A 55,420-nucleotide genomic window follows, 5' to 3' on the forward strand; every position below is an offset into this window, starting at 1 on the left:
TTCGGTATCCTCGGCGCGGCGGTGCAGGCGCGATTGCAGTTCGGTCATCGAGGGCGGCAGGATGAAGATCGAGACGACGTCGGCCGGCATCTTTTCCTGAAGCTGCTGGGCGCCCTGCCAGTCGATGTCGAACAGCATGTCGCGACCGACGGACATTGCCTGTTCCACCGGCTCGCGCGGCGTGCCGTAGGAATTGCCGTGCACTTCGGCCCATTCGAGCAGCGAATCGCTGTCGCGCAGGCGCTCGAATTCCCGCTGGTTGATGAAATGATAGTGGCGGCCGGCGATCTCGCTGGCGCGGCGCTGGCGCGTCGTGACGCTGACCGAGAGGCTGAGGCCCGGATCGGCCTCCAGCAGGTTTCGCGCGATCGTCGACTTGCCGGCGCCGGATGGCGAGGAGATGACGAGCATGAGCCCGCGGCGTTCGATTTGGATATGTTTCGACGGCTCGGCCATGGCCTACTCCAGATTCTGGACCTGTTCCCTGAACTGATCGATGACGACCTTCAATTCGATACCTGCAGCCGTTACAGCAGCGGCGTTCGACTTGGAACAGATCGTATTCGATTCCCGGTTAAATTCCTGTGCGAGAAAATCGAGCTTGCGGCCGACCGGCCCGCCCTGCGCCAGAAGTTCGCGCGCCGCCGCGACATGCGCCTTCAGCCGGTCGATCTCCTCGCGCAGATCCGCCTTGGTGGTGATGAGGGCGGCCTCCTGGTGCAGCCGGTCGCGATCGAGCGCCGTCGTGCCCTGCATGAGGAGTGCCACCTGTGCCGAAAGCCGCTCGGCAATCGCCGCGACGCTGCGCGAGGGGTCAGCCTCGACCACGTCAGTCAGCGTCTCGATGCGGGCGACCTGGCCGAGCAGCACGCCGGCAAGCGCCGTACCCTCCTTGGCGCGCATTTCGGCAAGACAGCGGATCGCCTCGGCAAAGCCCGCGCGGATATCGCCGTCGCGCGCCGCGCGCTCCGTTTCGCTCTCCTCGGCCTCGCGGAAATCGACGATGCCGCGCACCGACAGCAGCGTGTCGAGCTTGAGCGGGGCGGGATCGACCATGCCGGCAAGCTGGTCGCGCAGCGCCAGCACGGCTGCGAGCGCGCCCTGGTTCACCACCGCCTCGATTTGCGCCTCGCTGACGCTCACCGCAAGCCCGATCTGGAGATTGCCGCGCGAAAACGCCTCGCCCGCCAGGCGGCGCACATCGGCCTCGATGGCCTCGAAACCGGGCGGCAGGCGGAGCCGGAGGTCGAGGCCCTTGCCGTTGACCGAGCGCAGCTCCCACGCCCAGCGGGTGCGCCCGCTGGTTCCCTCGACCCGCGCAAAGCCGGTCATCGATTGCAATGTCATGTCGTTCTCCCCTCGCGCCCGCCGGGGCTCGTCAACAGCGGCACCCGAACCGCACGAGGCGGCTCGCACGGAATCACGCGCTCAAAATGGAACAGTTTGCCGGGGTTGGAAACGGCGAAGCCGGCGGATCGCGCGGCGATCCACATCAAAGGCATCGCCCGGTCGCCCACCGGCCCCTTCTACTGGGAGCCGGCCGCTTCCGCCTCTTTCGCAGCCTCTGCCGCCTTCTCCGCCTCCAGCTTTCGCCAGCGGCGGACGTTCTGGTTGTGCTCGTCCAGCGTTTCGGCAAAGACGTGGCCGCCGGTGCCGTCGGCAACGAAATAGAGGTCCGGGGTGCGCGACGGGTTCGCCACGGCTTCGAGCGCCGCGCGGCCGGGATTGGCGATCGGCGTCGGCGGCAGGCCCTTGATGATATAGGTGTTGAACGGCGTCTGCTTTTGAATGTCCGACTGGAAGATCGGGCGATCGGCCGGCTTACCCTCGCCGCCGAAGATGCCGTAGATGATCGTCGGGTCGGACTGCAGGCGCATGCCCTTCTCCAGCCGGTTCAGGAAGACCGAGGCGACGCGCGGCCGCTCGTCGGCCCTGCCCGTCTCCTTCTCGACGATCGAGGCCAGCGTGACGAATTCCTCGCGGGTGGCGACCGGCAGGTCGTCGTCACGGCGCTCCCAGATCTGGTCGATCAACGCCTTCTGCGCGTCCTGCATCTGGTGCAGGATGTCGGCGCGCTTGGTGCCGCGCGAGAACTTGTAGGTGTCCGGCATCAGCGAGCCTTCGACCGGAAGTTCGGCCGGCAGGTCGCCTTCGAGCACGGGATCGTCGCTCAGGCGCTTGAACACCTGCTTGACCGTCAGGCCCTCCGGCACGGAGACCGAATAGAGGATCGACTTGCCGGATTTCAGGAGTTCGACGATCTCGCGCATCGTGGCGCCGGCCTTGATCTCGTATTCGCCCGCCTTCAGCGTGTCGCCGTCGAGATAGACGCGCGACAGCACGCGGAAGACGCGGCTGTCGCTGATGACATTGTTGCGTTCGAGGTTGGCCGCGATCTCGTTCGTGCCGGCGCCGGCGCGCACGATGAAGTTGGTGTTGGCGGTGAGCGGGCCCGGTTCCTCGTAGCTCTTCACGCCGTAATAGAACACGCCGATGCCGATGATCGACGCGAAGACGACCACGGTCATGACGAAATTCAGGAAGATGACGATCTGGCTGCGCGCCTTGCGCGAGCGCTTGCGGCTCGGCGGCTGCGGCACCTGTTCCGGCCGAAGGGCCTCGCTGGCGGACTTGGGGATGATGCGCGGCTGGCCGGATGCCTCGCCGCGGCCAAACTGCGTCTCGCCGGAATCGTTCGTGTCGCTCACGGACTGTCCTCATGTTCGGGCATTGCTCGATGTCTTGAACAGAGCAATACGGCAAAAGCAGGATCGACCCCGCTCTTCGCATTCGGGTGTGTGGCGTGCCGGGTTTTTATCCCCGGAATCAGGCGTATCGCTTCAAAACGATGGACGCATTCGTTCCGCCGAAGCCGAACGAATTGGACAGCGCCACGTTGATTTCGCGCTTGCGCGCCTTGTGCGGCACCAGGTCGATCGCCGTCTCGACGTCGGGATTGTCGAGGTTCAGCGTCGGCGGCGCGATGTTGTCGCGGATCGCCAGCGCCGCGAAGATCGCCTCGACCGCACCGGCGGCACCGAGCAGATGCCCGATCGCCGACTTGGTGGACGACATGGAGACGCGGGGGGCAGAATCGCCGACCAGGCGCTCGACGGCACCCAGCTCGATCGTGTCGGCCATGGTGGAGGTGCCGTGCGCGTTGATATAGTCGAGTTCGCTTGCCGGAATGCCGGCGCGCTTCAGCGCCATCTGCATGCAGCGATAGGCGCCGTCGCCGTCTTCGGCAGGCGCCGTGATGTGGAAGGCGTCGCCGGACAGGCCGTAGCCGACGACTTCCGCATAGATCTTCGCGCCGCGCGCCTTGGCGTGTTCCAGCTCTTCCAGGATGACGACGCCGGCGCCCTCGCCCATGACGAAACCGTCGCGGTCGCGGTCATAGGGACGGGAGGCGGCGGTCGGGTCGTCGTTGCGGTCGGTGGACAGCGCCTTGCAGGCGGCGAAGCCGGCGAGCGCGATGCGGCAGATCGGCGATTCGGCGCCGCCCGCCACCATGACGTCGGCGTCGCCGAGCGCGATCAGGCGGCTGGCATCGCCGATGGCGTGCGCGCCGGTGGAACAGGCCGTGACGACGGAATGATTGGGGCCGCGCAGCTTGTGCTTGATCGAGACCTGGCCGGAGGCGAGGTTGATCAGGCGGCCGGGAATGAAGAAGGGCGAGACGCGGCGCGGACCCTTGTCGCGCAGCGTATAGCCGGCCTCGACGATACCTTCGAGGCCGCCGATGCCGGAGCCGATGAGCACGCCGGTGGCAATCTGGTCTTCGTTGGTCTTGGGATGCCAGCCGGCGTCGGCAAGCGCCATGTCGGCGGCGGCGACGGCGTAGACGATGAAGGGATCGACCTTGCGGCGTTCCTTCAGCTCCATCCACTGGTCGGGATTGTAGGTGCCATCGGTGCCATCGCCGAGCGGGATGGAACAGGCAATCTTTGCGGGAAGGTCCTCGACCTCGAAAGTGGTGACCCTGGCTGCGCCGCTGCGGCCTTCGAGAAGCCTGGTCCAGCTGATTTCAGTACCACAGCCGAGCGGGGATACCATGCCGGTCCCCGTGATAACGACACGCCTCATCGTTCGTGATCCACCCTACCTGCTTTTATCTTTATCGCCTCGACGAGGAGGTGCGGCCGCCCGTAGGAGACCGGGACGGGCCGCACAAAGCGGCCCGCCGGACGTCAGATCAGGCCTGGGCCTTCTCGATGAACTTGACCGCGTCGCCGACCGTCAGGATCGAGTCAGCAGCATCGTCCGGGATCTCGACGCCGAATTCTTCTTCGAACGCCATGACCAGTTCGACGGTGTCGAGCGAGTCCGCGCCAAGATCATCGATGAAGCTTGCGCCTTCGCTGACCTTTTCGGCGTCAACACCCAGATGATCAATGACAATTTTCTTTACGCGTTCTGCTACGTCGCTCATGTCGGATTCCTCGACCTTTGTTTTTGATCGGCGCCTGTCACGGCACCGGACACTCAACACGCCCGATGTGCCTCAAGAACACATCCGGCAATCCCTTCAACCGGAAATGCGGCATTGGCGATACTGTTTCGTACCGCCTGAACGCGCAGGCATTTCACGGTCGACTGCTGACAGTCATGGCCCGATTAACACGGTTTATGTCTGTCGCAAAGTGCGAAAATGGCGGGGGCTCCGGCGGTCAACATGCAATTTCAGCTGGTTGACCGGGCGCTTTGCCCCTCGTCAGATCATCGCCATGCCACCGTTCACATGCAGCGTCTGGCCCGTCATGTAGGACGCTTCCGACGAGGCGAGGAAGGCGACGGCAGACGCCACTTCCGCCCCGGTGCCCATGCGCTTCATCGGAATGGCGCCCATGATGGCGTCCTTCTGCTTGTCGTTCAGCTTGCCGGTCATCGCACTTTCGATGAAGCCGGGGGCGACGCAGTTGACCGTCACGTTGCGGGTGGCGATCTCGGCGGCAAGCGACTTGGTGAAGCCGATCATGCCGGCCTTGGCGGCGCAATAGTTCGCCTGGCCCGGATTGCCGGTGACGCCGACGACGGAGGTGATGTTGATGATGCGGCCATAACGGCGGCGCATCATCGGGTGGGTGAGCTCGCGTGTAAGGCGGAAGACCGCCGTCAGGTTCACTTCGAGAACCGCATCCCAGTCGTCGTCGCTCATGCGCACGAACAGGCCGTCCTTGGTGATGCCGGCATTGTTGACGAGGATATCGACCCCGCCGAGATCGGCCTCCGCCTTCTCGCCGAGCGCCTTCACCTCGGCGCGGTCGGAGAGGTTCGCCGGGAAGATATGCACGCGTTCGCCAAGCTCGTTGGCGAGCGTTTCCAGCTTTTCGACGCGCGTGCCGTGCAGGCCGACAATGGCGCCCTGGGCATGGAGGATGCGGGCGATCTCTTCGCCGATGCCGCCGGACGCGCCGGTAACGAGGGCCTTTCGGCCGGTAATGTCAAGCATGGGGTTGGTGTCCTTTTGTTGGCGCGAATGGAGGCAGGAGTTAGCCAGTAGGCAATAGGCAGCAGATTTTCTTCCCCAATGCCTAACGCCTACTGCCTACTTCCTCATCCTATGAGCGCGGCAAGCGCACTGTCGATATCGGCCGGCGTGTTGATGGCGATGCCGGTGACGGACTTGTCGATGCGGCGTGCAAGGCCGGTCAGGACCTTGCCGGAGCCCACTTCATAAAGCGTGGTGACGTCGTTCCTGGCGAACCATTCGACCGTCTCGCGCCAGCGCACCTGGCCGGTGACCTGCTCGACGAGCAGGCGGACGATTTCCTGGGGATCGCTGACCGGGGCAGCACGCACATTGGCGACGACGGGCACGACCGGGGCCTTTGCCGCGACGTTTGCCAGCGCCTCGCGCATGGCGTCGGCTGCCGGCGCCATCAGGGCGGAATGGAAGGGGGCGGAGACGGTGAGCATCAGCGCGCGCTTGGCGCCCTTCTCCGTCGCGAGCCGGGCCGCCACTTCGACGGCGGGCTTGGAGCCGGAGATGACGAGCTGGCCGCCGCCATTGTCATTGGCGATCTGGCAGCTACCGCCCTTGGAGGCTTCCCGGCAGACGGCTTCGACATCCGCCTGCTCCAGGCCGATGATCGCCGCCATGGCGCCCTCGCCCACCGGCACGGCCGACTGCATGGCATTGCCGCGGATGCGCAGCAGCCGCGCGGTATCGGCCAGCGAGAAGGTGCCGGCGGCACAGAGCGCGGAATATTCGCCGAGCGAATGGCCGGCGACATAGGAGACCTGATCCTTCAGCGACAGGCCGCGCGCTTCGAGCACGCGCATGACGGCGATGGAGACGGCCATCAGCGCCGGCTGGGCGTTCGCCGTCAGCGTCAGCGTCTCTTCCGGTCCCTCGAACAGGATGGCGGAAAGGTTCTGGCCGAGGGCCTCGTCGACTTCCGCGAAAACGGCGCGCGCTTCCGGGAAGGTTTCGGCGAGATCCTTGCCCATGCCGACGGCCTGGCTGCCCTGGCCGGGGAAGGTGAATGCTACGCTCATAGGGGGTCTCCCGTCTTATGTTTTCTTTTCCATTCACATTCCGGCGGCCCAAGTCAAGGCGTCGGGCCGATCCAGCACCCCGCGCGGCCGGCATTTCCAAGGGCTTCGCACAGACTTCCGGCTTGCACTTTGCGGCGACCGGCCTACATTCGCGCCGTTCCCACAACAGGATTTCCCCTCCCATGAAATATAATCCGCTCGGCAGGACCGGCATCAGCGTGTCGGAAATCTGCCTTGGCACGATGACCTGGGGTTCGCAGAACAGCGAGCAGGACGCGCACGACCAGCTCGACTACGCCTTCTCCCAGGGCGTCAACTTTATCGACACTGCCGAACTCTACCCGACCACGCCGCTCTCCCCCGAAACCTACGGCGATACCGAGCGCTTCATCGGCTCCTGGATGAAGGCGCGCCGCAACCGCGACAAGGTGGTGCTCGCCTCCAAGGTCGCCGGCCCCGGCCGCCCCTATATCCGCGGCGGCGTCCCGATGAGCCGCGCCGGCATCCTGGAGGCAATCGACAACAGCCTCTCCCGCCTCGGCACCGATTATCTCGACCTCTACCAGCTGCACTGGCCGAACCGCGGCCATTATCACTTCCGCAATGCCTGGAGCTACGACCCGTCCAAGCAGGACCGCGAGAAGGTAGCGGCCGAGCTTCTGGAAATCCACGAGACCATCGGCGATATCGTCAAGGCCGGCAAGGTGCGCGCCTTCGGCCTTTCCAACGATACGGCCTGGGGCACGATGCAGTTGCTGAAGCTTTCCGAAGAGAAAGGCCTGCCGCGCGTCGCCTCGATCCAGAACGAGTACAACCTGCTCTACCGGGCCTACGATCTCGACCTTGCCGAAGTGTCGCACCACGAGGATATCGGCCTGCTCGCCTATTCGCCGCTCGCCGCCGGGCTCCTGACCGGCAAATATCTCGACGGTGCCCGTCCGGAAGGCTCGCGCCTGTTGACGAACGGCGATCTCGGCGGCCGCTACCAGCCGCATCAGGAGCCGGCGGTGCGTGCCTATGTGGCGCTGGCGAAGGAACATGGGCTCGATCCCGCCCAGATGGCGCTGGCCTTCTGCCTGACGCGGCCCTTCATGGCCTCCGTCATCATCGGGGCGACGACGATGGAACAGCTGAAGACGGATATCGCGGCGAAGGACCTGGAGCTCTCGCCCGACGTGCTGAACGGCATTCGCCGCATCCACCGGCTCTATCCGGCGCCGATGTAAAAGACAGGCCGGGCGGCCTCGTGCCGCCCGGTGGTCGGGCTTCGGTTCTCGCGGCAAGGCGGTCGATGCCGGAAATCGCAACCGCACTGCCACGTGACGAACGAGAACAGACGCCCTCGCACGCGCCTCTACGCTGAAGGGCGTCGATATGCGGTGACAATCCGGTCACCTATTCCAATTCAAAAGCAAGGTTCGCACTCGACATATCTACCGTATCGAGGGTGGTCTAAAAGCGTCAATGCACCGTAGGCGCCTCCGATCCATATCAGTGGCACCGCTAAGCACAGCACCGAAAAACCGACAAAAGGCGTGTCCGGTAATGAGGCTTGCCCTGACTGCGGATGAGAAATACGAAGGCTGCGAGCACGATCAGCAGCGCCACAGCAGGCAGCCAGAAAACAACGGCGTACATCTCGATGACAATAGCGGTTGGTGTGCCTTCGCGAAAATTCACTACACACTACTCCAGGGACTCGAAGGACGGCCGCAATGCACCGATTGTGGTCAGTGCCTGTTGTCAGTTCGCCGCCTTGACCGTGTGAAAAAAAGACGCCCAAGAACCCAGCTGATCTGTGTCCACTTCATCGCCGCAACGATGAAAGCGATAACAGCAACGTAAAAAATAACCGGGCTGTCGATGGCTCTCACCAGAGGCCCCCGCTTGCCGGGAATTTCTCCCACGAAAAGGCATGTGACTGCTAGGCCCAAGAGCACTGGGCCCGACATACTCACCCCTATTAAGAGGCACCACGTCTGTAGCTTGTCCTTCATACGGATCCCCCTGCAAACAGACCTTAACCGAGCGGAGGAACCGATAGCTAAACCTTGACGGTAAAATTCTAGCGATCAAGAGAGGCCCTCAACGGGCCGACAGCGAACTCCTGCGAACCAGAAAGCCCCCGCCAACAGGAAAATCTGTCCAAGCCATCTCGAAAAGACTTCAAGGGATGCACCGGTCGCATCGGAATAAAAAGAAACCCGCCGTTTCCGGCGGGTTTCTTCGTTCGCGCGCTTATCGGGTGACGTTACGGGGTGGTCGTTGTTGCGCCGCCGCCTTCAGCCGGCTGGCCGCCGCTCGGCTGGGTTTCCAGCGTCTGGGTGCCGCCGGTCTGGCCTTCGGTGGTCGTGCCGCCGGCCGGCGCCGTATCGGTCGTGCCGATACCCGAGGTATTGGCATTCGGATCGACGCCGTCACCCGGCGTTCCGCTGCCGACGAAATAGAAGATGCCCACGGCGACGAGGACAGCCAGGATCACGGCGACGGCCCAGCCGCCGGTGCCGCTGCCGCGGCTCGTCTGGTTGACGACGGTCGGGCCGCGGTCATCCACCGGACGCGTCAAGCGATCCTCCGGGGGACGATTGACAAGGTTCGGGTCTTGCATGTCGGTCACTCCATCTGGTTGGATCGGAAGGAAGAATGCGGCATTCGCGATTTGGTTCCCGCCCCTGTTGCAAAACGGCGCAAGGCTTTTGCCCGCCAGCCCTTGCGTTGCGCGCAAAAATCCGTATAAGCGCGCTGTTCAACACACCCGGTCAATCGGCTGGTGGCTGAACGGAGGGCCGGCGATCACACAGAACGCCGTTTGGAGCCAAGGGCTCCAGCCTCCCGTGTCTCCGCTCTCGACCGTCTGGATTAACGCTTTTCTTGCCCCGGGCCTCTGGCCCCATAAGAACTGTCGTTGAGGCTTGGCGCCGGTTTCGGGTGTAAACGCAAGAAAGGCAAAGCCACATGGCTCTCTACGAACATGTATTCCTGGCCCGCCAGGACGTGTCCGCCCAGCAGGTCGACGGTCTCGTCGAACAGTACAAGGGTGTGATCGAAGCACACGGCGGCAAGGTCGGCCGTATCGAAAACTGGGGCCTCAAGTCCCTGACCTACCGCATCAAGAAGAACCGCAAGGCACACTACGCCCTGATGGACATCGATGCCCCGGCTGCCGCGATCCACGAAATGGAACGCCAGATGCGCATCAACGAAGACGTTCTTCGTTACATGACCATCGCCGTGGAAGCCCACGAAGAAGGCCCGTCGGCCATGATGCAGAAGCGCGACCGCGACGACCGTCCGCGCCGTGATGGCGACGACCGTGGCCCGCGCCGCGACTTCGGCGACCGTCCGCCGCGCCGTGACTTCGGCGATCGTCCGGACCGTGGTGGCGAACGCCGCCCGCGCGAAGACCGCGCGTAATCGAAGCTGAAGGAGAATTAAGACAATGGCTGATACTTCCTCCGCTCCGGCACGCCGTCCGTTCCACCGCCGCCGCAAGACCTGCCCCTTCTCGGGCGCCAACGCTCCGAAGATCGACTACAAGGACGTCCGTCTTCTGTCGCGTTACATCTCCGAGCGCGGCAAGATCGTTCCGTCCCGTATCACGGCCGTTTCCCAGAAGAAGCAGCGCGAACTCGCCCAGGCGATCAAGCGCGCCCGCTTCCTCGGCCTGCTGCCCTACGTCGTCGCGTAATGATCTGACTCTGCGGCCTGACTCGACGTCGGGTCGGGACACATGACTCCGGGGAAGACGGTTTGCGCCGCCTTCCCCATTCCCTTCCGCGTTGGGCGCGGATCGGAGCCGCCGGCTTTTTCAAAGCCAAAACCCCCATGTTGGGGAGACGGTCCTGAATCAGTTTGTCAGGAAACTCCTCTAACTGTCTGACCAGACAGGACAGCGAACCGTGAAGACCCTGACGCCGACATCGATTGCGACCGGCCTGATTGCCGGTGTGACCGCCGCTCTGCTTTCGCTGAGCGCGAATGCGCAGTCGACATTTGCGATCGTGCTCTACGCCGCGTCCGCGCTGCCTATTCTCATTGCCGGCCTCGGCTGGGGCAATGCCAGCGCCTTCATCGCGGTCGTCGCCGGCGGCGCCATCGCCTCCGCAATGGTTTCCTCCTATTTCGCGCTTCTGATCGTCATCATCACGCTGATCCCGGCCGGCTGGCTCTCCAATCTTGCGAACCTCGCCCGCCCGGCCTCCGAACTCGGCGGTCCGGACAACGCGCTCGCCTGGTATCCGCTGTCCAACATCCTCGTGCACCTCGCCTTGATGGTGACGCTCGGCATGATCGCCGTCGGCGCGATCGTCGGCTACGACAGCGCCATGGCGAGCCAGCTCGTCGACATCGTCATCCAGACGCTGAAGGCGCAGGAGCCGCTCTACAATCCGGATGCGGCGGCGATTGCCCAGCTGAAGACCGTCTTCGCGCTGGCCCTGCCGCTGGTGCAGGGCGCGCTCTGGGTCTTCCTGCTGTTTGCGGCCTATTATGTCGCGAGCTTCATCGTGCGTGTTTCCGGCAAGGGTCTTCGCCCGCGCGAAGACATGCCCTCGACGCTGCGCATGCACCGCAATGCGATCTTCTTCTTCCTCGCCGGCCTCCTCGCTGCCTTCCTCGGCGGCGTACCGGCGATCATCGGCGCGCTCGTCTGCGGCACCTTCGGGGCCGGATTCGTGCTCGCCGGCTTCGCGAGCCTGCATTTCAGGACGCGCGGCAAGTCCTGGCGGCTTCCCGTCCTGTGGCTCGTCTATCTCTCGGTATTGCTCTTCACGATACCGGTCTTCGTCATCCTCATTCTGGGCCTGATGGACACGCGGCGCACCATAGCGCTGACGCCCACCGGCCCGGCGGAAAACAAAAACCAGAACACCTGAACGTCACGAAAGGAACTCTGAAATGGACGTCATTCTCCTCGAACGCATCGCCAAGCTCGGCCAGATGGGCGAAACCGTAAAGGTTCGCGACGGCTTTGCCCGTAACTACCTGCTGCCGCTCGGCAAGGCGCTGCGCGCCAACGAAGCCAACAAGAAGCGCTTCGAATCCGAGCGCTCGACGCTCGAAGCCCGCAACCTTGAGCGCAAGTCGGAAGCCCAGTCGGTTGCCGAAAAGCTCGACGGCAAGTCCTTCGTCGTCGTACGCTCCGCCGGCGAAACCGGCCAGATGTACGGCTCGGTCGCTGCCCGCGACATCGTTGAAGTGCTCGCTGCCGAAGGCTTCAACATCGGCCGCAACCAGGTCGAGCTCAACACCCCGATCAAGGCGATCGGCCTGCACAAGGTCGTCCTGCACCTTCATGCCGAAGTCGAAATCACCATCGAGCTGAACGTCGCCCGTTCCGCCGAAGAAGCCGAACGCCAGCTGAAGGGCGAAAGCCTGACCTCGGCCGACGCCATCTACGGCGTTGACGAAGACGCCCTGAAGCCGGAAGATTTCTTCGATCCGGAAGCCGACGGCGAAGACGAAGACGCTTGATCGTCACGCATTTTCCAGGACGGGCCGGCTTTGCCGGCCCGTTTTCGTTTCAAGGGCCAAAAAGCACGACTTGAAATCCGGCCCCCGGCATCAATATCTATACTTCGTTAGACTGGATTGGCGGTCGGGCCGCTTCCCAGGCCGGTTTCCGACCAAGACCCGTCCCGCCACGTTTTTAAAGCGCGACGGAGTTTAGCGAATGAAATTCATTGTACAAGCTCTGGTTTCCCGTCTCGTCGAGACCGGAAACCTGACGATCACTTACCCGGACGGAACCCGCCAGGCCTTCGGCGACGGCACGGGCAACCCCATCCACATGCGCCTCAATACCAGAAAGGCCGTGTGGGGCATCGCCCTCGACCCCGCCTATTATCTCGGCCATCACTACGGCACGGGCGATATCGACATTATCGAAGGCGACATATACGGCCTGCTCAAGGCCGTCTTCACCGGCAATCCCGACTTCAAATATTACGACACATTCTGGAGCCGCGTGCTCGAGCGGGGACGCTACCTGCTGCGCTGGGCACGCGAGAAGAACAGTATCGTGCGCTCCCGCCGCAACGTCCAGCACCACTACGACCTGACAGGTGCGCTCTACGACCTGTTCCTCGACCAGGACCGGCAATATTCCTGCGCCTATTTCGAACGGCCGGACCAGACGCTGGACGAGGCGCAGCTCGCCAAGAAGCGGCATATCGCGGCCAAGCTCAACATCAACCGACCCGGCCAGAGCGTGCTCGACATCGGCAGCGGCTGGGGCGGCATGGCGCTCTATCTCGCCCGCCAGCTCGGCGCCAAGGTGACCGGCGTGACGCTCTCCGACGAGCAACACGCGCTCTCCGTGAAGCGGGCAAACGAGGCCGGGCTTGCAGGCGACATAGAATTCCTGCTGCAGGACTACCGCAACACGGAAGGCCCCTTCGACCGCGTCGTCTCCGTCGGCATGTTCGAACATGTCGGCCGGCCGAACTACCTGACCTTCTTCAAGAAGAGCGCCGCACTCCTGAAACGCGACGGCGTCATGCTGCTGCATACGATCGGCCGCACGGACCGGCCCTCCGCCAACAACCCGTTCATCGAGAAATACATCTTCCCCGGCGGCTATATCCCTGCCCTCTCGGAGGTGACGCAGGCTGTGGAAAAGAGCGGGCTCGCGGTGACGGACATCGAGATCCTGCGGCTGCACTATGCCGAAACGCTGCGCCACTGGCGGGAGCGCTTCATGGCGCGGCGCGACGAGGCCAAGGCGCTCTATGACGAAAAATTCTGCCGGATCTGGGAATTCTATCTGGCAGCCTCCGAGAGCGCCTTCCGCTGGCAGAACCTCGTCGTCTTCCAGCTCCAGCTGGCGCATGACCAGCAGGCCGTGCCGCTGACGCGCGAATATATCGGGCGCGGCGAGGATTGTCTCAAGGCGCACGAGGGCAATCCGAAGGGCGACCGGCGCGGCGCGCGGCAGTTCCCGCAGGAGGCTTCGCTCTGAGATTCGGCATATGAGTCAACCGAAAGCCAGCAGGCGCGGCGCAATCCGGGCTTGCTGTGTCCCGGCTGCCTGTGGAAAAGTCTAACAACGGGCTTAAACGGTCAGAGCCTGCGGAAGCGCTTGACCCCTTCCGGCAAAGCGAAGACACCAGCGGGCTTCGGAAACAGGGACGGGGAGATTCGGGACGATGAACGATTCCGTGCGCAAACTCAGCCAGGCAGGCCGCGACACTGCGGAGCTGCATCACCGCGAGTCGCCGAACAACATCGAGGCCGAACAGGCGCTGCTCGGCGCCATTATCCTCAACAACGACGCCTATTACCGCGTTTCGGATTTTTTGAAGCCCGTGCATTTCCACGAGCCGCTGCACCGCAAGATCTACGAGGTTGCCGGCGACATGATCCGCATGGGCAAGATCGCCACGACGATCACGCTCAAGACGCACCTGCCGACGGACGTGAAGGTCGGCGAGCATACGGTCTCGCAATACCTTGCCGCTCTCGTGGGGGGCGCGGTGACGATCATCAACGCGGAGGACTACGGCCGCGCGATCTATGACCTGGCGCTGCGCCGCTCGCTGATCAATATCGGCGAGGACATGGTCAACATCGCCTATGACGCGCCGCTCGACATGCCGCCGCAGACCCAGATCGAGGATGCCGAACGGCGCCTGTTCGAGCTCGCCGAGACCGGCCGCTACGATGGCGGCTTCCAGTCGTTCAACGACGCGGTCGCGCTGGCGATCGACATGGCGGGCGCCGCCTTCGAGCGCGACGGCTCGCTTTCGGGCATCTCCACCGGCATCCACTCGCTCGACGCCCGCATGGGCGGTCTCCAGCGCTCCGACCTGATCGTGCTTGCCGGACGTCCCGGCATGGGCAAGACCTCGCTTGCCACCAACATCGCCTACAACATCGCCGCCACCTACGAGCCGGAAGTGCAGGCGGACGGGTCGTTCAAGCCGAAGAACGGCGGCGTCGTCGGCTTCTACTCGCTCGAAATGTCCTCCGAACAGCTCGCCACCCGTATCATTTCCGAGCAGACGGAAGTTTCCTCGTCGAAAATCCGCCGCGGCGACATTTCCGAGGCCGACTTCGAAAAGCTTGTCGCCTGCAGCCAGATGATGCAGAAGGTGCCGCTCTATATCGACCAGACCGGTGGTATCTCGATCGCCCAGCTGTCCGCCCGTGCACGCCGCCTGAAGCGCCAGCGCGGCCTCGATTGCCTGGTGGTGGACTATATCCAGCTGATGACGGGCTCCGGCAAATCGAGCGACAACCGCGTGCAGGAAATCACCCAGATCACCACGGGCCTGAAGGCGCTCGGCAAGGAGCTGAACGTGCCGATCATCGCGCTCTCCCAGCTCTCCCGCCAGGTGGAAAGCCGCGAGGACAAGCGCCCGCAGCTCTCCGACCTTCGCGAATCGGGCTCGATCGAACAGGACGCCGACGTGGTGCTCTTCGTGTTCCGCGAGGAATATTACGTGAAGAACCTCGAGCCGCGCGACGAGTTCGACCCGAAATACGAAGAGTGGAAGATGAAGTTCGAGGCCGTGAAGGGCACCGCCGACGTCATCATCGCCAAGCAGCGTCACGGACCGACCGGCACGGTGAAACTCGCCTTCCAGTCGGAATACACCCGCTTCACCGACCTCGCCGACCCGTCCTTCACCCAATACGAGCACTGAGGCGGGCCGCTCTAAAATTCGGCACACCTCCTCCTCCGTCATCCTCGGGCCTGACCCGAGGATCCAGGCCGCGGGTGTGGCGTGGATCCTCGGGTCAAGCCCGAGGATGACGAAAAGAAAGGTTGTGCGGATAATCTACGTGCCGCTTCCGGGCGTCACTTCTTGCCGAAAGCCGGCGCCTTGCAGAAATCCGCGACGATGGCGAGCGCGCGTTTGGCGCGCGCTTTCTGCTCCTCGTCCATCATCGGCAGGTCGAGTCTGTCGGCGCACATCTCGTCCGGGGCGCCGCTCTCGCCGGAGAGCGACATGCGGCTGGTGCAGAACAGGCCCTTGCCCGTCAGGACGACCTGCTGCGCTTCCGGCGCATCGAAGGCGACGGCCTTGCCCTCCGCGATCATGTCGTCGACCGAGGCATAGGCCGTGACGGCGGTGACGCGGCTGAGGTCGACGAGGCCGAGCGTCAGGCTCGCCCATTGATCGGGAAATTGCAGGGCGGATATGGTGCGCGCGCGGCAGGGCGCACCGGAGACTTCGAGCCGCGTCACCAGCCGCGGCGCATTCGGGTTGTCGATGATCGAATAATAGATGTCCGCGCTCTCGTCACGCTCCGGCGCGGCGCCATCCTGCGCAAGGCCGAGCAGCACGGCATGCGCCTCGCGCATCTCGCGATCCGTCGGCGCATCCTGTGCGGCGACCGGCGCGAAACAGGCCACCGCGAGCGCCACGCCCAGAACGATCGTCGGTGTCCACGCCCGCATGTCCATCCCCGCTTTCCGGGCCGCACCATAGAGGCGGCCTTTCGCTCCGGCAATGCGGCGGATGGGCGTATTGCCGCCATGATCCACAGGCTGTATCTCAAAACCATGAGCACGCATCACACGCCCGCCCGTTCCACCCTTCCCGTCGCCGGCGAGGACCATGCCCGCCTGACGATCGACCTTTCGGCCCTTGCCGACAACTGGCGCGCCATGGCGCGGCGCTCGGGTGCTGCGCGCACTGCCGCGGTGATGAAGGCGGACGCTTACGGCATCGGGCTGGAGCCGGCGGCAAAGACTTTTCACCAGGCGGGCGCGCGCGACTTTTTCGTCGCCACCCCGGCGGAAGGCGCTGCCGTTCGCGCCGTGCTGCCGGATGTCCGCATCTATGTGCTCTCCGGCATGTGGGCCGGCTCCGAGCGGCTGTTCTTCGAATTCGACCTCGTGCCGGTCATCGTCTCGGAAGAGCAACTCGTCACCTTCATGGCGGCGATCTCCGACGGCGGCGACCTGCCCTGCGTGCTGCATGTCGATACCGGCATGAGCCGGCTCGGCCTTAGGGTCGAGGATGCGCTGGCGCTGGCGAACGACGTCGCACGGCCGGCGAGTTTTTCGCCGATCATGCTGCTCAGCCACCTCGCCTGCGCCGACGATCCGAGCCATCCGCTCAACCGGCAGCAGCTTCAGCGCTTCCGCTCCGTCATCGAGGCCTTCGACGGCATCGATGCGACGCTCGCCAATTCCGCGGGCATTTTTCTGGGCGAGGACTATCATTTCACCCTCACCCGCCCGGGCATCGCGCTTTACGGCGGCGCGGCCGTCAACGACATGCCGAACCCGATGAAGCCGGTCGTCACCGCCGAGGCGCGCATCCTGCAGGTGCGCGAAGCGAAGGCCGGCGAGAGCGTCAGCTACGGCGCATCGATGGTGTTCACCCGCGACACCCGCATCGCCGTCGCCGCCGTCGGTTACGCGGACGGCTACATGCGCAGCCTTTCCGGCTCCGGCGTGCCGTTGCGCCAGGCCAACATCGCCGGCGCCAGCGGCGTGCTGCACGGCCGCAGCGTGCCGCTGATCGGCCGCGTCACCATGGACCTCACGCATTTCGACGTCACCGACCTGCCGCCCGGCAGCGTGCGCGCCGGCGACTTCATCGAGCTCTTCGGCCGCCACATGCCCATCCAGGACGTGGCGCGCGCCGGCGGCACCATCGACTACGAACTCCTGACCAACCTCGGCCGCCGCTACGAGCGGCGCTACGAGGCGGTGAAAAAATAGGACATGTTCCCGTTTTGTGCTAGAGGCTTCCGGATCGATTCCCAAACCCTTCCGGAGAGCGCGATTTAATGGTGAAAGCCCGCACCCAATTCATCTGCCAGAACTGCGGCACCGCGCATTCCCGCTGGGTGGGCAAGTGCGAGGGCTGCGGCGAGTGGAACACCGTCGTCGAGGAAGACCCGATGGGCGGCATCGGCTCCGGCCCCGGCAAGGTGCCGAAGAAGGGCCGCCCGGTCGCGTTGACGGCGCTGTCGGGCGAAATCGAGGAAGCCCCGCGCATCCATACCGGCATCGGGGAACTCGACCGGGCGACCGGCGGCGGCTTCGTGCGCGGCTCGGCGGTGCTGATCGGCGGCGATCCGGGCATCGGCAAGTCGACGCTGCTCATGCAGGCCGCCGCCGCCCTCTCCCGCCGCGGCCACCGCGTCATCTACGTTTCGGGCGAAGAGGCCGTCGCGCAGGTGCGCCTGCGCGCGCAGCGCCTGCAGGCGGCCGAAACGGACGTGCTGCTCGCCGCCGAAACCAATGTCGAGGACATCCTCGCCACCGTCGGCGAGGGAAAACGTCCGGACCTAGTCATCATCGATTCGATCCAGACGCTGTGGAGCGACACGGCGGACGCCGCGCCCGGCACCGTCACGCAGGTGCGCACCGGCGTGCAGGCGATGATCCGCTTTGCCAAGCAGACGGGTGCCGCCATGGTGCTCGTCGGCCACGTCACCAAGGACGGCCAGATCGCCGGCCCCCGCGTCGTCGAGCACATGGTCGATGCCGTGCTCTATTTCGAGGGCGACCGCGGCCACCACTACCGCATCCTGCGCACCGTCAAGAACCGTTTTGGCCCGACGGACGAGATCGGCGTCTTCGAAATGTCCGACAAGGGCCTGCGCGAAGTCTCCAATCCATCGGAACTCTTCCTCGGCGAGCGCAATTCGAAATCGCCGGGCGCCGCCGTTTTTGCCGGCATGGAGGGCACGCGGCCGGTTCTCGTCGAAGTACAGGCGCTGGTCGCTCCCACCTCGCTCGGCACGCCGCGCCGCGCCATCGTCGGCTGGGATTCGGCCAGGCTCTCGATGATCCTCGCGGTGCTGGAGGCGCATTGCGGCGTGCGCCTCGGGCAACACGATGTCTACCTCAATGTGGCGGGCGGTTATCGCATTTCGGAGCCGGCGGCGGACCTTGCCGTCGCGTCTGCGCTGGTTTCGTCGCTCGCCGGACTTGCCCTTCCCGCCGATTGCGTCTATTTCGGCGAAGTCAGCCTGTCGGGCGCCATTCGCCCGGTGGCGCACACCGCCCAGCGCCTCAAGGAGGCGGAAAAACTGGGGTTTTCGCAGGCCGTGCTCCCCGCCGGTTCCGCCGACTTGCCGAAAGGCGCTGGCGGCCGCTGGAGCGAGATCGAAAGCCTGCCGGATCTGGTGGCGCGCATTGCCGGATCGAAGGCCGCCCTCAAGCGGGAGGACGAGGACGTTTGACGAGCCTGTGGGAAACAGGCCGCGCCGGCGTGCCGAACTGAGACGGCGAAGACGCCTTCCGCTAAGGTGCACCCGCTTGAACGAGGCGAGGCCCGGCGACATTTCGGGTTTGGAGTAGGACGAATATGCCCATCACAATTCTCGACGGTATCGTCATCGGCGTCGCGCTGTTCTCCGCCGTGCTGGCGATGGTGCGCGGTTTCTCGCGTGAGGTGCTCTCCGTCGCAAGCTGGGTGGGTGCCGCGGCAGCCGCCTACTTCCTCTACCCGGTCCTCTTGCCCTATGCGAAGGACTATACGACGAGCGACACGGTCGCGATGGTCGGCTCGGCCGCCGCCGTCTTCCTGGTCGCGCTCATCGTGATCTCCTTCATCACCATGCGCATTGCCGATTTCATCATCGACAGCCGCATCGGCGCGCTCGACCGGACGCTCGGCTTCCTGTTCGGGGCCGCCCGCGGCATCCTGCTCGTCGTCGTCGCCATGCTGTTCTTCAACTGGCTGGTCGCGCCGCAGCAGCAGCCGGGCTGGGTCACGACCGCGAAGTCCAAGCCGCTGCTCGACAATCTCGGCTCGCGCCTCGTGGCGCTGCTGCCGGAAGATGCCGACGCGACGATCCTCGACCGCCTGCGCGGCAAACCAGTAGAAGGCCAGCCGACCGAGGGTGAAGGCAGCGCGGAAGACCCGGATGGCGCCACCGGCGGCACGGGCCAGGGTACGACGCGCCAGACGCCCGCCGAAGAGGTTCCGGCCACGAACGGATAAGTGATCAGGGGCGCCGCCACTCGCGATATTTGACGAAGGCGGGCGCCCCGATTTTTTGGTAGGATGAGACGATCGCCACTGATGCTTCCGGGCCTCGGTGGCAAATGCTTTAGGCCATACCCATATGGGCGTGGCCAGGACGCAATGAAGACCCAGACCCGTGCACCCTCTTACGGTCCCGAGCAAAGGCTTGCAGCAATGAGCGAATTCAAGTTCCCCGGCCGCCACGACGACGATCTCGACGGCGACACGCTTCACGAAGAGTGCGGCGTCTTCGGCATTCTCGGCCATCCGGAAGCAGCCACCCTGACGGCGCTCGGGCTGCACGCCCTCCAGCATCGCGGCCAGGAGGCGGCCGGCATCGTCTCCTTCGACGGCAAGCAGTTCCACACCGAAAAGCATATGGGCCTCGTCGGCGATCACTACACCAACCCGGTGACGATCGCGAAGCTGCCCGGCACCATGGCGATCGGCCACACGCGCTACTCCACCACCGGGGAAGTGGCGCTGCGCAACGTGCAGCCGCTTTTCGCGGAACTGGAAGTCGGCGGCATCGCCGTCGCCCATAACGGCAACTTCACCAACGGCCTGACGCTGCGGCGCCAGCTCATCGCCGGCGGCGCCATCTGTCAGTCGACGTCCGATACCGAAGTCGTGCTCCACCTCATCGCCCGCTCGCGCTACACCTCCACGACGGACCGCTTCATCGACGCGATCCGCCAGATGGAAGGCGGCTATTCGATGCTCGGCATCACCCGCACCAAGCTGATCGCCGCGCGCGATCCCACCGGCATCCGCCCGCTCGTCATGGGCGAACTCGACGGCAAGCCGATCTTCTGCTCGGAAACCTGCGCGCTCGACATCATCGGCGCGAAATACATCCGCGACGTGGAGAACGGCGAGATCATCGTCTGCGAAATCCAGCCGGACGGATCGATCACCATCGAGGCGAAGAAATCGGGCAATCAACCGGAGCGGCTCTGCCTGTTCGAATATGTCTATTTCGCCCGCCCCGATTCGGTCGTCGGCGGCCGCAGCGTCTATGTCGCGCGCAAGAACATGGGCATCAATCTCGCCAAGGAACATCCGGTCGAGGGCGACGTCGTCGTGCCGGTGCCGGACGGCGGCACGCCGGCAGCGCTCGGCTACGCGCAGGAAAGCGGCATTCCGTTCGAATACGGCATCATCCGCAACCATTATGTCGGGCGCACCTTCATCGAGCCGACGCAGCAGATCCGCGCCTTCGGCGTCAAGCTGAAGCATTCCGCCAACCGCGCGATGATCGACGGCAAGCGCGTCATCCTCGTCGACGATTCGATCGTGCGCGGCACGACGTCGCTGAAGATCGTGCAGATGATCCGCGATGCCGGAGCCAAGGAAGTGCATGTGCGCGTCGCAAGCCCCATGATCTTCTACCCGGACTTCTACGGCATCGACACGCCGGATCGCGACAAGCTGCTCGCCAACCAGTACAACGACGTCAAGGCGATGGCAGAGTATATCGGCGCGGATTCGCTGGAGTTCATCTCCATCGACGGGCTCTACCGCGCCGTCGGCGGCGAGGACCGCAACCCGGCCCGGCCGCAGTTCACCGACCATTACTTCACCGGCGACTATCCGACGCGCCTCCTTGACAAGGAAGGCGAGACGATGGGACGGAAGATTTCGGTAATGGCAAGCAACGGATAATTGACAGCAGCATGAGCATCGACCTCACAGACCGCATCGCGCTGGTCACCGGCGCGTCGCGCGGTATCGGCTATTTCACCGCCCTCGAACTCGCGAAAGCCGGCGCCCATGTCATCGCATGCGCGCGCACCGTCGGCGGGCTGGAAGAGCTGGACGATGCGATCAAGGCCGTCGGCGGCAGCGCGACCCTGGTGCCCTTCGACCTCACGGACATGCCGGCGATCGACAAGCTCGGCGGCTCGATCTTCGAACGCTGGGGCAAGCTCGACATCCTTGTCGCGAATGCCGGCATTCTCGGCGTCATCGCGCCGATCGGCCATGTCGAGGCAAAGGTTTTCGAGAGGGTGATGGCGATCAACGTCACGTCGACCTGGCGCCTCATCCGCTCGGTCGAGCCGTTGCTGCTGAAGTCCGATGCCGGCCGCGCCGTCGTGCTGTCATCGAGCGCCGCCCACAAGTGCAAGCCCTTCTGGGGGCCCTACTCCGCCTCCAAGGCCGCCGTCGAAGCGCTGGCCCGCACCTGGGCCGGCGAGACGCAGCGCACCGCGCTGCGTATCACCTCCTTCGACCCCGGCGGCACCCGCACCGCCATGCGCGCCCAGGCGATCCCCGGCGAGGATCCCTCGACGGTGCAGCACCCGTCGGAAGTCGCGAAGGCAATCCTGCCTCTGGTGGCGCGCGATTTTTCCGAGACGGGCAAGCTGTTCGACATGCGCCAGGGGCGGTTGCTGGATTATCGTCTGCCGGAGTGATTCCGCTCCGTCGATCCAATCGACACGGCCCTACCCCCCTCTGCCCTGCCGGGCATCTCCCCCTCAAGGGGGGAGATCGGCAAGGGGCTGGCCCTTCACTCGAAACGCCGGCCTTTGAAATTGGCGAAACGGTGCTCCATCCAATCTCCCCCCTTGAGGGGGAGATGCCCGGCAGGCCAGAGGGGGGTGCCCGGCGACCGGAGCATGTCGAGCCTGCCAGCGTGACAGACCCTATTCCCCCACCACCGTCTTCACCACCACCGACAACCCCGGCGCGAGATGCTTCGCCAGATCCTGCCCCTCGTCGATCGCGATGCGCACCGGCACGCGCTGGGCGACCTTGGTGAAGTTGCCGGTGGCGTTGTCCGGCTTGATGACGCTGAATTCCGAGCCGGCGGCGGGGGAGAAGCGTTCGACGTGGCCTGTCAGCGTGGCATGCTTCAGCGCATCGACGCTGACCTCGACCTTCTGGCCGGGCTGGATATAGGCGAGCTGGGTTTCCTTGAAATTGGCGATGACCCAGGTGTCATGCGGCACGACGGCCATGAGCTGCGTGCCGGCGGAGACATACTGGCCGAGCTTGACGCCCACCTCGCCGACCACCCCGTCGCGCGGCGCGGTGATGACGGTGTTGGACAGGTCGATCTTGGCGAGCTCCACCGAGGCCTTGGCGCCCGCCACGGCGGCGCTCAGCGAATCACGGCTGACGATGATCGTCTGGAGGTCCTGCCTGGAGACTTCGAGATTCGCCTCGGCCTGCGACACGGAGGCGTTCGCCTGGTCGAGCGTGGTGCGGCTCTGCTCGCGGTCGCTCTGGGTGGCGATGCCCTTGCCCGACAGTTCCTCGATGCGGTTCCAGTTTTCCTCCGCCCGGCGCTTGGCGAAGCGGGCGCTGTCGAGGGCAGCGTCGCTGGCGCCGATGCGCGCCTTGGCGGCGTTCTCCTGCTGCACGGAATTGGCAAGCGCGGCCTTCTGGCTGGCGAGCGTGGCCTTGGCCTGCTCGACCTTCTGGCGGTAGATGCGGTCGTCGAGGCGGGCGAGCACGGCGCCGGCCTTGACGGTCTCGTAGTCCTTCACCGGCACATCCGTGACGTAGCCACTCAATTGCGGGCTGATCAGCGTCACGTAGCCGCGCACATAGGCATTGTCCGTCGTCTGGACCTCGCTCGAAAAGGGCGGCAGGTGCCAGGCGTAGAGCACGGCGACGAGGCCGGCGACGCCGAGGAGCACGGCGAGTGCCGTGGCGGTGTGGCGGATGTAGCTCTTCATGTCAGTCAACCTTCAACGGCCACGTCGCCGCCGGAGCGTGCGCTGGCCTCTCTGATACGAACGGTAAGCAGGTGGATGGCAAGCGCTGCCGCAGCGCCGACGGCGAGCAGCGCGATGACGAGGAACGCATCGTTATGGGCGAGCACATTGGCCTCGCGCGTCACCTGCTGGCTGAGCAGCGCCACACCCTCCGCCTTCAGCACGGCGCTATCGACGATCGTGTGGCCATAGGCGGCGGACAGCTGCGAAACGCGGGTGGCGACCAGCGGATCGGCCAGCGTCATCGCCTCGGCGAGGATGTTCGAGTGGAATTTTTCGCGCAGCGTAATGAAGGAGCCGAAGATCGCCGAACCGGCAAGCCCGCCGAGGCTCTGCGTCACCAGGAAGACCACGATGAAGCTCAGGATATATTGCGGCCCCTTGCGCAGCGCCAGCGTGAAGCCCGAAGCGATGGCGGGCGGCAGGAACAGGCTGCCGCCGGCAGCGATCATCGCCTGGCTCCAGTACATCTGCCCGGGCCGGGTGAGGTTCGTCGCATGGCTGTCCAGGAAGGCGCCGACCCCGATCAGGAGAAGCGCCACCATGTGCAGGCCCGGCTCCCGGCCGGGTTTCAGGACGGCCGCGCAGACGAGACCGCCGGCAATGGTGGCGAGCGTCACCGCGGTGTAGAGGCCTGTAAGCTGGTCGTTCAGGAGCCCGGTGATCTGGAAGAAATTGCCGGCGACGGCGGTCTGTTCGGCGAGCATCAGGCGGAAGAGGATCAGGACGGCGGCGAAATGCAGCATCTCGCGGCTGAACAGCCAGCGCAGGTCGATGAGCGGCGTCTTGCGGTTGAGCTCGATCACCGCGGCGATGGTGAGGGCGACGACCATCACCACCAGCAGCTCGCCGATCCACTGTGCTTCCAGCCACCAATAGGTGCGGCCGGTGACGAGCACGACGGCGCCGGCGCCAAACCCGATGGCGATGAACAGGTAGCTGACGATATCGAGCTTCTCGATGACCTTGACCCGCGGCGGCGCAGTCAGCGGCAAGAGGTAGATGGCGGCGAAGGACAGCATCGCAAGCGCCACCTCGAACTGCAGCAACGCCCGTATCCCGCCGAGATCGATGAGCGCCGGCGAGATCAGGCGGGTCAGCGGTGCGGCAAGCCCGATATTGGTGAGCGCCAGCGAGATGCCGACCGTCAGCTTGCGCGCCGGCGAAAAGGCCTCCAGCATGTAAAGGAAACCGAGCGAGGACAGCGGTGCGGCCGCGATGCCGGCAAAGAAGCGCAGCACGATGGCGGATTGCAGGTCCGTGATGAAGATGTGCAGCACGGAGACGACGAGGAAGACGGCGATGCCGAGCTCGGCGAAGGAGCGCAGGCCATACTGGTTGCGGATCTTGATGAGTGCCAGCGACAGCGACGCGTTGGGCGCCATATAGGCGGCCATCAGCCAGACCGCCTCCGTGCTCGTGGCACCGAGCGGGCCCTGGAGCTGCGGAATATTGGCCGCGACCAGGTTGAGGCCGAAGCCTTGCGTCAGTGCCAGGAGGGTCGATGCGGCCATGTAGGCGGCGGCGCGCGGCGGCGCCATGGGGGCCGGCGGCGGAACTGCCGGAGCCGCCTCGGCGGGCAGGTCCTCGATTGCTTCCGCTGGCTCGTCCTCCGTCCCGCGCGTCTCGATGGCGGGAACGGTGCTCATGCCTCGACGCTCTCCCGACAGCTCTGTGCGATATTGTCGGACATGGTGGCAAAAACCTTGACGGTCGTCGACATGTCATTTGCAGAAATGCTCTTCAGCACGTCGGCGCGCAGCGAACGGGCGAGGTCCAGCACCTCTTCGGCGACCTTGGCGCCGCGCGGCGTCATGGCGATCTGCTTGGCGCGGCGGTCGCCCTCGACCGACTGGCGCTCGATGAAACCCTGTTTCTCCATGCCGTCGAGCAGGCGCACCAGCGTCGGCGTCTCGATGTCGAGTTCGTCGGCGAGTTCGCGCTGGTTGAGGTTGACGCCGCGGCCGAGGATGAGCAGCGCGCGGGCGCGCGGCAGCGTCAGCCCCCTCTCCTTCACCCGGGCATCGAACAGCGCGCGCATCTTGCGCTGCACGCGGGACAGGTCGTCGAGGAGGCGTTCGCGAGGATCGGTAGCGTTCATCTTGCTAGTCCAACTACTATTAGCTTGCTATCTATTTGTTTGCTAGTTAGTCGACCTGCAATAAAAAATCAAGCCCTGTCCACAAGCTGTGGACAGGGCTTTTGTTCGGTTCACGCGGATGTGATGACGGCGGCTTAGTGCGTGTCGGTCTCTTCGGGGAATTCGCTGGCGCCATGGGTCGGCGCGGACCAGCCGCCGTATTTGCGCTTCCAGGAGCGCGCGCCGAAGGGCAAGGTCGCCAGATAGCCGACGACGGTCACCACCATGGTTTCCCAGGTGAAGCTCATCAGGGTCGCGACATAGAGCACGACGAGCAGGATCGCCGGCAGCACGAGATCGCGGCGGATGCGGCTGCCCTCCGACTTGCCCGACCAGACCGGCAGGCGGCTCACCAGCAGGAAACCGATCAGCACGGTGTAACCGGAGGCGAGGAAGCCGAAGAGCGGGCTCGGCGCGATGCCGAGGAAACCGAGATAGACCGGCAGCAACACCAGCATGGCGCCCGCCGGTGCCGGCACGCCGACGAAATATTCGCTCTGCCACTTCGCCTTGGTCTCGCGTTCGGCCATGACGTTGAAGCGCGCAAGGCGCAGGCCCGCGGCGATCGCGTAGATCAGCGCCGCGATCCAGCCGAAGGAGCGCGCCTGGTCGAGAATGAAGACATAGAGCACCAGCGCCGGCGCCACGCCGAAATTGACGATATCGGCCAGCGAATCCATCTGGCCGCCGAATTTCGAAGTGGCCTTCAGGAGGCGCGCGACGCGCCCGTCGATGCCGTCGAGAAAGGCGGCGAGCAGCACCATGCCGACGGCGAGCTCGTAGCGGTTCTCGAAGGCGAGCCGGATGCCCGTCAGGCCGGCGCAGATGGCGAGAACCGTGATGACGTTCGGGATGATGATGCGCAGCGGGATTTCGCGCAGGCGCGGGCCGCGGGCCTCGTCATTCGGGCCATTCGGCTCATAGGGCGGAAAGGGTGTGTCCATCGTTTGTCGCTTCGCTGTTTTTGGGCGGTAGGCAGTAGGCAGAAAAAACGCGCTTCCGGATCCCTATTGGCTATTGGCTACTGCCTATCGCCTCACTCCTCACCCCCGCCTGCTGATCACCGGCCCCTTTGCCGAACCGAATTCCGCCAGCACCGTCTCGCCGGCAATCGCCATCTGGCCGACGCTGACGCGCGGCTCGGCCCCTGCCGGCAGGAACACGTCGAGGCGCGAGCCGAAGCGGATGAGGCCGAAGCGCTCGCCCGCCTCCAGGCTGTCGTTCATCACGGTCCAGCACAGGATGCGGCGTGCGACGAGGCCGGCGATCTGCACGACGCCGATCTGGCCATGCGCCGTCTCGATGACGAGGCCGTTGCGCTCGTTCTCCTGGCTCGCCTTGTCGAGGTCGGCATTCAGGAATTTGCCGGCGCGATAGGCGACGCGCGAGACGCGGCCGCGCATCGGGGCGCGGTTCACATGGCAGTTGAAGACGTTCATGAAGACGGAGATGCGCATCATCGGCTGGTCGCCGAGTTCCAGCTCGGAGGGCGGCGTCACCATGGCGACCGCCGAGACGCGGCCGTCCGCCGGGCTGATGACGAGGTCGTCATCCTGCGGCGTCATGCGCTCGGGATCGCGGAAGAAATAGGCGCACCAGGCGGTCAGGATGAAGCCGATCCACATCAGCGGCTCCCAGGCGGCGCCCAGCAGCAGCGAGGCGACGAAGAAGCCGGCCACGAACTTCCAGCCCTCCCGGTGGATCGGGACCAGGGTGCTGCGTATCGTATCGACCAAACTCATCTTCCGACATCTCCTGCTGTTTTCACGCCATGGACCTAGCGTGAAACGAGGTCGGGAGCAATGCGGCGTGGCGAATAGCCCCCAGCCGCGCCCTGCGCCTGCCTCACGTCAATCCCGGCGGGGTTTCAAAGGTTCCGTGGCGGCGAATGCCGTTTCGATGCGCTTCAGCAGCCGCTCGGCGGCGGCGCGTGTGCGAAATTCGCGCGTTTCGAAACGCCGGCCGTCCTTGGCGCTCAGGATGACGGACCAGGTCGAATCCCCCTCCATCGCCTCCACCTCGACCACCTCCAGGTGCATATCGTCGTTCTCGCCGAAGGTGTCGCGCCGAAGTCTCAGGAACGGCCGCTTGCGCTCGATGACGATGCGGCCCGGCCCGACGATCCAGAGCCCGGCCGCGCCATTCAACCCGGCCCAGGCCACCGGTCCGCCCACCGACCAGGCACCGAGAATGAGGAACAGGAAGAAGGGGCTGGTGATATTGGGCGGCCAGACGCCGGGATGCAGCTCCCAGGTCGCGACCGTGACGACGAAGAGGCCGGCGACGACAAGAAACAGGCGCAGCGCGAAGGGCACCGGAACCGGGTGCCGGAACAGGCCGTCTTCGCCGATCGTATCCATCATCGACCTCCTGGGTCCATCACGCGCCTCACCTTCTAACGTGGTGTTGACAAGCTTTGATCAACAGGGGCAAAATTTTCGCGTTGCTGTAGGGCGCATCGGCAAGGGCCGAAGGGGCAATGCCCACCTGCGAACCGAAACCGTAGCTGCGCCCATGCCCAACCTCGAAAACCTCAAGAAGCAGGCCAAGCAATATCTGCGCTGGCATCGCGAAGGGCACCATCCGGTGGCCTCGGTCATCCGCGCCGCCCTGCCCCGTTTCCGGCCCCTCACCGATCGTGAGGTGCTGGAGGCGTCGTTTTCGCTTGCCGATGCACAGGAGCTTGTCGCCCGCCAGAACGGGTTTGCGGGATGGCCGGCGCTCAGGACAGGAGCCCTCGCCATGAGCGACACGACCGAAAAGAAGCCCGGACACCCCTTCCTCAGCGGCGCGGAGCCGGTGCTCTACGTCACCGATTTTGCCGCCTCGCTTGCCTTCTTCACGAAAAAACTCGGCTTTGCCGTCGATTTCACCTATGGCGACCCGCCATTCTACGGCGTGGTCCAGCGCGACCGGGCGCGGCTCTGCCTGCGGCTGGTCGGCGAACCCGTATTCGTCGGCGACATCCGCCGGCGGGAGGAGCTGCTGTCGGCCTCGATCACGCTCGACAGTGCCGCGGCGATCAAGCAGCTCTTCCTCGATTACCAGGCGGCGGGCGTCGCCTTCCACCTGCCGCTGAAGACGCAGCCCTGGGGCGCGCGCAATTTCATCCTGCTCGATCTCGACGGCAACCTGATCCTGTTCGCCGGGCCAGGAGATTGATGGGTCAGCTCGCCGGGGGATGGCGCACGACGATGCCGAGATCGTCGCTCTCGCGCACCTGCTTCAGGCGTTCCTCGGCCTGCACCGCCTCGCGCTGGCGGTTCCACATGGAGGCGTAGAGGCCGTCGTCGCGCTGCATCAGCTCGCCATGGGTGCCGCGCTCGGCGATCACGCCGTCCTTCAGCACGATGATCTCGTCGGCTGAGATGACCGTGGAAAGGCGGTGCGCGATGACGAGCGTGGTGCGGTTCTTCGAGACGATGTCGAGTGCGGCCTGGATTTCCTGCTCCGTGCGCGTATCGAGCGCCGAGGTCGCCTCGTCGAGGATGAGGATCGGCGGGCTTTTCAGGATGGTGCGGGCAATCGCCACGCGCTGCTTCTCGCCGCCCGACAGTTTCAGGCCGCGCTCGCCGACCATCGCCCTGAAACCTTCCGGCAGGTGGCGGATGAAGGGGCCGATCTGGGCGGCCTCGGCAGCGGCGGAAACCTCCGCGTCGCTGGCGCCCGGCCGGCCGTAGCGGATGTTGTAGGCGATCGTGTCGTTGAACAGCACCGTATCCTGCGGCACCATGCCGATCACCGAGCGCAGGCTCTTCTGCGTGACGTCGCGCACATCCTGGCGGTCGACGGTGATCGTGCCCTGCTGCACGTCGTAGAAGCGGTAGAGCAGCCGGGAGAGCGTCGACTTGCCGGCCCCGGACGGACCGACGACCGCCACGGTCTTGCCCGCCGGCACGTCGAAGGAAATGCCCTTGAGGATCGGGCGGGCCGGATCATAGGCGAAGAACACGTCCTTGAAGGAGATCGCGCCCTCGGTGACGACGAGGTCGGCGGCATCAGGCTTGTCCTGCACCTCCTGCTCGACTTCCAGAAGGTCGAACATCTGCTCGATATCCGTCAGGCCCTGGCGGATTTCGCGGTAGACGAAGCCGATGAAATTGAGCGGGATGGCGAGCTGGATCAGCATGGCATTGATGAAGACGAAGTCGCCGACCGTCTGTTCGCCGCGCTCAACGGCGAGCGCCGACATCGCCATCATGATCGCCATGCCGACGCCGAAGATCAGCGCCTGGCCGAAGTTCAGCCAGCCGAGCGAGGTCCAGACCTGGGTGGCCGCCTTCTCGTAGCGCTCCATCGACTGGTCGAAGCGGCGCGCCTCCATCTCCTCGTTGCCGAAATATTTGACGGTCTCGAAGTTCAAAAGCGAATCGATCGCCTTGGTGTTGGCCTCGGTGTCGCTGTCGTTCATCGAGCGACGGATGGAGATGCGCCAGTCGCTCGCCCGCACGGTGAACCAGATGTAGAGACAGACGGTGATGGCGGTGACGAGCAGGTAATCGAAGCCGTAGCCCCACCAGAAGATGGCGGCAGTCAGAAGGAACTCGATGAAGGTCGGGACGGTGTTGAGGATCGTGAAGCGCACGATCGTCTCGATGCCCTTGGTGCCGCGCTCGATGACGCGCGACAGGCCGCCGGTGCGCCGCTCCAGATGGAAGCGCAGCGACAGGCGGTGCAGGTGCACGAAGGTGCGGTAGGCAAGCTGGCGCACGGCATATTGCCCGACGCTGGCAAACAGCGCGTCGCGCAGCTGGTTGAGGCCGGCTTGCAGGATGCGCGCGCCATTATAGGCCAGCACCAGCATGACGGCGCCGAGCAGGAAGGTCGGCAACAGGTCGACCGCATCCGCCTTGCCGTTCAGCGCATCGGTCGCCCATTTGAAGAAATAGGGCACCAGCAGCAGCACGATCTTGGACAAGAGCAGGAAGACCGTCGCCCAGACGACGCGCATCTTCAGGTCCGGCCGGTCGGACGGCCACATATAGGGCCAGAGGTTCACCAGCGTGTGGAAGGGATTGCTGCTGTCGGCCGAAACCGTCTTCTTCGTCGTCGTTGCCACGCTGGCCTCCACCGGACCGCCGCGATGATCCGGGAATCGCTCGAATGAAAATGCGGCGCCCGGTGGGGCGCCGCATCGTGCAGATAGGCTTCAGCCGGCCGCTTCGCAACAGCCGGCGGAAAATCAATTGCCGCGCACGCGCTTGCGGTGCAGTTCCTCCGCCTCGGCGTCGCTTTCGGCCATCTTGTCCGGCACGCCAAAGACCTGGCCGGGGATGATGCGGTCCGGATTGGTGATCTGGTCCTCGTTGGCGAGGTAGATCGTGGTGTAGCGCACGCCCTTGCCGTAGATGCGGCGGGAAATCTGCCACAGCGTATCGCCGCGGCGGATGATGACCGAGGTCTTGCTTGCCTGCAGCGGCGCCTGCTCCACCGTTTCCGGCTCCTCGGCCACCGCCTGCTCGCTGCCCGCTGCCGTGCCGCCAGCGGTCGTGGCGCTCTCGGTCGAAGCCGCGGTGCCGCCGGCCGTCGTGGTGTCCTCCGCCGGTGTGGTGGTTTCGGCAACCGGTGCGCCGCCGACGCCTTCGGTGCCGGAGGCCACGGCATTGGCCGCTGCCGTCAGCGACGGCATGCCTTCGAGCGCTGCGAGCGCCTGCTGGTAGGCTTCCTTGCCGGCGCCGGCCGGAACGGCGGCGAGGCGATCGAGCGCCGTCGAGGCCCAGCCCTTCAGCCGTTCGATGGCCGCGCTGACGTCCGCGGCCGTGCCGGCGGGCGCCGCGAAGCCGGTGATGCTCTTGAGCGCGCCTTCCAGCGCCGAGCGGGCGGTCTGGATTTCCGCCGTGGATGCGTTGCGGCCGTCGGAGAACAGCGACACGAACTGCTGCTGGAGTGCTGTCGCCTGGTCCGCGAGCGCCTCGATCGAGCGGTCCGCCGCGGCAGAGGCCGCACCGACCGTTGCCTCGGCCTTGTCGATTGCCGGTGCCAAGGCTCCCGCGACGGCGGTCTCGATGGAGCCGAGCGCTTCGCCGACCGCGGCCGCATCCGTCGGAAGTGCATGGAGGCTGGCAAGGGCGGAGGCAGCCGCGGCAGAGGCCTTGGCGGCCATGTCGCGGGCGGCCTCGCCCTCCTCGGCGCCGGGCCTGAACTCGGCCAGCGACCGCAGCGCGATCTCCGTCGCCGAGCGTGCCGCCGCCAGTTCCTCGGCCGTCGGCACGCGGCCGTTGGCATAGAGGCCCTTCAGCAGCGCGATCGCCTTGTCGGCTTCGCTGCGCAGCTTGTCGAAGGTGCCGCCGCCGATGAGACCGAGCGCCGGGCCGGTATCGCCCGTGGCGCTGTCCTGCGCCACCACGGCGACCTGCTCGCCTTCCGGCCGGTCGAACGGAACGGAGGCGCGGAACTCCACCTTGGCGCCGTCGGGGCTCATCACGTCGGCGCGCACCGTGTGGCGGCCGACCGACAGGTCGATCGTGCCGTCCGCGACATAACGGCCGGCCTCGTCCGCCTTCGCCTCGCCGACGAGCTTGTCGTCGGCATAGATGCGCACCAGCGCGCCGGGCTTTGCCGTGCCGGCGATGAACATGCGCTCGCCTTCCAGCTCGACCGCCGAAACGCGGGCCTGCGCCTTGGACGTGGCTTCCGTCGCGGTCACGCCCGCGGCGTCTTCAGCCGTGGCAGCGCTGTCCATGGCGGCATCGTTCGCGGTGGCGCTGGCCGTCGCGGTCTCAACCGATGCGGCGGTGCCCTCGTCGGTCGCCTTCGCCGTTTCGGTCGCGGGCTTTTCGACTGCCGTCGCTCCGGCATCCGTCGCCGTGGCGGTTTCGCCGGCCGGCTGGTCGAGCGCCTTTTCCGCTGCCGCCGCGGCATCGGCCGTCGCTTTTTCGGCTGCTTCCGGCACCGTGATCAGGCGGCTTGCCTCGCCGGGCTTGGAGACCATGGCGAGCAGCTCGCCGGCAGTATCCTTCGGCACGGAGACGGTCGCGACCTCTTCCGAGGTCTTCGTCGCGCCTTTGTCGTCCTTGGTGTTGAGGGTGAGCTGGTAGTCGCCGGCCGCAAGCGGCTGGTCGAAGACGGCAGCGAAATCGCCGGAAGGGCCGATATCGGCCGTCGCGACCACCGTCTCGCCGTTCCTGATTTCCAGCTTGGTATTGGGCTGGCCGCGGCCGGCGATCACCGTGGAGCCGTCCGGCTCGACACGCAAGAGATCGAAGGCGGGCGTGACCCAGGCGGCGGTCGTATCGGCCGGCGTCGTATCGGCCTTGGCGACCTCCTGGGTCGCGGTCTCGGTGGATGCGGCCTCGCCGGTCGTCGCGTCCGCTGCCGGCTTCTCGGCTTCCGCGGTGGCGTCGCTTTCGGTAGCGGGTTCGGTCGTCGTCGCTGCACCGGTCTCGGTCTTCGGACGGGCCTGTTTTCCGTCCGCCGTCGTGGTCTCGCCGCCCCCCTCGGTCGCCTTGCTGGTGAGGTTGGCGACGGGCGTTTCCGCCGGCTTTTCCTTGTTCATGTTGGGCAGCACGAGGAAAACCATGAGCAGCGTTGCCACCGCCAGCACGATCAAGGCCACCAGACCGGTCTTGTTGTTCATCATCAACTCTCTTTCTATCCCGGTTTCGCGGGCGTCCCCTCCTGAAATTGCTACCGATTCCCAAGGTTTTGCACAAGGTTCCCGAGACGTTCCAGGCCCTTGGTGCCATGCTTTTTCCGTCATTATCCTTGACGAGCCCCCTGCCGGGTGGCTGAATCCTGTCATGAGTGAACAAACCCTGCCGATTCGATCCGTCTGCGTCTACTGCGGCTCCCAGCCGGGCCGTGATTCCGCCTACATCGCCGCGGGCCGGCGGCTGGGCCAGGCGATGGCCGAAAACCATCTCCGCCTCGTCTATGGCGGCGGCACGAAAGGCATCATGGGAGCGGTCGCCAGCGGCGTGCTCTCGCATGGCGGCCGCGTCACCGGCATCATACCGCAATTCCTCGTCGATATGGAGGCCACCCGCCATTCGCTCGGGCAATTGAGCGAATTGATCATCACGCCCGACATGCACGAGCGCAAACACAAGATGTTCGACCGCGCCGACGCCTTCGTGGCGCTGCCCGGCGGCATCGGCACGCTAGAGGAAATCGTCGAGGTGATGACCTGGGCACAGCTCGGCCGCCACCGCAAGCCGATGGTCTTCGCCAATATCGGCGGCTTCTGGGATCCGATGCTGAAGCTCATCCGCCACATGGCGGACGAGGGTTTCATCCACACCGCCCATCTCGTGCAGCCGTTGGTCATCGACGAGCCCGAGGAGATCGTCGCCGCCCTCGTCGAGCATTGGGCCGGCCAGGTGGACCGGGACGGCGAAGCGGACATCATCGCGCGGCTTTGAGACGGTTCAGCCGAAAACCCCTCCTCCGTCATGGTCGGGCCTGACCCGACCATCCACAGCCGGCATGCCGCATGGATCCTCGGGTCGAGCCCGAGGATGACGCCGCGGGTGGGCGAGGTTCATTCCGCCGGCTTGAGTTCCGCGGCGGCGATGCGGCGCGCGCGCGCCGTGCGCAGCATGGAGCCGGAATAGATGACCAGCGCCACCCAGATCAGGATGAAGGCGATCAGCTTGGCCGTGCCGAAGGGCTCGCCGAAGACGAAGACGGCGATGATGAAGATCATCGTCGGCGCAATGTACTGCATGATGCCGATGGTCGAAAGGCGCAGGAGTTTGGCGCCATTGGCATAGATCATCAGCGGAATGGCGGTGATGATGCCGCAGGCGAGCAGCCACAGCACGTCCGCCATGCCGGTATCGCCGAAATGCCCCGCGCCCGACGCTTCGAGCCAGACGATGTAACCGAGCGCCGGCACGCTGAGCAGCAGCACTTCCAGGAAGAAGCCCTGGTTCGGGCCGATCGGCAGCGTCTTGCGGAAGAAGGCATAGAAGCCCCAGGACAGGCACAGGCCGATCGACACCCAGGGCAGGCCGCCGGCATCGAAGGCCAGCACGCCGACGGCGACGGCGGCAAGCGCGATCGCCACCATCTGCGCCCGGTCCGGCATTTCCTTCAGGAGCACCGCGCCGAGGAAGATCGAGAAGAGCGGGTTGATATAGTAGCCGAGCGCCGTCTCGATCGCGCGCCCGGCGCCGATCGCCCAGACGTAGATGCCCCAGTTGATGGTGATGAGCACCGCCGTCAGCGTCGCCATGCCGAGCATGCGCGGCGAACGCAGCGCCGCCTTGATATCGCCCGTGCGGCCGAGCCAGACCAGCACGAGGCCGGCCAGCGGCACCGACCAGACGATGCGGTGCGCGACCACCTCGGGGGCCGGGATATGCGCCACCGCCTTCATGAAGAAGGGCAGGAAACCCCAGAGCAGGTAGGCCGTCAGGGCGAAGGCAAAACCGCGCGGCGAATCGCCGGTCTGGGGGCCGCTGGTGGAATTCGCGTCGGCCATGGTGTCATTTCCCGTCGATTTATGGATTTTCCGACGTCGTACTCCAACCAACGCAAATGCACCAATTCATTCCCGTGAAGGGATGATGAGCGGTGCTGAACCTATCTCTTTATTCCGCAGCCACCCGGCCGGCCTCGCCGCGGTTCTTCAGGAGCTTGTAGACGATCGAATCCATCAGGGCCTGGAAGGAGGCGTCGATGATGTTGTCGGAGACGCCGACCGTCCACCAGCGCGCGCCGCTGCCGTCGGTCGATTCGATCAGCACGCGGGTGATCGCCTCGGTGCCGCCGTTGAGGATGCGCACCTTATAGTCCGCCAGCTCCAGGTCGGCGATCTCGGCCTGGTATTTGCCGAGGTCCTTGCGCAGTGCGAGGTCCAGCGCATTGACCGGGCCGTGGCCTTCGGCGACCGACATCATCGTCTCGCCGTCGACGATGACGCGCACCACCGCTTCCGACACCGTCTTGAGCTGGCCGTTGGCATCATAGCGGCGCTCGACCATCACGCGAAAACTCTCGACGTGGAAGAAATCCGGCACCGTGCCGAGCGTGCGGTAGGCGAGCAGCGCGAAGCTCGCATCGGCACCTTCGTAAGCGTAGCCTGTCGCTTCGCGTTCCTTGACGATCTGGATCAGGCGGTCGAGCTTCGGATCGTCCTTGCCGACCGTGATGCCGCGCAGTTTCAGCGCGTTGATGAAATTCGCCTTGCCGCCCTGGTCCGACACCATGACCTTGCGCAGGTTGCCCACGCTTTCCGGCGTGACGTGTTCGTAGGTGCGCGGGTCCTTGAGCAGCGCCGAGGCGTGGATGCCGGCCTTGGTGGCGAAGGCGGAGGCGCCGACATAGGGGGCCTGATGATCCGGCGAGCGGTTCAGCAACTCGTCGAAGGTGTGGGCCAGCTTGGTGAGGCCAGTGAGCTTTTCCGCGCCGATGCCGATCTCGAAGCGGCCACTATAAGCTTCCTTCAGCGCCAGCGTCGGGATCAGCGTCACCAGGTTGGCATTGCCGCAGCGCTCGCCGATGCCGTTCAGCGTGCCCTGGATCTGGCGCACGCCCGCCTCGACGGCCGCGAGAGAATTGGCGACGGCCTGGCCGGTATCGTTGTGGGCGTGGATGCCGAGGTTTTCGCCCGGCACGCCGGCGGCGATGACGGCAGCGACGATCGCCTGGATTTCCGACGGCTGCGTGCCGCCATTGGTGTCGCAGAGCACGACCCAGCGCGCGCCGGCGGCGAAGGCCGTGGTGGCGCAGGCCAGCGCATAATCCGGGTTGGCCTTGTAGCCGTCGAAGAAATGCTCGCAATCGACCAGGGATTCGCGGCCGGAGGCGACGACCGCCTTAACCGATTCCGAGATGCTTTCGAGGTTCTCCTCGTTCGAACAGCCGAGCGCCACGCGCACATGATAGTCCCAGCTCTTGGCGACAAGACAGATCGCATCGCTCTTGGAGCCGAGCAATGCGGCAAGGCCCGGATCGTTGGAGGCGGAAACGCCGGCGCGCTTCGTCATGCCGAAGGCGACGAATTTGGCGCGGCCGGTGCGCTTCTTGGCGAAGAAGGCCGTATCCGTCGGGTTGGCGCCGGGATAGCCGCCCTCGACATAGTCCAGGCCGAATTCATCCAGCATGCCGGCAATCGCGATCTTGTCCTCGACGGAAAAGTCGATGCCGGGCGTCTGCTGGCCATCGCGCAGCGTGGTGTCGAAGAGGTGGATACGGTCTTTTTTCATCGGTTCCCTCCTGAGGGACAATCTCTGTACACGGAGGGTTTGATACCCCCCTCTGGCCTGCCGGCCATCTCCCCCTCAAGGGGGGAGATCGAACTGCCGCTATGTCCTGCGCCTCTTAAACGATGCGTCTTGAGCACCGTTGGTCCCCCTTGCCGATCTCCCCCCTTGAGGGGGAGATGGCCGGCAGGCCAGAGGGGGGAAAGCGTCAGGGCGCGACACTCATCATTTCCCCGCGAACTTGTCCGTCGCGTAGATCAGGCGATCGAGAATGCCCGGCTCGGAATAGGCATGCCCTGCCCCTTCCACGATATAAAACTCCGCTTCCGGCCAGGCCTTGTGCAGCCCCCAGGCATATTTCGCCGGGCACGGCATGTCGTAGCGGCCGTGCACGATGAGGCCCGGAATGCCCTTCAGCTTATGGGCGTCGCGCAAGAGCTGCCCCTCTTCCAGCCAGCCGGCATTGACGAAGAAGTGGTTCTCGATGCGGGCGAAGGCGTGGGCGTATTCCTCGTCGGCGAAGGGATCGCTGGTCGCGGGCTCCGGCAGGAGCGTGATGGTCTCGCCTTCCCAGAGGCTCCACGCCTTGGCGGCGGCGATGCGGGTCGCCTTGTCGTCGCTGGTGAGGCGGCGATGGTAGGCGTGCATCATCTCGTGACGCTCTTCCGGCGGGATGGGCGCGATGAAGCGCTCCCACTTGTCGGGGAACATTTCCGAGACGCCGAACTGGTAGTACCAGTCGAGCTCGCCCTTGGTCAGCGTGTAGATGCCGCGCACGACGAGTTCGGAGACGCGTTCCGGGTATTTTTCCGCATAGGCGAGCGCCAGCGTCGAGCCCCAGGAGCCGCCGAAGACCAGCCACTTTTCCGCGCCCGCCATCGCGCGCAGCCGCTCGATATCGGCGACGAGGTGCCAGGTCGTGTTGGCCTCCAGTTCCGCATGCGGCGTGGACTTGCCGCAGCCGCGCTGGTCGAACAGCGTCACGTCGTAGAGCGCCGGGTCGAAGAGGCGGCGATGATTCGGGCCGATCGTGCCGCCGGGGCCGCCATGCAGGAAGACGGCGGGCTTGGCGCCGGGCGTGCCGACGCGCTCCCAGTAGATGCTGTGCCCGTCGCCGACATCGAGATGACCGGAGGCGTAGGGTTCGATTTCGGGGTAGAGGGTGCGCAAGGTCTCGCTCATAATTTCAATCCGTGGGCAGGCCAGTTTTCGGTGTCGTGGTCGGGGTGCTGGAAGGAGATGATGTGCTCCTGCTGGCTGTAATAGTCCGGGTCTTCATGCACCGGCTGGTCGAAGATCGTCGTGACCCAGGGGTTGCGCGATGCGTAATTCACCTGGATCTGCGGCGCGAGGTCGCTGCGGTCGTCGAAGGCGCCGATGGCGATTTCCAGCCCGCCGGGATGCTTGTAGGTCAGCGGCGTGCCGCACTGCTTGCAGAAGCCGCGGGCGATGTTGATGGAGGACTGGAAGTAGGCGGGCTCGTCGCGCGTCCATTCCGTCTCGCCCTTGACGGTGACGAGCGGGCCGAAAAAGCCGCCGAACTGCTTCTGGCACATGCGGCAATGGCAGATCGACGGGCGGCCGAGCGCGCCCCTGATGCGGAAGCGGACGGCGCCGCACTGGCAGCCTCCGGTACGAACGGTCTCTGTCATGTCTCAGTCCTCCGGCGGCCAATGATCGGTGTCGTAATCGGGATGCTGGCGGTTCGAGTCGCGAATTTTCGCGTGACGCGCCTCGCCGCCCTCCCCCTCGTTGCTCTCGCTTTCGGCGAGCTTGGGCAATTGCGAAAACCAGACGAGCCGCGATTCGACACCGGACTGGGCGGTCGGGCGCACGTCGTCCGGGTCGTCGAGCGAGCCGAGCGTGACATTGATATGCGCGGACGTGAGGCCGTCATAGAACAGCGGGGTGCCGCAATCCCGGCAGAAGCCGCGGCGCACGATCTCGGAGGACTGGAACCAGCCGGGCTCGCCGCGGGTGACGGAAAAGCGTTCGCGCGGCGCGTTGGCGAGCGGCAGGAAATAGTTGCCCGCCGCCTTCTGGCACATGCGGCAATGGCACAGATGCGGATCACTGAGCGTGCCCTCGACGCGGTAACGCACCGCGCCGCACTGGCAGCCGCCGGTATAGATGCGCGATATGCTCATCGGCCCCGCTCCGGCGGCCAGTCGTCGGTGTCGTGGTCCGGGTGCTGGTAGGAAACGAGATCGGCCAGGAACGACGCCGAATCCTGATCCGCCATCGTGTCCTCGCCGGGCAGGTCGTGGATACTATCGACATAGGGCAGCTTCGCCTCGATGCCCCACTGGATGCGCGGCGCGATCTCGGCCGGATCGTCGAAGGCGGCGATGGTGAGCGCCACCCCGTCCGGCGCCTCATAGGTCAACGGCGTGCCGCAATCGCCGCAGAAACCGCGATAGCCATGGTTCGACGACTGGAACCGCTTGGGCTCGCCCCGCGTCCATGTGAGCTTCGCCTCGCGCACGGAAACGAGCGGCAGGTAGAAATTCCCGCTCGCCTTCTGGCACATGCGGCAATGACAGACCGACGCGTCACCCAAAGCGCCCTCGACATGGAAGCGCACAGCACCGCACTGGCAGCCGCCGGTGTAGAAGGGGGTGCTCATGGGGCGGGCTCCAGCCAGTTTTCGACCTTAAGGCCGTCTACGCGGGAGAACTCGCGGATGTTGGCGGTGACGAGCGTGAGGTCGAGTGAGAGAGCATGGGCGGCGATCAGCATGTCGTAAGGGCCGATCGGCGTTCCCCTGCGTTCAAGCTCGTAGCGAATCTCCGCAAAACGCTCGCTCGCATCCGATTCCAGTGGCACTGCCGGAACGGCCAATAGAAATGTCTCCACGCGATTGCGAAGAGCTTCCGAGCCCTTCTTTTTGACGCCAAAGCGCAATTCGCAGACGGTGACGGCGCTGATACACAGGCCGCCTTTGCCCGCAACCCTGCTTCGCACCACGGCTGCGCCTTCCGGATTGCGCACCATGTCCGACACGATATTGGTATCAAGCATGTAGCGGTGTTCGCTCACAAGTCGACATCCCGCGGCGGCAGCAACCCTTCATCGATATCCGGGAAGTCTTCCTCCAGCGGTTCGAGCGTGGCAAGCCATTCGAACAGGTCGAGTTTCCTGAGCTTCGGCTCGATGATCAGACGGTCGCCCTCCTTGCGCATCACTGCCTCATTACCGGGAAGTTCGAACTCCACGGGAATGCGCACCGCCTGATTGCGGCCATTGCGGAAAAGCTTGACGTCGCGCTCAAGCGACGGTTCGGGCAATTCCTTCGGTCTCGCATTCATAGCGGCCTCCATCGATTACGACATATGCCTAAGCATATGCCTTTGCCAGATCTCGCACAACCTCACCGCTTCACCTCCCAAGTCGTCACCCGCTCGCCCGTTTCCGGGTTCTTGCCGTCCTTGAGCTGGATGCCCTTGGCGGCGAGGTCGTCGCGGATTTTGTCGGCCTCAGTAAAATTCTTTGCCTTCAGCATTTCGAGGCGGAGCTGGATGATCGTGTCGATGCTCTCCTCCAGCGCTTTCGAGACCTCGGCCTTCCTCGGCACGACGCCGAGGAGTTGGGCGCTGGCGGCGAAGACGGGGAGCATCAGCGGATCGCTGTTGGCGCATTGGGCGAGCGCGTGCAGCGCCTGGACGGCGGCGACCGTGTTCAGGTCGTCGCGCAGGGGGGCGAGCACGCTTTCGTCGACGCGGCCTTCCGCGGCGTTGCCGTCGGCCGGCCACTTGGCGAGCAGGCGCTCGGCCTCTTCCAGGCGCTTGACGCTGAAGTCGATCGGCTCGCGGTAATGCGTCATCAGCATGGCAAGGCGCAGCACCTCGCCCGGCCATTTGCGGCCGCCGAACTTCTCCTCGTGCAGCAGTTCGTAGATCGTGACGAAGTTGCCCTCGGACTTCGACATCTTGCGGCCTTCGACCTGCACGAAGCCGTTGTGCATCCAGACATTGGCCATGACCTTGGTGCCATGGGCGCAGCGCGACTGGGCGATCTCGTTCTCATGGTGCGGGAAGATGAGGTCGAGGCCGCCGCCGTGGATGTCGAAGGTCTCGCCGAGATAGGCGGCCGACATGGCGGAGCACTCGATATGCCAGCCCGGACGGCCGCGGCCCCAGGGGCTCTCCCAGCCGGGCTCTTCCGGCGAGGAGAGCTTCCAGAGCACGAAATCGCCGGGGTTCTTCTTGTGCAGGTCGACGGCGACGCGGGCGCCGGCCTGCTGTTCGTCGAGGTTGCGCTTCGAGAGGTCGCCGTAGTCGGCCATGGAGCGCGTGTCGAACAGGACTTCGCCGTTCGCTTCATAGGCATGGCCGCGTTCGATGAGACGCTCTATCAACGTGATCATGTCCGACTTGCCGTCAGCGCGCGGCTGCACGAATTCGGTGGCGCGCGGCTCGTGCGTCGGCTCAAGGCAGCCGAGGATCGCGACGTCGGCGTGGAACTGGTCCGCCGTCTTCTCCGTCACGCGGCGGATCGCCTCGTTCAGCGACAGGGTCCCGTCCCCGATCTCGGTGCCGAAATCGCGCAGCGCCCGGGCGTTGATCTTGTCGTCCAGGTCCGTGATGTTGCGGGCATAGGTGACGTGGCTTTCGCCATAGACATGGCGCAGCAGGCGGAACAGCACGTCGAAGACGATGACCGGCCGGGCATTGCCGATATGGGCGAAGTCATAGACCGTCGGGCCGCAGACATACATGCGCACAGTGTCGGGATCGATGGGCTGAAAGGGCTCCTTCGACCGCGTGAGCGTGTTGTACAGCGTCAGGACCGGCGTATCGGCCATAAGAATCTCCCAAAAGGCGTAAACCCGGCTGGCCGGGTCGTTGTCATCCGGGGATTTTGGGGGACGAAAACGGCCGGGCCAGCGCGTGCGCTAGCGAATAATGCTCCGGCGAATGCAGAGTACCGTTTTCATGGCTGCTTTATCGCGCCGTCGTGGCGTCCGGTCAAGCGGGCCGAAAGCGAAAATCGCGCGGTGCAGCCCTGTTCCCGCGGTGACACGATTCTCCTCTTCCCCATGCGAGAAAGGAGACACCAGACCGGCCAAGCCCGCCGGCAAAACGAAGGGACAGGACAATGACCAACCGAAAGACCGCCACGCGCGCCCAGGCAGACCTCGTCACCCGCTACAATCCGATCGGCATTCGCGCCGTCGCCGCGGCGGCCTTGCAGGTCAAGGTCCGGCAGATCCCCGGGAAATGAATGTAAGCGGCGGTCATAATTGTTGATCGCGAGAAGCTGGAATTTGGGGCTTTCGCCGCAGATCGATCAAAGTTTGAGCAGAATTTGGCCGGATGGGCCGCGTAAATGCATAGCTCACTGGGGAGCAACCGGGGACATCATACGGGGCTGCCTGTTCACTTCAGGAGAAAGACAATGTCGACCGTAAGGAAACCGCCGCTGCAGAAGACCGCGGCAAACGAAAGTCTGCAGGAGCGCTATAAACCGCTCGGCCTGCGCGCCGTTGTGGCGGCCACGCAGTGCAAGCCGGATACGAAGTCCGAAGACAAGCGCAAGACGCGCGACATCCCGGCCGTGCTTCAGCCGCTCTACGATTGAGCCGCTTCGAGGCAATCTTGCCGGGAATGATTTCAGAACAGCGAAAGCTGATCGGACGGCGGGGGCGCTTGTGCGCCCTTTTTCTTTTCCGGTAGCGCTTCGTCGGCGCGCTCCTCGACCGGCTCCAGAATGTCCGGACCCATATTGGCGACCTTGCCCACCCTGTCGGACACCGGGATCGCCTCGAAGAAGCCGTCGTCGATCGGCTTCATCAGGTCGGTAATGTCGCGCGGCTCCTGCGTCTTGCAGTCCAGCCAGCGCGAAAAGTCCTCCGGGCGGATGACCACCGGCATGCGGTCGTGAACGCGGTTGATGTCGTTGTTTGCCGCCGTGGTGAGGATCGCGCCGGTGTCCACCTCGGAACCGTCCGCCGAAGACCAGGTTTCCATGAGCCCGGCAAAGGCGACGATCTCACCCTTTTTCGGACGGATCCAGTAGGCTTGCGCCTTCGCGCCCTTCTCCGCCGGCCGGCGCCATTCGAAGAAGCCGGAGGCCGGCACGAGAATGCGGCGGTGGCGCATGGCAGCCTTGAAGGATGCCTTGCCGATCGCCGTTTCGGCACGCGCATTGATCAGAAGCGGAAAGTCGCGCGGGTCCTTCACCCAGCCGGGCATGAAGCCCCAGCGCACCAGCATGGCCTTGCGCTCCGGCAGGTTGCTGCCGGGCTCCTGCCTCTCGCCGGCGATCACGATCAGGATCGGCTGCGTCGGCGCGATGTTGTAGCGCTCGGGCGTATCCTCGATGTTCAGGACGTTGAGGAATTCGCGCATGAGATCGGCCTTGGCCAGCAATGCAAATCGTCCACACATGGCGTCGTCATCGCACTTTGCCTATAAGGGGTCAATCGAGCGCAATCGAACCGGACCGCGATGAAGAAATCGAAGACACCACAGCCCGCCTCCTCCGCCATCATCGAGCGCGACGGGCGGTACCTGCTCGTGCTGCGCAGCAATCCGCCGTCCGCCGACATGTATGCCTTTCCGGGCGGGCGGGGCGAGGGTCGCGAGACGCCGGCCGAGACGGCGCTGCGCGAACTCTTCGAGGAAACCGGCATTCGCGGCGAAAAACCGCTGCTTTTCGCCACCTACGACCTGCCCGGCCGCCTGGACGCGCCTGACGGTCCGTCCTTCTTCCTCTCCGTGTTCAAGGTGAAGGCCGACGCGGCGGCCATCGCCGTCGCCTCCGACGATGCCGCAAGCGTCGGCTGGTATTCGGCAGAGGAAATCGCAAAACTGCCGGCGCCCGACAGCGTGCGCGACTGCATCGCGCGGCTCGAAGCCGAGCGGGCGAGACGCAGCGCATGACAGTGATTCGCCTTGCCCTTCTCGTAAGCCTCCTCCTCGCAGCCCCCGCCTTCGCCCAGCAGGCGAGCGGCGACAAGGCCGCGCAGAAACCCGAAGCCGCCGTGGTCGAGGAGAAGCCGACGCCCTATGACGAGCGGCTGGAGCGGCTTTCGGAGATCATCGGCGCGGTGCATTACCTGCGCAATCTCTGCACGGACAAGGCCGAGGACAACTGGCGGGCCTCCATGCAGCGGCTGATCGAGATGGAAGCGGGCAATGAGCCGAAGCGGCAGGAAAAGCTCACCGCTGCATTCAACCGTGGATACCGCTCCTTTGCGGCCATCTATACCGCTTGCACCGACTCGGCGGTTGTCGCAGAAGAGAGATACCGTAACGAAGGTGCAACACTTGCCACAGAAATTACCGCGCGATTCGGAAATTAGCGGTTAATTAACCTCTTTCTTCACGAGCCAGTGCCGTTTTGGGAAAAGGCTGCTAAAGTCGTTAACAGTCGAGTAAGAACTGAAATGCCGCGCATGGACCGATTGATGGAACCTACTCTCAACGATATCGACGAGATGATCGTGCACGAGAAGATGCAGGCCGCTCTGGAATACCAGAACGAGGCCTGGGCGGACGGCATGGCTGATGGCATCGAACCGGAAATCATCGCCGATGCCGCGATCGCGCTCGCCATGCGCGAGACGATCCGCATCCACGGCGAACGGGGCGCGGAGGCGATGCTCGAATCGCTGCGCACGCGCATGCTGGCTGGAGAATTCTCCCCCGAGCGCATCCTGCAATAAGCTGGAAAGACAAGTCATGCAGACGTCGCCTGACGGCAAAATGCTGTTTCGCAGCAGCCTTATCGCCTTGTCGGTGCTTTTCGCGACAACCGCGCTTGTCGCGCCGGTGCGCCCCGCCTTTGCGCTCAGCGAATTGAAGAACGAACAGGGCCAAGTACAGCAGAAGCCGGCCGAGGGCGGCGAAACGCCGACCGCCGAGGAAGAGGAGCAGCAGGAACAGGAGCAGCAGACCGCGCCCCTCGAACTACCGCTGCCCGACCCGCTGATTCGCCGCGGCGACACCGCGACCGGGCCGACCGACGACGCGCCCGTCACCGACGACAAATCCGACGACGAGCCGCAGGCGCCCGTCGAGGTGCTCTACGACATCAGCAAGGCGCCGGAAGCGGTGCGCCGCATGCGCGAACTGATCGTGGAGGCCGCCGCTTCGGGCGATATCGAGCGCCTGCGCCCGCTGCTCGGCAAGGGCGTCACCGAAACGCAGGTCTCGATCGTCGAGACCGACGAAGGTCCGGTCGAGACGCTGAAGGGCCAGTCCGGCGACAGCGAGGGCATCGAGGTGCTCGCGATCCTGCTCGATGTGCTGGCGGCCGGCTTCGTGCATGTCGGAAAGGGCACGCCGGACGACATGTATGTCTGGCCCTATTTCGCCGAAAAGCCGCTCGCGACGCTGACGCCGCCGGAAAAGGTGGAGCTGCTGCGCATCGTGACCGCCGGCGACTTTGCCGACATGCAGGAATTCGGCAGCTACAATTTCTACCGCATCGGCATTACGCCGGACGGCCAGTGGAAATTCTTCATCACCGGCGATTGAGCCGCTTTAGCCACGCATGGCCTGCCCTGCTACAGCATCCTTTCGACGCGCCAGCAGCCCGCCCCCACGTCTTCGCACCATGGCTGCGCGATGCCGGTCAGCCGGCGGACAGGACAGCACGACCTTGCGAAAGCCGTCCAGGCGTTCTACTTCTGTTTCAACAGGTGCGATGGTGCACCGCCCGCGGCCCGCATGGTGCCGGCGCGCGAAAATCTGGATCGAATCATGCCTTCCGTCACGCTTTCCGGCCGCGCCTTTCTCCGCCTTTCCGGCAAGGATGCCGAGACCTTCCTGCAATCGCTGATCACCACCAACCTGCCGGACCTGCCGGCCGGCGAAATCCGCCCCGGCGCGCTGCTGACGCCGCAGGGCAAGATCCTGTTCGACTTCCTGATCCGCCGCGACGGCGACGAGGCCTTCCTGATCGAGACGACGGAAGACCAGCGCGATTCGCTGCTCAAGCGGCTCACCATGTACAAGCTGCGCGCCGCGGTCGATCTCGCGGCGGTCGAGGGCGACGCGGTGACGATCGCCTGGGACGCTCCCGAGGCCGATGCGGCGCATGACGCGCGCTTCGCCAAGGCCGGCCTCGCCGTCTCCCGTCGTCCCGGTGCCTTCGGCAGCGACGATCCGGCGCTCTACGATGCGCTGCGCATCGGCGCCGGCATCCCGGAAGCCGGCCGCGACTACGCACTTTCCGACGCCTTCCCGCACGACATCATCCTCGATCTCACCGGCGGGCTGTCCTTCCGCAAGGGATGTTACGTCGGGCAGGAAGTGGTCTCCCGCATGCAGCATCGTGGCACCGCGCGCCGCCGCCCGGTCATCGTCAAGGGCGAGGCCGCCCTTCCCGCAAGCGGCACCGAGCTTCTTGCCGGCGGCAAGCCGATCGGCACGCTCGGCAGCGTCTCCGGCGCGCTCGGCCTTGCCATCGTGCGCATCGACCGCGCGGCCGACGCCATCAATGGCGGCACGCCGATCACGGCCGACGGCGCCGCCGTCACCGTCGAGCTCGCCCCATGGACCGGCCTCGCCTTCCCGCAGGACGCCTCCGAGGTGCCGGCGCAATGAGGGGGCGTCGTCGCGGAGGACAACACCCCCCTCTGCCCTGCCGGGCATCTCCCCCTCAAGGGGGGAGATCGGATGGAGCAGCGTTTCGCCCATTCCAAACGTTGCGATTAAAGCCCCGTCTTTGCTTCTTGCCGATCTCCCCCCTTGAGGGGGAGATGCCCGGCAGGGCAGAGGGGGGTACCGTCGCCCTGCAAACGGGTGTCACCCCATGAGCGGATCCCAGCGCGCGAAGACGGAGCCGCGTGCCTGGCAGCGCATGCTGTCCGGCCGCCGTCTCGACCTGCTCAATCCCTCGCCGCTCGACATCGAGCTGTCCGACATCGCCCATGGCCTTGCCCGCGTCGCGCGCTGGAACGGCCAGACGAACGGCGACCATGCCTTTTCGGTGGCGCAGCATTCGCTCGTCGTCGAGGCGATCTTTCGCCAGCAGAACCGCTGTGATGCCCACGAATGCCTGATGGCGCTGCTGCACGACGCGCCGGAATATGTCATCGGCGACATGATCTCGCCCTTCAAGGCGGTGGTCGGCGGCGGTTACAAGACGGTGGAGAAGCGGCTGGAGGCGGCCGTGCACCTGCGCTTCGGCCTGCCCCCCGCAACACCCGCCGGCCTGAAAGCCAAGATCAAGAAGGCCGACCAGGTCGCCGCCTTCTTCGAGGCGACGGAGCTTGCGGGCTTCTCGCATGCCGAGGCGATCAAGTTCTTCGGCGCCCCGCGCGGCATCACGCTGGAGATGATCGAGATCGCGCCGCTTCCCGCCATCGACGCGCAACAGCTTTTTGCCGACCGGTTCACGGCGCTTGAAAGGGAGCGCGGCGCGGTCGCCGCGACGCTGTGAGCATGGGCACGATCGTCGTCGCACCGCTTGGCAAGATCGCCGAACTTGCGGTGCGCCACCGCTGTCGCGAGATGCTGAGCCTCGTTGCGCCGAAACAGGGCTTTCACCGGCCCGCCGTCATCGCCGCCGCCCGCCACCTGATCATCGGCGTCAACGACATCGCCTTTGCCGGCACGGGAAAGCTCGTCGCGCCCGGCGAACAACACGTCGCCGCCATCATCGATTTTGCCAGCGGCTGGGACCGGCAGGCGCCATTGCTCGTGCATTGCATGATGGGGGTCTCCCGCTCGCCCGCAGCCGCCCTCCTCGCGGCCCTTGCCGTGGCGCCGGACCAGGACGAACACGACCTGGCGCAACGCCTGCGCCGCGCCTCCGTGCAGGCAACGCCGAATGCCCGGCTGATCGAGATCGGCGACCATGTGCTTTCACGGGGCGGCCGGCTCGTGGCCGCCGTCAAGGCGATCGGCCGCGGCGCGGACTATGTCGGCGACAGTCCTTTCGCCTTCTCCGCCACGCCGGAAACGGTGCGGCCATGACGGAACACCTCGCCCGCCCGCCGGTCGAGATCGGCCTCAACGCGGCGGTCGTCGCGATTTCCGAGCGCAACCCCTGCATCCTGGCGATCGGCGGCAAAGGCACGCGCGACGCGCTGCCCTTCGGCCCCTTCGACCCGCAGCAGCACCGCACCTTCGAGACGAGCCTGCGCGCCAGCGTCGAGGCGCAGACGGCGCTGAAGCTCGGCTATATCGAGCAGCTCTACACCTTCGGCGATCGCGGCCGCCAGAAACTGCCGGACGAAGCGGGCACGCACATGGTCTCCGTCGGCTATCTGGCGCTCACGCGCACCGATGCCGAGGCGAACGAGCAACTGGCGGAAGCGGGCGCCGCCTGGCGCGACTGGTACACGTATCTGCCCTGGGAGGACTGGCGGCAGGGCCGGCCGGCAGTGATCGACCAGCTCATCCTGCCGGCGCTGAAGGCCTGGGCGGCCGAGGTGGTGCAGGCGGAGCGCACCACGCCGCGCACCCGCATCCGCCTCGCCTTCGGCCTCGACGATTTCCCCTGGGACGAGGAGCGCGTGCTGGAGCGCTACGAGCTGCTCTACGAGGCGGGCCTTGCCGAAGAGGCGGTGACCGACGGCCGCGCCCGGCCCGGCCAGGTCTCGCCCGGCGTCGCCATGCGGCACGATCATCGCCGGATCGTCGCGACCGCCATGGCGCGGCTGCGCGGCAAGCTCAAATACCGCCCGGTGATCTTCGAGCTGATGGCGCCGGAATTCACGCTCACCGAATTGCAGGCGACCGTGGAGGCGATCTCCGGCCGCCATCTGCACAAGCAGAATTTTCGCCGCCTCGTGGAGGGCGCCGAGCTCGTCGAGCCGACGGGAAGCTCGACCTCCGCCACAGGCGGGCGCCCCGCCGCCCTCTTCCGCTTCCGCCGCCGCATTCTGGAAGAGCGCCCCGCACCCGGCCTCAAGGTCGGCATGCGCTAAATTCTTTTGTTTACGCAATTCCGGACGCAAAACCGCTGCACACTTTTGCCGGAATTGCTCCGGCCGGAACTTATCCGGCATCGTGCCATTCCCCCCACGATATCAATGGGGAAAGGTTTCATGGAACAACAGGCAACCGACATCATCGTCGCGACGCGGGCGGCGCTGACGCAGGCAAGCGCGCTTGCCGTGCAATATTCCTTCTCGATCCTGGGCGCGCTGGTGCTGCTGCTGCTTGGCTGGTTTCTGTCGCGGATCCTGCATCGCTGGGCGCTGAGCGGGCTTTCGCGCGTGCGCGGCATCGATGCGACGCTGGCGCATTTCTTCGCGAACATCCTGCGCTATGCCGTGCTGATCCTGGTCTTCGTGACGGTGCTCGGCCAGTTCGGCGTGCAGACCGCTTCGATCATCGCCGCCCTCGGTGCTGCCGGCCTGGCCATCGGCCTGGCCCTCCAGGGCACGCTGCAGAACATCGCCGCCGGTATCATGCTGCTCGTGCTCAGACCGTTCCGGGTCGGCGAATATATCGAGACGAAGGAGGTTTCCGGCACGATCACCGAGGTCGGGCTTTTTGCCACCGAGCTCAAGACCAGCGACGGCCTCTATCGCCTGGCGCCGAACTCGACGCTGTGGAACACGCCCGTCACCAATTTCAGCCGCGAGCGCACCCGCAAACACGATCTCAAGGTGAAGGTGGCGAATGACCGCGACATCGACGACGAGATCGACCGGCTGCTGACGATCGCCCGGGAGGATTCGACGATCGAATCCGTGCCGGCGCCGCAGGTCTTCGTCGACAGCCTGGAAGAAAGTGCCGCCATCCTGACGCTGCGCTACTGGGTCTCGACGCCGCAATGGTTCAAGACGACGCGCGAGATGAACCGCCGCGTGCGCATCGCCTTCGGGCAGAAGCTGGCGGGGCCGGAGCCTGATGCGGCCCCGGCCGAATAGCCTTATTTGATCACGGCGCAGGCGAGCCGATCGCCCGCGCCGCCGGCCGGGTCGGTGCGGTAGTCGTCCGAGCCGGCATGCACGATCAGGGCGCGGCCGCGAATGCCGCGTTCGGCATCGTCGAGCCGCACCATCGTCGAATAGACCTGCGCGCGCAGCACGCCGTCGTCCGCCACATACTGGTTCGGCAGGTCGCCGGCATGCGGGCCGTTGGCCGCGACAAAACCGTGTTCCTTGCCATCCGGATTGAAATGGCCACCCGCCGATTCGTGCCCGCCGGCATGGTCGCAGGTGCCGGTTTCGTGAATGTGCAGCGCCACCCATTTGCGCGGTTCCAGGCCGGAGATTTCCACCTCGAAGAGCACGCCGTCGTTCCCGGCGGTGATCTGCGCCCGGCCGGTCTCCTTGCCGGAGCGATCGACGAAATTGGCCTGCGCGGTATCCTTGACCTGCTGGGCGAAAGCGGGGCTGGCGAAACCCGCAAGCGTGCCCGCCGCCGCCGCGAGTGCCACGATCTTCAACATGATGCGTCCTTCCGATTGTGATTGCTCATGAAACCGGAACGCATCGTCTTCGGGGGTGTTCCCCGCTAGCCAGTCACGACAACGTCAAGGCCGATGTCGAGCGTCGGTGCTGCCATGGTGATCTTGGAGGTCGAGATATAGTCGACGCCGGTCTCGGCGATGGCGCGGATCGTCTTGAGGTTGACGTTGCCGGAGGCCTCGAGCTTCACGCGGCGCGGGTCGGCCGCATAGGTCGCATCGGTGAGACCGGCGCAATCGCGGTTGATCTCGACGGCGCGGCGCAAGAGCTCCGGCCCCATATTGTCGAGCAGGATAACGTCCGGCTGCGCCTCCAGCGCCTCCTCCAACTCCTCCAGCGTCGTCACCTCCACCTCGACCTTCACCAGGTGGCCGGCAAAGGCGCGGGCCGCCCGGATGGCGCCCGCCACCCCGCCGGCAACGGCTATGTGGTTGTCCTTGATGAGGATTGCGTCATCCAGCCCGTAGCGATGCGACGAGCCGCCGCCCATGCGCACCGCGTATTTTTCAAGCGCCCTGAGCCCCGGAATGGTTTTTCGCGTGCAGCAGACCTTTGCCGCCGTATGGGCTATCTCGTCGGCGAAGCGCGCCGTGTGGGTCGCGACGCCACAGAGATGCATGAGGAAATTGAGCGCCACCCTCTCGGCCGACAGCACCGCGCGCGCCGGGCCGGACACCGTCGCGATCACCGTGCCGGGCACGAGCTTGTCGCCATCCTTGACGAAGGCCTCGAAACGGATCGCCGGGTCCATCAGCCGGAACGCCTCGCGGGCCAGCTCAAGCCCGGCGACGACGCCGTCCTCGCGCGCATTCAGCTCCGCCTTCGCCAGCATCTCCGGCGCGATCGTCGCCTGGCTGGTAATGTCGCCTGCCCGCCCGAGATCCTCCGACAAGGCCGCACGCACCTGCTCCTCCACCATCAGGGGCGAGAGGACGGGTAGATAGGGGGTGGTCATGGGCTTATCCTAAATTCCTGAGGGACCTTTTCCTCGAATGCGCCGAAGCCGACCACCCGAAGAATGTGAGTGCAAACGTTGTCGATGTCCTTCAGCACATCATCGTTCCAAAAACGTAGAACCGTCCAGCCGAGTGCAGTAAGCCTTTCGCTTCGCTGAGCATCGGCAATCGACGTGTCGTTCCTTCCATGCCCGGAGCCATCGATTTCAACGATAATCTTATGCTCGGGACAAGCGAAATCAACGATGTAACCCGCAATCGGCATCTGTCTGCGAAAATGCAGGCCCATCAGACGATGGGCGCGAACCGTGTTCCAGAATGCTAATTCCGCTTCCGTCATCGCCTTTCGCATCGTGCGGGCGTTCTTGCGCAAGGCAGGACGGACTTCGTGGCGTGACATTCCGCGCTCCTCGTGTTTGTCAGGGCCTACCCCCCTCTGCCCTGCCGGGCATCTCCCCCTCAAGGGGGGAGATTGGATGGGAGGACCGTCTCGCCTTTCACCAACGTCGCAATGGGCGCACCTCCCGCTCGACTTGCCGGTCTCCCCCTTGAGGGGGAGATGCCCGGCAGGGCAGAGGGGGGTGCTTCAATCCTCACGCCGCCGCCGTTTCCGCCACGTCCGCCACCACCTTTTCCGCCTCCGCAAGGGTGAGGAAGGTGCGGTGTTTCCAGTTTGCCTTCTGCTCGGGGAAATCGGAGCGGTAGTGGCCGCCGCGGCTTTCTTCGCGCAGATAGGCGCCGGCCGCGATGAGCTTTGCCGTGGTGACGATGTTGTGGAAGCGCATGCGGCTGTTTTCACGCTCCAGCGTGGCGATCTCGCGGATTGCCGCCTTCAGGCCGTCGCGGGTGCGGATGACGCCGACATGGTCGCTCATGACGCGGCGCAGCCTCGTCAAGGCGGGGCTGTCCTCGATGGTCACGAGGTCGTCGCTCTCGCCGGCATTCTTGCCCCAGTCGCTGGTCTTCGGCTCCGGCAGCATGCCCTTGATGTTTTCCGCGATGCGCGCGGCGAAGACGACGGCCTCCAGCAGCGAATTCGAGGCCAGACGGTTGGCGCCGTGCACGCCGGTGGAGGTGACTTCGCCGGCGGCCCACAGGCCGTCGATCGAGGTGCGGCCTTCCGCATCCGTCAGCACGCCGCCCATGTGGTAGTGCACCGCGGGCACGACGGGGATCGGCTGCGTCACCGGATCGATGCCGGCGGCCTTGCAGGAGGCGTAGACCGTCGGGAACATGTCCGGGAAATGGGCGCCCACCGCCTTGGTGCAATCGAGGAAGGCGCCGCGGCCGGCCTGCACTTCGGCGAAGACGCCGCGCGAGACGATGTCGCGGGGTGCCAGTTCCGCGTCCTCGTGGATATCCAGCATGAAGCGGTGGCCGGCGGAATTGATGAGATGCGCGCCGTCGCCGCGCAAGGCTTCGGTGGCGAGCGGTGCGGGATCGCGGCCGATATTGATGGCGGTCGGGTGGAACTGCACGAATTCCGGATCGGCGATGATGGCGCCGGCGCGCGCGGCCATGCCGACGCCCTGGCCGCAGGCCTGCCACGGATTGGTCGTCACCGCAAAGAGATGACCGACGCCGCCCGAGCAGAGCACCACGGCGCGGGCCGGGAAATGCACGCGGTTCTTCGCCTGGCCGGCATCCGGCCGCGCGACGACGCCGGAGATGAAGCGGCCTTCGCGCACCAGCTCCTCGACGACATAGCCTTCGAGAACGCGGATCGACGGCGTGTTGCGCACGGCGGCGATCAACGCTTCCATGATCGCCTTGCCGGCCATGTCGCCCTTGACGCGCACGATGCGGCGTTCCGAATGGGCGGCCTCGCGCGACAGCAGCAGCTTGCCTTCCAGGTCGTGGTCGAAGGGCACGCCATAGTCCAGGAGATCGTGGATGCGCGCCGGGCCTTCGGAGACCATGAAACGCGCCATCTTCTCGTCGACGATGCCGGCACCGGCCTCCAGCGTGTCAGCGACATGCTTGTCGAACGTGTCGCCGGGGCTCATGGCCGCCGCGATGCCGCCCTGCGCCCAGGCCGACGACGCGCCCTGGCCGATGGGGGCGGCGGCGAGGATCGTGACGGGCCGCGGCGCGAGTTTCAGCGCGCAGAAAAGGCCGGCAAGGCCGCCGCCGACGATGACGATATCGTCGATACCGTTCCAGGATTGCGGGCGAAAACTATCAATGGGCATGTCTCACTCCTCCGACGCGCCGCCAGCCCCTCCAAACCGGAGGATGGCCTACTGCTTCAGGTTCACCATCCGCTCGACGGCGAGGCGGGCGCGATCGGCAATCGCCGGATCGACCAGCACCTCGTCCGTCATGGTCACCAGGCTGTCGAGGATCTTCGGCAGCGTGATGCGCTTCATGTGCGGACAGAGATTGCACGGCTTGACGAAATCGACGCCCGGCAGCTCCGCCTGGATGTTGGAGGCCATCGAGCATTCGGTGACGAGCAGCACGCGCGAGGGACGGTTGTCCTTGACGTAGTTGATCATGCCCGCGGTGGAGCCGGCGAAATCGCACACCGCGATGACGTCCGGGTGGCATTCCGGGTGGCCGATGATCTCGATGCCGGGATGAGCTTCCTTGTAGGAGAGCAATTCTGCCGCCGTGAAGCGCTCGTGCACCTCGCAGTGGCCCTTCCAGGTCAGGATCTTCTTGTTGGTCTGCTTGGCGACGTTCATCGCCAGGTACTCGTCCGGAATGCAGAGCACCGTGTCGCTCTCCAGGCTCTCGATGACGGCGAGCACGTTGGAGGAGGTGCAGCAGATGTCCGTCTCCGCCTTCACGTCGGCCGAGGTGTTGACGTAGGTGACGACCGGCACGCCGGGATAACGCTGCTTCAACAAGCGCACGTCCTCGCCGGTGATCGATTCCGACAGCGAGCAGCCGGCGCGCGAATCCGGGATGAGCACGGTCTTTTGCGGGTTCAGCAGCTTCGAGGTTTCGGCCATGAAGTGCACGCCGCACTGGATGATAATCTCGGCATCGACCTTGGTGGCGTCGCGGGCGAGCTGGAGCGAATCCCCGACGATATCGGCGACGCAGTGGAAGATCTCCGGCGTCTGGTAATTGTGCGCGAGGATGACGGCGCCGCGCTCTTTCTTCAGCCGGTTGATGGCCGCGACATAGGGCGCATAGACCGGCCATTCGAAGGCGGGGATGAACTGTTTCACCTTCTCGTAGAGGTGCTCGGTCTCGCGCGCGATCTCGGGCGTGAAGGAAAGGTCGGGCTTTTCGAGTACGCCGAAGCGCTCCGCGGCGGTGAGCGGACGCGTTGCGTCGGCAGCTGCCGCATGCTGGGCCAGAACGGTCATGGAACCCTCCCTTTCTTCCGCCCCTTTTCGGCGGAGCGCCATTTTGCTCAATTTGAGCATAATAGCTTCAAAACAAAACCGGCATGGGCCGGTGACTCAGATTTAGAAACTTTTGTGACGGTTTGCAAGAAGCGCCGCCCGAAATCCTTTTCGGGCGGCGGCAGCGTTGTTCGATCAGGCCATGGCCGGGCGCAAAACGGCCTTTTCCTGGATCGGCCAGTGCACGATCGCCGCGAAGATGCCGAGCGCCACGCCGAGCCACCACACCGGATCATAGGTGCCGAAATGGTCGTAGAGGTAGCCGCCCATCCACACGCCGAGGAACGAGCCGACCTGGTGCGACAGAAAGACGATGCCGCCCAACAGGCCGAGATGCTTCGTGCCGAACATGATGGCGACGAGCGCATTGGTCGGCGGCACGGTGGAGAGCCAGAGCAGGCCCATGAGGATCGCGAAGATGATGACCGAGGCCGGCGATTTCGGCAGCAGGATGAAGGCCGACACCACCACCGAGCGGGCGATGTAGATATAGGCGAGGAAATAGGGCTTCGAATAGCGCTGGCCGATGACGCCGGCGGCGAGCGAGCCGATGATGTTGAAGAAGCCGATCAGCGCCAGCGCGATCACCGCATAACGCGCGTCGATACCCAGATCGCCGAGATAGGCCGGGAAATGCGCGGTGATGAACGCCACCTGGTAGCCGCAGACGAAAAAGCCGGCGACGAGCAGCAGGTAGCTGCGATGGCCGAGCGCCTCCTTCAGCGCCTCGCCGATCGTCTGCTTGTAATCGCTGGCGGCCGTGATGCCGGACGAGGAATTGCCGCGCAGCGGAATGGCGATCAGCGGCACGAGAAGCATCAATATGCCGAGATAGACGAGGCTGTCCGACCAGCCATAGGCGCTGATCAGCCCCTGCGACAGCGGCGCGAACAGGAACATGCCGGCCGAGCCCGCCGCCGTGCAGATGCCGAAGGCCATGGAGCGCTGCTCCGGCGTGACATTGCGCGCGAAGGCCGAGAGCAGAATGCCGAAGGAGCCGGACCCGACGCCGAGCCCCACCAGCACGCCGCCGCCGATATGCAGCCAGAGCGGCGAGGTGCCGAGCGACATGAGGAACAGGCCGAGCGCATAAAGAAGGCCCGACATCAGCAGCACGCGCCAGGTGCCGAACTTGTCGGCGATGGCGCCGAAGAACGGCTGGCTGACGCCCCAGGCGAGGTTCTGGAACGCCATGGCGAGCCCGAAGGTCGTGCGGTCCCAGCCGGTATCCTGCAGCATGGGCAGCTGGAAGAACCCCATCGCCGAGCGCGGGCCG

Annotated in this window: 57 protein-coding genes and 1 pseudogene (2 of these 58 only partly in view); 25 read left to right on the plus strand and 33 right to left on the minus strand. The window is 65.2% G+C overall.

The features are described from left to right. The 7 genes from gmk to fabD form a co-directional block, all read right to left on the minus strand. On the minus strand, window positions 1-456 hold the 5' portion of the coding sequence (gene gmk, locus VGN93_RS29315) for a guanylate kinase (RefSeq protein ID WP_327510413.1). 204 nt of this gene lie to the left of the window's left edge; 456 of the gene's 660 nt are visible here — the first part of the coding sequence; it begins with the start codon at window positions 454-456; the stop codon falls past the left edge of the window. A 3-nt stretch (window positions 457-459) separates the two neighbouring features. Continuing rightward, window positions 460-1,347 (minus strand): YicC/YloC family endoribonuclease, encoded by an 888-nt coding sequence (locus tag VGN93_RS29320; protein ID WP_327510414.1) that lies wholly within the window; start codon window positions 1,345-1,347, stop codon window positions 460-462. A 179-nt stretch (window positions 1,348-1,526) separates the two neighbouring features. Further along, window positions 1,527-2,708, minus strand: a complete 1,182-nt coding sequence (gene mltG, locus VGN93_RS29325; protein ID WP_319311392.1) for an endolytic transglycosylase MltG — start codon at window positions 2,706-2,708, stop codon at window positions 1,527-1,529. Window positions 2,709-2,826: 118 nt separating this feature from the next. Further along, window positions 2,827-4,086 (minus strand): beta-ketoacyl-ACP synthase II, encoded by a 1,260-nt coding sequence (gene fabF / locus VGN93_RS29330; RefSeq protein ID WP_327510415.1) that lies wholly within the window; start codon window positions 4,084-4,086, stop codon window positions 2,827-2,829. 109 nt (window positions 4,087-4,195) lie between these two features. Beyond that, a complete protein-coding gene (locus VGN93_RS29335; RefSeq protein WP_018327362.1) occupies window positions 4,196-4,432 on the minus strand; it encodes an acyl carrier protein in 237 nt (78 codons plus the stop codon). 282 nt (window positions 4,433-4,714) lie between these two features. Beyond that, window positions 4,715-5,452, minus strand: a complete 738-nt coding sequence (fabG, locus tag VGN93_RS29340) for a 3-oxoacyl-[acyl-carrier-protein] reductase (RefSeq protein WP_327510416.1) — start codon at window positions 5,450-5,452, stop codon at window positions 4,715-4,717. 104 nt (window positions 5,453-5,556) lie between these two features. Then, window positions 5,557-6,501 carry an ACP S-malonyltransferase gene (fabD, locus tag VGN93_RS29345; RefSeq protein WP_327510417.1) on the minus strand — a complete coding sequence of 315 codons (945 nt, stop codon included), beginning with the start codon at window positions 6,499-6,501 and terminating at the stop codon, window positions 5,557-5,559. A gap of 182 nt (window positions 6,502-6,683) precedes the next feature. Here fabD and VGN93_RS29350 point away from each other — a divergent pair, with 182 nt between their 5' ends. Then, complete coding sequence (locus VGN93_RS29350; protein WP_327510418.1) at window positions 6,684-7,727, plus strand: aldo/keto reductase; 1,044 nt, start codon at window positions 6,684-6,686, stop codon at window positions 7,725-7,727. Window positions 7,728-8,752: 1,025 nt separating this feature from the next. Here the strand turns inward: VGN93_RS29350 and VGN93_RS29355 are convergent. Then, complete coding sequence (locus VGN93_RS29355; protein ID WP_327510419.1) at window positions 8,753-9,067, minus strand: hypothetical protein; 315 nt, start codon at window positions 9,065-9,067, stop codon at window positions 8,753-8,755. Between the two features lie 389 nt (window positions 9,068-9,456). Here VGN93_RS29355 and rpsF point away from each other — a divergent pair, with 389 nt between their 5' ends. The 6 genes from rpsF (at window position 9,457) to VGN93_RS29385 (ending at window position 15,146) form a co-directional block, all read left to right on the plus strand. Continuing rightward, window positions 9,457-9,915 carry a 30S ribosomal protein S6 gene (gene rpsF, locus VGN93_RS29360; protein ID WP_256118839.1) on the plus strand — a complete coding sequence of 153 codons (459 nt, stop codon included), beginning with the start codon at window positions 9,457-9,459 and terminating at the stop codon, window positions 9,913-9,915. Window positions 9,916-9,940: 25 nt separating this feature from the next. Then, window positions 9,941-10,189 carry a 30S ribosomal protein S18 gene (gene rpsR, locus VGN93_RS29365; RefSeq protein ID WP_160860502.1) on the plus strand — a complete coding sequence of 83 codons (249 nt, stop codon included), beginning with the start codon at window positions 9,941-9,943 and terminating at the stop codon, window positions 10,187-10,189. Window positions 10,190-10,400: 211 nt separating this feature from the next. After that, on the plus strand, window positions 10,401-11,375 hold the full coding sequence (locus VGN93_RS29370) for a DUF2232 domain-containing protein (protein WP_327510420.1): 975 nt from the start codon (window positions 10,401-10,403) through the stop codon (window positions 11,373-11,375). A 22-nt stretch (window positions 11,376-11,397) separates the two neighbouring features. Then, window positions 11,398-11,973: a 50S ribosomal protein L9 gene (gene rplI / locus VGN93_RS29375; RefSeq protein ID WP_319311363.1), complete on the plus strand. Its 576-nt coding sequence runs from the start codon at window positions 11,398-11,400 to the stop codon at window positions 11,971-11,973. Window positions 11,974-12,172: 199 nt separating this feature from the next. Further along, the gene (locus VGN93_RS29380) at window positions 12,173-13,459 is read left to right on the plus strand and encodes a cyclopropane-fatty-acyl-phospholipid synthase family protein (protein ID WP_327510421.1); all 1,287 of its coding nucleotides are present in this window, start codon (window positions 12,173-12,175) and stop codon (window positions 13,457-13,459) included. Between the two features lie 187 nt (window positions 13,460-13,646). Further along, entirely contained in the window at window positions 13,647-15,146 is a 1,500-nt protein-coding gene (locus VGN93_RS29385; protein WP_319311361.1) for a replicative DNA helicase, read from the plus strand. 155 nt (window positions 15,147-15,301) lie between these two features. Here the strand turns inward: VGN93_RS29385 and VGN93_RS29390 are convergent, their stop codons facing one another. Further along, window positions 15,302-15,904 carry a hypothetical protein gene (locus tag VGN93_RS29390; RefSeq protein ID WP_327510422.1) on the minus strand — a complete coding sequence of 201 codons (603 nt, stop codon included), beginning with the start codon at window positions 15,902-15,904 and terminating at the stop codon, window positions 15,302-15,304. Between the two features lie 105 nt (window positions 15,905-16,009). Here VGN93_RS29390 and alr point away from each other — a divergent pair, with 105 nt between their 5' ends. From alr to VGN93_RS29415, 5 genes are all read left to right on the plus strand, one after another. Further along, window positions 16,010-17,179 (plus strand): alanine racemase, encoded by a 1,170-nt coding sequence (gene alr, locus VGN93_RS29395; RefSeq protein WP_327510592.1) that lies wholly within the window; start codon window positions 16,010-16,012, stop codon window positions 17,177-17,179. A 68-nt stretch (window positions 17,180-17,247) separates the two neighbouring features. Continuing rightward, on the plus strand, window positions 17,248-18,651 hold the full coding sequence (gene radA / locus VGN93_RS29400) for a DNA repair protein RadA (RefSeq protein ID WP_327510423.1): 1,404 nt from the start codon (window positions 17,248-17,250) through the stop codon (window positions 18,649-18,651). A 125-nt stretch (window positions 18,652-18,776) separates the two neighbouring features. Next, window positions 18,777-19,415 (plus strand): CvpA family protein, encoded by a 639-nt coding sequence (locus tag VGN93_RS29405; RefSeq protein WP_327510424.1) that lies wholly within the window; start codon window positions 18,777-18,779, stop codon window positions 19,413-19,415. A gap of 198 nt (window positions 19,416-19,613) precedes the next feature. After that, on the plus strand, window positions 19,614-21,104 hold the full coding sequence (gene purF, locus VGN93_RS29410) for an amidophosphoribosyltransferase (RefSeq protein WP_327510425.1): 1,491 nt from the start codon (window positions 19,614-19,616) through the stop codon (window positions 21,102-21,104). 11 nt (window positions 21,105-21,115) lie between these two features. Beyond that, window positions 21,116-21,856, plus strand: a complete 741-nt coding sequence (locus VGN93_RS29415) for an SDR family NAD(P)-dependent oxidoreductase (RefSeq protein WP_327510426.1) — start codon at window positions 21,116-21,118, stop codon at window positions 21,854-21,856. Between the two features lie 231 nt (window positions 21,857-22,087). Here the strand turns inward: VGN93_RS29415 and VGN93_RS29420 are convergent, their stop codons facing one another. From VGN93_RS29420 to VGN93_RS29445, 6 genes and pseudogenes are all read right to left on the minus strand, one after another. Continuing rightward, a complete protein-coding gene (locus VGN93_RS29420) occupies window positions 22,088-23,125 on the minus strand; it encodes an HlyD family secretion protein (protein WP_327510427.1) in 1,038 nt (345 codons plus the stop codon). Between the two features lie 5 nt (window positions 23,126-23,130). Beyond that, complete coding sequence (locus VGN93_RS29425) at window positions 23,131-24,705, minus strand: MFS transporter (protein WP_327510593.1); 1,575 nt, start codon at window positions 24,703-24,705, stop codon at window positions 23,131-23,133. A gap of 104 nt (window positions 24,706-24,809) precedes the next feature. Beyond that, window positions 24,810-25,265, minus strand: coding sequence for a MarR family transcriptional regulator (locus VGN93_RS29430; protein WP_319311346.1), 456 nt, complete (start codon window positions 25,263-25,265; stop codon window positions 24,810-24,812). A 134-nt stretch (window positions 25,266-25,399) separates the two neighbouring features. Then, window positions 25,400-26,248, minus strand: a complete 849-nt coding sequence (gene pssA / locus VGN93_RS29435; RefSeq protein ID WP_327510428.1) for a CDP-diacylglycerol--serine O-phosphatidyltransferase — start codon at window positions 26,246-26,248, stop codon at window positions 25,400-25,402. 99 nt (window positions 26,249-26,347) lie between these two features. Next, window positions 26,348-27,049, minus strand: a pseudogene (locus tag VGN93_RS29440) (phosphatidylserine decarboxylase); the annotation flags it as partial. A 105-nt stretch (window positions 27,050-27,154) separates the two neighbouring features. Then, entirely contained in the window at window positions 27,155-27,667 is a 513-nt protein-coding gene (locus VGN93_RS29445; protein ID WP_327510429.1) for a hypothetical protein, read from the minus strand. Between the two features lie 151 nt (window positions 27,668-27,818). On the opposite strand from VGN93_RS29445, the gene VGN93_RS29450 reads away from it, so the two are divergent. Further along, window positions 27,819-28,466: a VOC family protein gene (locus VGN93_RS29450; RefSeq protein WP_327510430.1), complete on the plus strand. Its 648-nt coding sequence runs from the start codon at window positions 27,819-27,821 to the stop codon at window positions 28,464-28,466. Window positions 28,467-28,470: 4 nt separating this feature from the next. Here VGN93_RS29450 and VGN93_RS29455 read toward each other — a convergent pair whose 3' ends face one another. Together VGN93_RS29455 and VGN93_RS29460 are read right to left on the minus strand one after the other, a co-directional pair. Next, window positions 28,471-30,363 carry an ABC transporter ATP-binding protein/permease gene (locus VGN93_RS29455; RefSeq protein WP_327510431.1) on the minus strand — a complete coding sequence of 631 codons (1,893 nt, stop codon included), beginning with the start codon at window positions 30,361-30,363 and terminating at the stop codon, window positions 28,471-28,473. A 123-nt stretch (window positions 30,364-30,486) separates the two neighbouring features. Then, entirely contained in the window at window positions 30,487-32,880 is a 2,394-nt protein-coding gene (locus VGN93_RS29460; RefSeq protein ID WP_327510432.1) for a LysM peptidoglycan-binding domain-containing protein, read from the minus strand. A 163-nt stretch (window positions 32,881-33,043) separates the two neighbouring features. Between VGN93_RS29460 and VGN93_RS29465 the strand changes: the two genes are divergently transcribed. Then, window positions 33,044-33,664 carry a TIGR00730 family Rossman fold protein gene (locus VGN93_RS29465; protein ID WP_319311333.1) on the plus strand — a complete coding sequence of 207 codons (621 nt, stop codon included), beginning with the start codon at window positions 33,044-33,046 and terminating at the stop codon, window positions 33,662-33,664. Between the two features lie 119 nt (window positions 33,665-33,783). Here VGN93_RS29465 and rarD read toward each other — a convergent pair whose 3' ends face one another. The 9 genes from rarD to cysS form a co-directional block, all read right to left on the minus strand. Continuing rightward, window positions 33,784-34,728, minus strand: a complete 945-nt coding sequence (gene rarD, locus VGN93_RS29470) for an EamA family transporter RarD (protein ID WP_327510433.1) — start codon at window positions 34,726-34,728, stop codon at window positions 33,784-33,786. A 109-nt stretch (window positions 34,729-34,837) separates the two neighbouring features. Beyond that, the gene (gene cimA, locus VGN93_RS29475) at window positions 34,838-36,454 is read right to left on the minus strand and encodes a citramalate synthase (RefSeq protein WP_327510434.1); all 1,617 of its coding nucleotides are present in this window, start codon (window positions 36,452-36,454) and stop codon (window positions 34,838-34,840) included. Window positions 36,455-36,676: 222 nt separating this feature from the next. Further along, window positions 36,677-37,633, minus strand: coding sequence for a prolyl aminopeptidase (gene pip, locus VGN93_RS29480; RefSeq protein WP_319311328.1), 957 nt, complete (start codon window positions 37,631-37,633; stop codon window positions 36,677-36,679). Beyond that, window positions 37,630-38,103 (minus strand): GFA family protein, encoded by a 474-nt coding sequence (locus tag VGN93_RS29485; protein ID WP_327510435.1) that lies wholly within the window; start codon window positions 38,101-38,103, stop codon window positions 37,630-37,632. Before VGN93_RS29485 ends, pip begins: the two co-directional genes overlap by 4 nt. A 3-nt stretch (window positions 38,104-38,106) precedes the next feature. After that, entirely contained in the window at window positions 38,107-38,598 is a 492-nt protein-coding gene (locus VGN93_RS29490; RefSeq protein WP_319311324.1) for a GFA family protein, read from the minus strand. Further along, entirely contained in the window at window positions 38,595-39,077 is a 483-nt protein-coding gene (locus VGN93_RS29495) for a GFA family protein (RefSeq protein ID WP_327510436.1), read from the minus strand. Before VGN93_RS29495 ends, VGN93_RS29490 begins: the two co-directional genes overlap by 4 nt. After that, window positions 39,074-39,472 (minus strand): type II toxin-antitoxin system VapC family toxin, encoded by a 399-nt coding sequence (locus VGN93_RS29500; RefSeq protein WP_319312337.1) that lies wholly within the window; start codon window positions 39,470-39,472, stop codon window positions 39,074-39,076. The genes VGN93_RS29495 and VGN93_RS29500 overlap by 4 nt, the downstream gene beginning before the upstream one ends. A 14-nt stretch (window positions 39,473-39,486) precedes the next feature. After that, window positions 39,487-39,759 (minus strand): AbrB/MazE/SpoVT family DNA-binding domain-containing protein, encoded by a 273-nt coding sequence (locus tag VGN93_RS29505; RefSeq protein ID WP_319311321.1) that lies wholly within the window; start codon window positions 39,757-39,759, stop codon window positions 39,487-39,489. A gap of 62 nt (window positions 39,760-39,821) precedes the next feature. Further along, window positions 39,822-41,255: a cysteine--tRNA ligase gene (gene cysS / locus VGN93_RS29510; protein ID WP_327510437.1), complete on the minus strand. Its 1,434-nt coding sequence runs from the start codon at window positions 41,253-41,255 to the stop codon at window positions 39,822-39,824. Between the two features lie 293 nt (window positions 41,256-41,548). Between cysS and VGN93_RS29515 the strand changes: the two genes are divergently transcribed. Further along, complete coding sequence (locus VGN93_RS29515) at window positions 41,549-41,674, plus strand: hypothetical protein (protein ID WP_319311317.1); 126 nt, start codon at window positions 41,549-41,551, stop codon at window positions 41,672-41,674. Between the two features lie 174 nt (window positions 41,675-41,848). Beyond that, window positions 41,849-42,031 (plus strand): hypothetical protein, encoded by a 183-nt coding sequence (locus VGN93_RS29520; RefSeq protein ID WP_319311315.1) that lies wholly within the window; start codon window positions 41,849-41,851, stop codon window positions 42,029-42,031. A 32-nt stretch (window positions 42,032-42,063) separates the two neighbouring features. Here VGN93_RS29520 and VGN93_RS29525 read toward each other — a convergent pair whose 3' ends face one another. Then, the gene (locus tag VGN93_RS29525) at window positions 42,064-42,840 is read right to left on the minus strand and encodes an SOS response-associated peptidase (protein ID WP_327510438.1); all 777 of its coding nucleotides are present in this window, start codon (window positions 42,838-42,840) and stop codon (window positions 42,064-42,066) included. 60 nt (window positions 42,841-42,900) lie between these two features. Here VGN93_RS29525 and VGN93_RS29530 point away from each other — a divergent pair, with 60 nt between their 5' ends. The 9 genes from VGN93_RS29530 to VGN93_RS29570 all read left to right on the plus strand — a co-directional run bounded on the left by VGN93_RS29530 (window position 42,901) and on the right by VGN93_RS29570 (window position 49,286). Then, window positions 42,901-43,335: an NUDIX hydrolase gene (locus VGN93_RS29530; RefSeq protein ID WP_327510439.1), complete on the plus strand. Its 435-nt coding sequence runs from the start codon at window positions 42,901-42,903 to the stop codon at window positions 43,333-43,335. Next, on the plus strand, window positions 43,332-43,757 hold the full coding sequence (locus tag VGN93_RS29535) for a TIGR02301 family protein (protein ID WP_327510440.1): 426 nt from the start codon (window positions 43,332-43,334) through the stop codon (window positions 43,755-43,757). The genes VGN93_RS29530 and VGN93_RS29535 overlap by 4 nt, the downstream gene beginning before the upstream one ends. Before the next feature lie 93 nt (window positions 43,758-43,850). Next, the gene (locus VGN93_RS29540) at window positions 43,851-44,120 is read left to right on the plus strand and encodes a hypothetical protein (RefSeq protein ID WP_319311307.1); all 270 of its coding nucleotides are present in this window, start codon (window positions 43,851-43,853) and stop codon (window positions 44,118-44,120) included. 16 nt (window positions 44,121-44,136) lie between these two features. Further along, the gene (locus VGN93_RS29545; protein WP_327510441.1) at window positions 44,137-44,934 is read left to right on the plus strand and encodes a hypothetical protein; all 798 of its coding nucleotides are present in this window, start codon (window positions 44,137-44,139) and stop codon (window positions 44,932-44,934) included. A gap of 225 nt (window positions 44,935-45,159) precedes the next feature. Continuing rightward, window positions 45,160-46,005 carry a folate-binding protein YgfZ gene (locus VGN93_RS29550; protein WP_327510442.1) on the plus strand — a complete coding sequence of 282 codons (846 nt, stop codon included), beginning with the start codon at window positions 45,160-45,162 and terminating at the stop codon, window positions 46,003-46,005. Window positions 46,006-46,213: 208 nt separating this feature from the next. Then, a complete protein-coding gene (locus tag VGN93_RS29555; protein ID WP_327510443.1) occupies window positions 46,214-46,843 on the plus strand; it encodes an HD family hydrolase in 630 nt (209 codons plus the stop codon). A gap of 2 nt (window positions 46,844-46,845) precedes the next feature. Continuing rightward, complete coding sequence (locus tag VGN93_RS29560) at window positions 46,846-47,379, plus strand: tyrosine phosphatase family protein (RefSeq protein ID WP_327510444.1); 534 nt, start codon at window positions 46,846-46,848, stop codon at window positions 47,377-47,379. Next, a complete protein-coding gene (locus VGN93_RS29565) occupies window positions 47,376-48,335 on the plus strand; it encodes an NUDIX hydrolase (protein WP_327510445.1) in 960 nt (319 codons plus the stop codon). The genes VGN93_RS29560 and VGN93_RS29565 overlap by 4 nt, the downstream gene beginning before the upstream one ends. Window positions 48,336-48,455: 120 nt before the next feature. Next, window positions 48,456-49,286, plus strand: coding sequence for a mechanosensitive ion channel family protein (locus VGN93_RS29570; RefSeq protein WP_327510446.1), 831 nt, complete (start codon window positions 48,456-48,458; stop codon window positions 49,284-49,286). 2 nt (window positions 49,287-49,288) lie between these two features. Here VGN93_RS29570 and VGN93_RS29575 read toward each other — a convergent pair whose 3' ends face one another. The 6 genes from VGN93_RS29575 to VGN93_RS29600 all read right to left on the minus strand — a co-directional run. Then, window positions 49,289-49,807 carry a superoxide dismutase family protein gene (locus VGN93_RS29575; protein ID WP_327510594.1) on the minus strand — a complete coding sequence of 173 codons (519 nt, stop codon included), beginning with the start codon at window positions 49,805-49,807 and terminating at the stop codon, window positions 49,289-49,291. A 68-nt stretch (window positions 49,808-49,875) separates the two neighbouring features. Beyond that, the gene (gene nadC / locus VGN93_RS29580) at window positions 49,876-50,784 is read right to left on the minus strand and encodes a carboxylating nicotinate-nucleotide diphosphorylase (protein ID WP_327510447.1); all 909 of its coding nucleotides are present in this window, start codon (window positions 50,782-50,784) and stop codon (window positions 49,876-49,878) included. Continuing rightward, entirely contained in the window at window positions 50,781-51,185 is a 405-nt protein-coding gene (locus VGN93_RS29585; RefSeq protein ID WP_327510448.1) for an endonuclease domain-containing protein, read from the minus strand. Before VGN93_RS29585 ends, nadC begins: the two co-directional genes overlap by 4 nt. A gap of 193 nt (window positions 51,186-51,378) precedes the next feature. Continuing rightward, window positions 51,379-52,977 carry an L-aspartate oxidase gene (locus VGN93_RS29590; RefSeq protein ID WP_327510449.1) on the minus strand — a complete coding sequence of 533 codons (1,599 nt, stop codon included), beginning with the start codon at window positions 52,975-52,977 and terminating at the stop codon, window positions 51,379-51,381. A 48-nt stretch (window positions 52,978-53,025) separates the two neighbouring features. After that, window positions 53,026-54,105 (minus strand): quinolinate synthase NadA, encoded by a 1,080-nt coding sequence (gene nadA, locus VGN93_RS29595; RefSeq protein ID WP_327510450.1) that lies wholly within the window; start codon window positions 54,103-54,105, stop codon window positions 53,026-53,028. A gap of 174 nt (window positions 54,106-54,279) precedes the next feature. Further along, window positions 54,280-55,420, minus strand: the 3' portion of a protein-coding gene (locus tag VGN93_RS29600; protein ID WP_327510451.1) for an MFS transporter. Its footprint extends 95 nt past the window's final position; the window shows 1,141 of its 1,236 coding nt (coding positions 96-1,236); its start codon lies beyond the right edge, outside the window; the stop codon is at window positions 54,280-54,282.

It is taken from the genome of Shinella sp., assembly GCF_035998705.1.
GTDB lineage: Bacteria > Pseudomonadota > Alphaproteobacteria > Rhizobiales > Rhizobiaceae > Shinella.

Excerpts from the sequence above, each read along its gene's own strand:
- VGN93_RS29425 (WP_327510593.1), bottom strand. The coding sequence starts at position 24,705 with ATGGCGCCGCCGCGCGCCGCCGCCTACATGGCCGCATCGACCCTCCTG.
- VGN93_RS29335 (WP_018327362.1), bottom strand. The coding sequence starts at position 4,432 with ATGAGCGACGTAGCAGAACGCGTAAAGAAAATTGTCATTGATCATCTG.
- VGN93_RS29585 (WP_327510448.1), bottom strand. The coding sequence starts at position 51,185 with ATGTCACGCCACGAAGTCCGTCCTGCCTTGCGCAAGAACGCCCGCACG.
- fabG (WP_327510416.1), bottom strand. The coding sequence starts at position 5,452 with ATGCTTGACATTACCGGCCGAAAGGCCCTCGTTACCGGCGCGTCCGGC.
- VGN93_RS29540 (WP_319311307.1), top strand. The coding sequence starts at position 43,851 with ATGGACCGATTGATGGAACCTACTCTCAACGATATCGACGAGATGATC.
- alr (WP_327510592.1), top strand. The coding sequence starts at position 16,010 with ATGAGCACGCATCACACGCCCGCCCGTTCCACCCTTCCCGTCGCCGGC.
- rpsF (WP_256118839.1), top strand. The coding sequence starts at position 9,457 with ATGGCTCTCTACGAACATGTATTCCTGGCCCGCCAGGACGTGTCCGCC.
- VGN93_RS29550 (WP_327510442.1), top strand. The coding sequence starts at position 45,160 with ATGCCTTCCGTCACGCTTTCCGGCCGCGCCTTTCTCCGCCTTTCCGGC.
- VGN93_RS29565 (WP_327510445.1), top strand. The coding sequence starts at position 47,376 with ATGACGGAACACCTCGCCCGCCCGCCGGTCGAGATCGGCCTCAACGCG.
- VGN93_RS29460 (WP_327510432.1), bottom strand. The coding sequence starts at position 32,880 with ATGAACAACAAGACCGGTCTGGTGGCCTTGATCGTGCTGGCGGTGGCA.
- VGN93_RS29545 (WP_327510441.1), top strand. The coding sequence starts at position 44,137 with ATGCAGACGTCGCCTGACGGCAAAATGCTGTTTCGCAGCAGCCTTATC.
- VGN93_RS29380 (WP_327510421.1), top strand. The coding sequence starts at position 12,173 with ATGAAATTCATTGTACAAGCTCTGGTTTCCCGTCTCGTCGAGACCGGA.
- VGN93_RS29500 (WP_319312337.1), bottom strand. The coding sequence starts at position 39,472 with ATGCTTGATACCAATATCGTGTCGGACATGGTGCGCAATCCGGAAGGC.
- VGN93_RS29570 (WP_327510446.1), top strand. The coding sequence starts at position 48,456 with ATGGAACAACAGGCAACCGACATCATCGTCGCGACGCGGGCGGCGCTG.
- VGN93_RS29320 (WP_327510414.1), bottom strand. The coding sequence starts at position 1,347 with ATGACATTGCAATCGATGACCGGCTTTGCGCGGGTCGAGGGAACCAGC.
- VGN93_RS29555 (WP_327510443.1), top strand. The coding sequence starts at position 46,214 with ATGAGCGGATCCCAGCGCGCGAAGACGGAGCCGCGTGCCTGGCAGCGC.
- cysS (WP_327510437.1), bottom strand. The coding sequence starts at position 41,255 with ATGGCCGATACGCCGGTCCTGACGCTGTACAACACGCTCACGCGGTCG.
- nadC (WP_327510447.1), bottom strand. The coding sequence starts at position 50,784 with ATGACCACCCCCTATCTACCCGTCCTCTCGCCCCTGATGGTGGAGGAG.
- VGN93_RS29530 (WP_327510439.1), top strand. The coding sequence starts at position 42,901 with ATGAAGAAATCGAAGACACCACAGCCCGCCTCCTCCGCCATCATCGAG.
- fabF (WP_327510415.1), bottom strand. The coding sequence starts at position 4,086 with ATGAGGCGTGTCGTTATCACGGGGACCGGCATGGTATCCCCGCTCGGC.
- VGN93_RS29520 (WP_319311315.1), top strand. The coding sequence starts at position 41,849 with ATGTCGACCGTAAGGAAACCGCCGCTGCAGAAGACCGCGGCAAACGAA.
- rplI (WP_319311363.1), top strand. The coding sequence starts at position 11,398 with ATGGACGTCATTCTCCTCGAACGCATCGCCAAGCTCGGCCAGATGGGC.
- VGN93_RS29505 (WP_319311321.1), bottom strand. The coding sequence starts at position 39,759 with ATGAATGCGAGACCGAAGGAATTGCCCGAACCGTCGCTTGAGCGCGAC.
- VGN93_RS29385 (WP_319311361.1), top strand. The coding sequence starts at position 13,647 with ATGAACGATTCCGTGCGCAAACTCAGCCAGGCAGGCCGCGACACTGCG.
- VGN93_RS29415 (WP_327510426.1), top strand. The coding sequence starts at position 21,116 with ATGAGCATCGACCTCACAGACCGCATCGCGCTGGTCACCGGCGCGTCG.
- fabD (WP_327510417.1), bottom strand. The coding sequence starts at position 6,501 with ATGAGCGTAGCATTCACCTTCCCCGGCCAGGGCAGCCAGGCCGTCGGC.
- rpsR (WP_160860502.1), top strand. The coding sequence starts at position 9,941 with ATGGCTGATACTTCCTCCGCTCCGGCACGCCGTCCGTTCCACCGCCGC.
- cimA (WP_327510434.1), bottom strand. The coding sequence starts at position 36,454 with ATGAAAAAAGACCGTATCCACCTCTTCGACACCACGCTGCGCGATGGC.
- VGN93_RS29590 (WP_327510449.1), bottom strand. The coding sequence starts at position 52,977 with ATGCCCATTGATAGTTTTCGCCCGCAATCCTGGAACGGTATCGACGAT.
- VGN93_RS29495 (WP_327510436.1), bottom strand. The coding sequence starts at position 39,077 with ATGAGCACCCCCTTCTACACCGGCGGCTGCCAGTGCGGTGCTGTGCGC.
- VGN93_RS29420 (WP_327510427.1), bottom strand. The coding sequence starts at position 23,125 with ATGAAGAGCTACATCCGCCACACCGCCACGGCACTCGCCGTGCTCCTC.
- VGN93_RS29525 (WP_327510438.1), bottom strand. The coding sequence starts at position 42,840 with ATGTGTGGACGATTTGCATTGCTGGCCAAGGCCGATCTCATGCGCGAA.
- pssA (WP_327510428.1), bottom strand. The coding sequence starts at position 26,248 with ATGGACACACCCTTTCCGCCCTATGAGCCGAATGGCCCGAATGACGAG.
- VGN93_RS29560 (WP_327510444.1), top strand. The coding sequence starts at position 46,846 with ATGGGCACGATCGTCGTCGCACCGCTTGGCAAGATCGCCGAACTTGCG.
- pip (WP_319311328.1), bottom strand. The coding sequence starts at position 37,633 with ATGAGCGAGACCTTGCGCACCCTCTACCCCGAAATCGAACCCTACGCC.
- nadA (WP_327510450.1), bottom strand. The coding sequence starts at position 54,105 with ATGACCGTTCTGGCCCAGCATGCGGCAGCTGCCGACGCAACGCGTCCG.
- VGN93_RS29350 (WP_327510418.1), top strand. The coding sequence starts at position 6,684 with ATGAAATATAATCCGCTCGGCAGGACCGGCATCAGCGTGTCGGAAATC.
- VGN93_RS29465 (WP_319311333.1), top strand. The coding sequence starts at position 33,044 with ATGAGTGAACAAACCCTGCCGATTCGATCCGTCTGCGTCTACTGCGGC.
- VGN93_RS29535 (WP_327510440.1), top strand. The coding sequence starts at position 43,332 with ATGACAGTGATTCGCCTTGCCCTTCTCGTAAGCCTCCTCCTCGCAGCC.
- VGN93_RS29445 (WP_327510429.1), bottom strand. The coding sequence starts at position 27,667 with ATGATGGATACGATCGGCGAAGACGGCCTGTTCCGGCACCCGGTTCCG.
- rarD (WP_327510433.1), bottom strand. The coding sequence starts at position 34,728 with ATGGCCGACGCGAATTCCACCAGCGGCCCCCAGACCGGCGATTCGCCG.
- purF (WP_327510425.1), top strand. The coding sequence starts at position 19,614 with ATGAGCGAATTCAAGTTCCCCGGCCGCCACGACGACGATCTCGACGGC.
- VGN93_RS29405 (WP_327510424.1), top strand. The coding sequence starts at position 18,777 with ATGCCCATCACAATTCTCGACGGTATCGTCATCGGCGTCGCGCTGTTC.
- VGN93_RS29485 (WP_327510435.1), bottom strand. The coding sequence starts at position 38,103 with ATGACAGAGACCGTTCGTACCGGAGGCTGCCAGTGCGGCGCCGTCCGC.
- radA (WP_327510423.1), top strand. The coding sequence starts at position 17,248 with ATGGTGAAAGCCCGCACCCAATTCATCTGCCAGAACTGCGGCACCGCG.
- VGN93_RS29515 (WP_319311317.1), top strand. The coding sequence starts at position 41,549 with ATGACCAACCGAAAGACCGCCACGCGCGCCCAGGCAGACCTCGTCACC.
- VGN93_RS29490 (WP_319311324.1), bottom strand. The coding sequence starts at position 38,598 with ATGAGCATATCGCGCATCTATACCGGCGGCTGCCAGTGCGGCGCGGTG.
- VGN93_RS29430 (WP_319311346.1), bottom strand. The coding sequence starts at position 25,265 with ATGAACGCTACCGATCCTCGCGAACGCCTCCTCGACGACCTGTCCCGC.
- VGN93_RS29390 (WP_327510422.1), bottom strand. The coding sequence starts at position 15,904 with ATGCGGGCGTGGACACCGACGATCGTTCTGGGCGTGGCGCTCGCGGTG.
- VGN93_RS29450 (WP_327510430.1), top strand. The coding sequence starts at position 27,819 with ATGCCCAACCTCGAAAACCTCAAGAAGCAGGCCAAGCAATATCTGCGC.